This window comes from Melghiribacillus thermohalophilus, from assembly GCF_004342905.1.
Lineage (GTDB): Bacteria > Bacillota > Bacilli > Bacillales > Alkalibacillaceae > Melghiribacillus > Melghiribacillus thermohalophilus.
In genome coordinates this window covers 57672-115342 of record NZ_SMAN01000005.1, presented here as the reverse complement: position 1 = coordinate 115342, position 57671 = coordinate 57672, and the positions used below count along the sequence as shown (strand labels likewise).

General features: G+C 41.2%; 56 protein-coding genes, 2 tRNA genes, 1 other RNA gene and 1 other annotated feature (2 of these 60 cut by a window edge). Of the genes, 30 read left to right on the top strand and 29 right to left on the bottom strand.

Going from position 1 to position 57671, the window contains the following annotated elements; genetic code table 11:
* The 3 genes from dnaX to tadA form a co-directional block, all read right to left on the bottom strand.
* On the bottom strand, window positions 1–1013 hold the 5' portion of the coding sequence (gene dnaX / locus EDD68_RS06175; protein ID WP_132371379.1) for a DNA polymerase III subunit gamma/tau. The gene continues 664 nt to the left of window position 1, outside the view; the window shows 1013 of its 1677 coding nt (coding positions 1–1013); it begins with the start codon at window positions 1011–1013; its stop codon lies off the left edge, out of view.
* A gap of 321 nt (window positions 1014–1334) precedes the next feature.
* Window positions 1335–1601, bottom strand: an RNA gene (gene ffs, locus EDD68_RS06170) — signal recognition particle sRNA large type.
* Between the two features lie 107 nt (window positions 1602–1708).
* On the bottom strand, window positions 1709–2176 hold the full coding sequence (tadA, locus tag EDD68_RS06165) for a tRNA adenosine(34) deaminase TadA (RefSeq protein WP_132371378.1): 468 nt from the start codon (window positions 2174–2176) through the stop codon (window positions 1709–1711).
* Window positions 2177–2306: 130 nt separating this feature from the next.
* Here tadA and EDD68_RS06160 point away from each other — a divergent pair, with 130 nt between their 5' ends.
* On the top strand, window positions 2307–3590 hold the full coding sequence (locus EDD68_RS06160) for a LysM peptidoglycan-binding domain-containing protein (RefSeq protein ID WP_132371377.1): 1284 nt from the start codon (window positions 2307–2309) through the stop codon (window positions 3588–3590).
* A gap of 51 nt (window positions 3591–3641) precedes the next feature.
* Here EDD68_RS06160 and EDD68_RS06155 read toward each other — a convergent pair whose 3' ends face one another.
* Window positions 3642–4394: a DUF3891 family protein gene (locus tag EDD68_RS06155; protein WP_165902078.1), complete on the bottom strand. Its 753-nt coding sequence runs from the start codon at window positions 4392–4394 to the stop codon at window positions 3642–3644.
* Window positions 4395–4561: 167 nt separating this feature from the next.
* Between EDD68_RS06155 and EDD68_RS15520 the strand changes: the two genes are divergently transcribed.
* Both EDD68_RS15520 and EDD68_RS15515 read left to right on the top strand, forming a co-directional pair.
* Window positions 4562–5227, top strand: a complete 666-nt coding sequence (locus tag EDD68_RS15520; RefSeq protein WP_243646766.1) for a hypothetical protein — start codon at window positions 4562–4564, stop codon at window positions 5225–5227.
* A 32-nt stretch (window positions 5228–5259) separates the two neighbouring features.
* The gene (locus tag EDD68_RS15515; protein WP_243646765.1) at window positions 5260–5844 is read left to right on the top strand and encodes an acetyl-CoA hydrolase/transferase C-terminal domain-containing protein; all 585 of its coding nucleotides are present in this window, start codon (window positions 5260–5262) and stop codon (window positions 5842–5844) included.
* A gap of 69 nt (window positions 5845–5913) precedes the next feature.
* Here the strand turns inward: EDD68_RS15515 and acsA are convergent, their stop codons facing one another.
* Window positions 5914–7632: an acetate--CoA ligase gene (gene acsA, locus EDD68_RS06145; protein ID WP_132371375.1), complete on the bottom strand. Its 1719-nt coding sequence runs from the start codon at window positions 7630–7632 to the stop codon at window positions 5914–5916.
* 404 nt (window positions 7633–8036) lie between these two features.
* Between acsA and EDD68_RS06140 the strand changes: the two genes are divergently transcribed.
* Both EDD68_RS06140 and EDD68_RS06135 read left to right on the top strand, forming a co-directional pair.
* Window positions 8037–9326 (top strand): EAL and HDOD domain-containing protein, encoded by a 1290-nt coding sequence (locus EDD68_RS06140; protein WP_132371374.1) that lies wholly within the window; start codon window positions 8037–8039, stop codon window positions 9324–9326.
* Window positions 9319–9657 (top strand): hypothetical protein, encoded by a 339-nt coding sequence (locus EDD68_RS06135; RefSeq protein ID WP_132371373.1) that lies wholly within the window; start codon window positions 9319–9321, stop codon window positions 9655–9657. Before EDD68_RS06140 ends, EDD68_RS06135 begins: the two co-directional genes overlap by 8 nt.
* 174 nt (window positions 9658–9831) lie before the next feature.
* Here the strand turns inward: EDD68_RS06135 and EDD68_RS06130 are convergent, their stop codons facing one another.
* Window positions 9832–11844: a penicillin-binding transpeptidase domain-containing protein gene (locus tag EDD68_RS06130; RefSeq protein WP_132371372.1), complete on the bottom strand. Its 2013-nt coding sequence runs from the start codon at window positions 11842–11844 to the stop codon at window positions 9832–9834.
* 328 nt (window positions 11845–12172) lie between these two features.
* A tRNA-Arg gene (locus EDD68_RS06125) sits at window positions 12173–12246 on the bottom strand.
* A gap of 168 nt (window positions 12247–12414) precedes the next feature.
* On the opposite strand from EDD68_RS06125, the gene EDD68_RS06120 reads away from it, so the two are divergent.
* Both EDD68_RS06120 and EDD68_RS06115 read left to right on the top strand, forming a co-directional pair.
* Entirely contained in the window at window positions 12415–13053 is a 639-nt protein-coding gene (locus EDD68_RS06120; protein ID WP_132371371.1) for a deoxynucleoside kinase, read from the top strand.
* Window positions 13050–13715, top strand: coding sequence for a deoxynucleoside kinase (locus EDD68_RS06115; RefSeq protein WP_132371370.1), 666 nt, complete (start codon window positions 13050–13052; stop codon window positions 13713–13715). Before EDD68_RS06120 ends, EDD68_RS06115 begins: the two co-directional genes overlap by 4 nt.
* Window positions 13716–13802: 87 nt before the next feature.
* On the opposite strand, the gene EDD68_RS06110 is transcribed toward EDD68_RS06115, so the two are convergent.
* The 10 genes from EDD68_RS06110 to guaB form a co-directional block, all read right to left on the bottom strand.
* A complete protein-coding gene (locus tag EDD68_RS06110; RefSeq protein ID WP_132371369.1) occupies window positions 13803–14204 on the bottom strand; it encodes a bactofilin family protein in 402 nt (133 codons plus the stop codon).
* A 1-nt stretch (window position 14205) separates the two neighbouring features.
* Window positions 14206–15198, bottom strand: coding sequence for a M23 family metallopeptidase (locus EDD68_RS06105; protein WP_132371368.1), 993 nt, complete (start codon window positions 15196–15198; stop codon window positions 14206–14208).
* Window positions 15199–15508: 310 nt separating this feature from the next.
* Window positions 15509–15601 (bottom strand) — tRNA-Ser (locus tag EDD68_RS06100).
* Window positions 15602–15612: 11 nt separating this feature from the next.
* Window positions 15613–15741, bottom strand: coding sequence for a hypothetical protein (locus tag EDD68_RS15580; RefSeq protein WP_279388238.1), 129 nt, complete (start codon window positions 15739–15741; stop codon window positions 15613–15615).
* A 174-nt stretch (window positions 15742–15915) separates the two neighbouring features.
* Window positions 15916–16035: a nucleotidyltransferase family protein gene (locus EDD68_RS15735; protein WP_481318843.1), complete on the bottom strand. Its 120-nt coding sequence runs from the start codon at window positions 16033–16035 to the stop codon at window positions 15916–15918.
* Between the two features lie 26 nt (window positions 16036–16061).
* The gene (gene serS / locus EDD68_RS06095) at window positions 16062–17345 is read right to left on the bottom strand and encodes a serine--tRNA ligase (RefSeq protein WP_132371367.1); all 1284 of its coding nucleotides are present in this window, start codon (window positions 17343–17345) and stop codon (window positions 16062–16064) included.
* A gap of 80 nt (window positions 17346–17425) precedes the next feature.
* Window positions 17426–17661: a binding site (T-box leader), on the bottom strand.
* Window positions 17662–17703: 42 nt separating this feature from the next.
* Entirely contained in the window at window positions 17704–18297 is a 594-nt protein-coding gene (gene pdxT / locus EDD68_RS06090; protein ID WP_132371366.1) for a pyridoxal 5'-phosphate synthase glutaminase subunit PdxT, read from the bottom strand.
* 61 nt (window positions 18298–18358) lie between these two features.
* The gene (gene pdxS, locus EDD68_RS06085) at window positions 18359–19243 is read right to left on the bottom strand and encodes a pyridoxal 5'-phosphate synthase lyase subunit PdxS (RefSeq protein WP_132371365.1); all 885 of its coding nucleotides are present in this window, start codon (window positions 19241–19243) and stop codon (window positions 18359–18361) included.
* A 98-nt stretch (window positions 19244–19341) separates the two neighbouring features.
* A complete protein-coding gene (locus EDD68_RS06080) occupies window positions 19342–20643 on the bottom strand; it encodes a serine hydrolase (protein WP_424399155.1) in 1302 nt (433 codons plus the stop codon).
* A 143-nt stretch (window positions 20644–20786) separates the two neighbouring features.
* Entirely contained in the window at window positions 20787–22256 is a 1470-nt protein-coding gene (guaB, locus tag EDD68_RS06075) for an IMP dehydrogenase (RefSeq protein WP_132371363.1), read from the bottom strand.
* Between the two features lie 137 nt (window positions 22257–22393).
* On the opposite strand from guaB, the gene EDD68_RS06070 reads away from it, so the two are divergent.
* Window positions 22394–23374, top strand: a complete 981-nt coding sequence (locus EDD68_RS06070; protein WP_165902077.1) for a YaaC family protein — start codon at window positions 22394–22396, stop codon at window positions 23372–23374.
* Window positions 23375–23434: 60 nt separating this feature from the next.
* Here the strand turns inward: EDD68_RS06070 and EDD68_RS06065 are convergent, their stop codons facing one another.
* The 8 genes from EDD68_RS06065 to dnaA form a co-directional block, all read right to left on the bottom strand.
* Window positions 23435–24538: an HD-GYP domain-containing protein gene (locus EDD68_RS06065; protein WP_132371361.1), complete on the bottom strand. Its 1104-nt coding sequence runs from the start codon at window positions 24536–24538 to the stop codon at window positions 23435–23437.
* A 94-nt stretch (window positions 24539–24632) separates the two neighbouring features.
* On the bottom strand, window positions 24633–27122 hold the full coding sequence (gene gyrA / locus EDD68_RS06060) for a DNA gyrase subunit A (protein WP_132371360.1): 2490 nt from the start codon (window positions 27120–27122) through the stop codon (window positions 24633–24635).
* A 45-nt stretch (window positions 27123–27167) separates the two neighbouring features.
* Window positions 27168–29093 carry a DNA topoisomerase (ATP-hydrolyzing) subunit B gene (gyrB, locus tag EDD68_RS06055; RefSeq protein ID WP_424399154.1) on the bottom strand — a complete coding sequence of 642 codons (1926 nt, stop codon included), beginning with the start codon at window positions 29091–29093 and terminating at the stop codon, window positions 27168–27170.
* 33 nt (window positions 29094–29126) lie between these two features.
* Window positions 29127–29411, bottom strand: coding sequence for an extracellular matrix regulator RemB (gene remB / locus EDD68_RS06050; RefSeq protein ID WP_132371359.1), 285 nt, complete (start codon window positions 29409–29411; stop codon window positions 29127–29129).
* 6 nt (window positions 29412–29417) lie between these two features.
* Window positions 29418–30536, bottom strand: coding sequence for a DNA replication/repair protein RecF (gene recF / locus EDD68_RS06045; protein ID WP_132371358.1), 1119 nt, complete (start codon window positions 30534–30536; stop codon window positions 29418–29420).
* Between the two features lie 24 nt (window positions 30537–30560).
* Window positions 30561–30782 carry a S4 domain-containing protein YaaA gene (gene yaaA, locus EDD68_RS06040; protein WP_132371357.1) on the bottom strand — a complete coding sequence of 74 codons (222 nt, stop codon included), beginning with the start codon at window positions 30780–30782 and terminating at the stop codon, window positions 30561–30563.
* A gap of 378 nt (window positions 30783–31160) precedes the next feature.
* Window positions 31161–32306 carry a DNA polymerase III subunit beta gene (gene dnaN / locus EDD68_RS06035; RefSeq protein WP_132371356.1) on the bottom strand — a complete coding sequence of 382 codons (1146 nt, stop codon included), beginning with the start codon at window positions 32304–32306 and terminating at the stop codon, window positions 31161–31163.
* 295 nt (window positions 32307–32601) lie between these two features.
* Window positions 32602–33951, bottom strand: a complete 1350-nt coding sequence (dnaA, locus tag EDD68_RS06030) for a chromosomal replication initiator protein DnaA (protein WP_132371355.1) — start codon at window positions 33949–33951, stop codon at window positions 32602–32604.
* A gap of 609 nt (window positions 33952–34560) precedes the next feature.
* Here dnaA and rpmH point away from each other — a divergent pair.
* The 11 genes from rpmH (at window position 34561) to EDD68_RS05975 (ending at window position 44737) form a co-directional block, all read left to right on the top strand.
* Entirely contained in the window at window positions 34561–34695 is a 135-nt protein-coding gene (rpmH, locus tag EDD68_RS06025; RefSeq protein WP_132371354.1) for a 50S ribosomal protein L34, read from the top strand.
* A gap of 172 nt (window positions 34696–34867) precedes the next feature.
* Window positions 34868–35221 (top strand): ribonuclease P protein component, encoded by a 354-nt coding sequence (gene rnpA, locus EDD68_RS06020; RefSeq protein ID WP_132371353.1) that lies wholly within the window; start codon window positions 34868–34870, stop codon window positions 35219–35221.
* A 112-nt stretch (window positions 35222–35333) separates the two neighbouring features.
* Entirely contained in the window at window positions 35334–36107 is a 774-nt protein-coding gene (gene spoIIIJ, locus EDD68_RS06015) for a YidC family membrane integrase SpoIIIJ (RefSeq protein ID WP_132371352.1), read from the top strand.
* Window positions 36104–36730 (top strand): RNA-binding cell elongation regulator Jag/EloR, encoded by a 627-nt coding sequence (gene jag / locus EDD68_RS06010; RefSeq protein ID WP_132371351.1) that lies wholly within the window; start codon window positions 36104–36106, stop codon window positions 36728–36730. The genes spoIIIJ and jag overlap by 4 nt, the downstream gene beginning before the upstream one ends.
* A gap of 325 nt (window positions 36731–37055) precedes the next feature.
* On the top strand, window positions 37056–38432 hold the full coding sequence (gene mnmE / locus EDD68_RS06005; RefSeq protein WP_132371350.1) for a tRNA uridine-5-carboxymethylaminomethyl(34) synthesis GTPase MnmE: 1377 nt from the start codon (window positions 37056–37058) through the stop codon (window positions 38430–38432).
* Between the two features lie 21 nt (window positions 38433–38453).
* The gene (gene mnmG, locus EDD68_RS06000; RefSeq protein ID WP_132371349.1) at window positions 38454–40340 is read left to right on the top strand and encodes a tRNA uridine-5-carboxymethylaminomethyl(34) synthesis enzyme MnmG; all 1887 of its coding nucleotides are present in this window, start codon (window positions 38454–38456) and stop codon (window positions 40338–40340) included.
* 13 nt (window positions 40341–40353) lie between these two features.
* Window positions 40354–41070 carry a 16S rRNA (guanine(527)-N(7))-methyltransferase RsmG gene (gene rsmG, locus EDD68_RS05995; RefSeq protein ID WP_132371348.1) on the top strand — a complete coding sequence of 239 codons (717 nt, stop codon included), beginning with the start codon at window positions 40354–40356 and terminating at the stop codon, window positions 41068–41070.
* Between the two features lie 243 nt (window positions 41071–41313).
* Window positions 41314–42180 (top strand): nucleoid occlusion protein, encoded by an 867-nt coding sequence (gene noc / locus EDD68_RS05990; RefSeq protein WP_132371347.1) that lies wholly within the window; start codon window positions 41314–41316, stop codon window positions 42178–42180.
* Between the two features lie 139 nt (window positions 42181–42319).
* Entirely contained in the window at window positions 42320–43093 is a 774-nt protein-coding gene (locus EDD68_RS05985; RefSeq protein WP_132371387.1) for a ParA family protein, read from the top strand.
* On the top strand, window positions 43074–43919 hold the full coding sequence (locus tag EDD68_RS05980; protein ID WP_132371346.1) for a ParB/RepB/Spo0J family partition protein: 846 nt from the start codon (window positions 43074–43076) through the stop codon (window positions 43917–43919). Before EDD68_RS05985 ends, EDD68_RS05980 begins: the two co-directional genes overlap by 20 nt.
* Before the next feature lie 98 nt (window positions 43920–44017).
* Window positions 44018–44737 carry a DUF554 domain-containing protein gene (locus EDD68_RS05975; RefSeq protein WP_132371345.1) on the top strand — a complete coding sequence of 240 codons (720 nt, stop codon included), beginning with the start codon at window positions 44018–44020 and terminating at the stop codon, window positions 44735–44737.
* 58 nt (window positions 44738–44795) lie between these two features.
* Here the strand turns inward: EDD68_RS05975 and yyaC are convergent, their stop codons facing one another.
* Window positions 44796–45398 (bottom strand): spore protease YyaC, encoded by a 603-nt coding sequence (gene yyaC / locus EDD68_RS05970; protein ID WP_132371344.1) that lies wholly within the window; start codon window positions 45396–45398, stop codon window positions 44796–44798.
* A gap of 88 nt (window positions 45399–45486) precedes the next feature.
* On the opposite strand from yyaC, the gene EDD68_RS05965 reads away from it, so the two are divergent.
* The 9 genes from EDD68_RS05965 (at window position 45487) to EDD68_RS05925 (ending at window position 52360) form a co-directional block, all read left to right on the top strand.
* The gene (locus tag EDD68_RS05965; RefSeq protein WP_132371343.1) at window positions 45487–46506 is read left to right on the top strand and encodes a YkvI family membrane protein; all 1020 of its coding nucleotides are present in this window, start codon (window positions 45487–45489) and stop codon (window positions 46504–46506) included.
* Window positions 46507–46670: 164 nt separating this feature from the next.
* Entirely contained in the window at window positions 46671–46880 is a 210-nt protein-coding gene (locus tag EDD68_RS05960; RefSeq protein ID WP_132371342.1) for a DUF951 domain-containing protein, read from the top strand.
* Window positions 46881–47093: 213 nt separating this feature from the next.
* Entirely contained in the window at window positions 47094–48194 is a 1101-nt protein-coding gene (gene ychF / locus EDD68_RS05955; RefSeq protein ID WP_132371341.1) for a redox-regulated ATPase YchF, read from the top strand.
* A gap of 128 nt (window positions 48195–48322) precedes the next feature.
* Complete coding sequence (gene rpsF, locus EDD68_RS05950; RefSeq protein WP_132371340.1) at window positions 48323–48613, top strand: 30S ribosomal protein S6; 291 nt, start codon at window positions 48323–48325, stop codon at window positions 48611–48613.
* A 12-nt stretch (window positions 48614–48625) separates the two neighbouring features.
* Window positions 48626–49108: a single-stranded DNA-binding protein gene (gene ssb, locus EDD68_RS05945; protein WP_132371339.1), complete on the top strand. Its 483-nt coding sequence runs from the start codon at window positions 48626–48628 to the stop codon at window positions 49106–49108.
* Window positions 49109–49128: 20 nt separating this feature from the next.
* Window positions 49129–49350 (top strand): 30S ribosomal protein S18, encoded by a 222-nt coding sequence (gene rpsR / locus EDD68_RS05940; RefSeq protein WP_132371338.1) that lies wholly within the window; start codon window positions 49129–49131, stop codon window positions 49348–49350.
* Window positions 49351–49865: 515 nt separating this feature from the next.
* Window positions 49866–50177, top strand: a complete 312-nt coding sequence (locus EDD68_RS05935) for a DUF4212 domain-containing protein (protein WP_132371337.1) — start codon at window positions 49866–49868, stop codon at window positions 50175–50177.
* Entirely contained in the window at window positions 50174–51859 is a 1686-nt protein-coding gene (locus EDD68_RS05930) for a sodium:solute symporter family protein (RefSeq protein ID WP_132371336.1), read from the top strand. The genes EDD68_RS05935 and EDD68_RS05930 overlap by 4 nt, the downstream gene beginning before the upstream one ends.
* Window positions 51860–51940: 81 nt before the next feature.
* On the top strand, window positions 51941–52360 hold the full coding sequence (locus EDD68_RS05925) for a hypothetical protein (RefSeq protein WP_132371335.1): 420 nt from the start codon (window positions 51941–51943) through the stop codon (window positions 52358–52360).
* A 143-nt stretch (window positions 52361–52503) separates the two neighbouring features.
* On the opposite strand, the gene EDD68_RS05920 is transcribed toward EDD68_RS05925, so the two are convergent.
* From EDD68_RS05920 to EDD68_RS05910, 3 genes are read right to left on the bottom strand one after another with little or no spacing between them, the layout of a single operon-like run.
* Window positions 52504–52953 carry a GtrA family protein gene (locus EDD68_RS05920; protein WP_132371334.1) on the bottom strand — a complete coding sequence of 150 codons (450 nt, stop codon included), beginning with the start codon at window positions 52951–52953 and terminating at the stop codon, window positions 52504–52506.
* A 1-nt stretch (window position 52954) separates the two neighbouring features.
* A complete protein-coding gene (locus tag EDD68_RS05915) occupies window positions 52955–54100 on the bottom strand; it encodes a glycosyltransferase family 4 protein (RefSeq protein WP_132371333.1) in 1146 nt (381 codons plus the stop codon).
* 14 nt (window positions 54101–54114) lie between these two features.
* Window positions 54115–55263 carry an NAD-dependent epimerase/dehydratase family protein gene (locus EDD68_RS05910; protein WP_132371332.1) on the bottom strand — a complete coding sequence of 383 codons (1149 nt, stop codon included), beginning with the start codon at window positions 55261–55263 and terminating at the stop codon, window positions 54115–54117.
* Window positions 55264–55558: 295 nt separating this feature from the next.
* Between EDD68_RS05910 and EDD68_RS05905 the strand changes: the two genes are divergently transcribed.
* The gene (locus EDD68_RS05905; protein WP_132371331.1) at window positions 55559–56506 is read left to right on the top strand and encodes a YybS family protein; all 948 of its coding nucleotides are present in this window, start codon (window positions 55559–55561) and stop codon (window positions 56504–56506) included.
* Between the two features lie 29 nt (window positions 56507–56535).
* On the top strand, window positions 56536–57671 hold the 5' portion of the coding sequence (locus tag EDD68_RS05900) for a DHH family phosphoesterase (protein ID WP_132371330.1). The gene runs 841 nt beyond the window's last position; the window shows 1136 of its 1977 coding nt (coding positions 1–1136); its start codon is at window positions 56536–56538; its stop codon lies off the right edge, out of view.

Genomic DNA, 57671 nt, shown 5'->3' with positions numbered 1-57671 from the left:
TGCTGGCATTGATTGAAAATGGTGATAGATTTTTGTATCCAGTCTGCATCCAATGTTTGAGCCAGATTCTGGAACATCTCATCCGGAATGGCTCTTTCCAGCAATTCTTTATCTGGTGTGTTCTGATAAAGCAAAACATCCCTTAAATAATAAATGAAATCAAAAACGAGCCGCCCCGGATCTTTACCTTCCTGCATGGCCTGATCCAGCATATTTAAGGATTCCCTGGAATCCCGGTTATTCAACGACTGAATCATATCTCCCAGCCGCTTCTGGGAAACGGATCCCGTTACTGCCAGAACGTCATCAAGGGATACGGACTCATTTTCACTGTAAGAAATCGCCTGATCCAGGAGACTTAAAGCATCACGCATGCCTCCTTCTGCAGCCAGTGCCACAGTTAGAAGTGCCTCTTCATCCACTTTGACTCCTTCCGATTCAACAATAGTTTTCAACCGGCTCACAATCGCCTGCTGAGAAATGCGCTTAAAGTCAAAACGCTGACATCTGGATATAATCGTTAGCGGAATCTTATGGGGCTCAGTGGTAGCCAGTATAAAAATCACGTGTTCCGGCGGCTCTTCCAGAGTTTTTAAAAGTGCATTAAACGCACTTATGGATAACATATGCACTTCGTCAATAATATACACTTTATACTTAACCGCACTCGGTGCATAATTGACGTGTTCCCGGATATCTCTGACCTGCTCTACGCTATTGTTGGAAGCTGCATCAATTTCAATGACATCGGATATGGAGCCATCCTGAATGCCCCGGCATGCCGCGCATTCATTACATGGCTCTCTTACCGGAGAACGCTCACAATTTACAGCTTTGGCAAAAATTTTTGCAGCACTCGTTTTTCCGGTACCCCTTGGCCCTGAGAACAGGTAAGCATGGGAAAACTTCTGTTGCACAATGGCATTTTGTAATGTTCTAGTAATGTGGGACTGCCCCACAACATCCTGAAAAGTTTTTGGGCGCCATACACGATACAACGCTTGATAGCTCATGTTCCACGTTCCCCTTTGTGGTTTCTTCCTCATTATACCTGATTGTTTACAGTGATTTCAAAAACTCTTGCATATTTTTTAGAGATGATTAGGCTGTCAACATTAAGACGTTAATCCTCCCTGACTTTTGATAAAATAAAAAAGAAAAGTTCAGTCCTGCCGAAACCGTTGGAGGGCTTATGATGAATCTGTTGCCGCTGCAATAAAACCGGATCAGTTCGAGGGGCCAGGTAATACAGATCTCCGTCTGACATTTATTGAAAAAACCCCTGCTGAATCGCAGGGGCTCGAGAGTGTGTCGTATATAATTCATTTGTAACGCCGTGCACCTGCCTTCGATGGAGTCACCTCAAGCGTTACATAAGCTCACGGCTCGACCCAGGCTGCCCTGCGGCACACGAGAATGACCGCTTACTGCTGCTTCCTTCCGGACCTGACAGGGTTCACGGGTTCCCGTTGCGCAGGACCCGGGTGTCAGCACCGGTTGCTTACGGCAGACCATGAGATGACTACACCTCAGAGCAGGAATTCAGCCCCGCTATAGCGGATTGCGAGTTCAGGGCACCGCTACCTCCCCGCCTAGCACGGCAAATCTTCTAACAATGTTTATGGCACATCAAAAATGTGCACTATCTAGTATATCGGTTCTCCACAAAAAATTCAATCCTTTTATCAAAGGAACCATTTCCAGTTTATCATACATTATCCTTTTTCTTTTTCCGGAGCTGGCGGAAAAAATCACTTAACAGAGATCCACATTGTTTTTCAAGAACACCGGGAATTACTTCTGCTACGTGATTAAATCTATGATCTTCCAGGAGATTCAAAAGGGTTCCTGCACTTCCTGCCTTTGGATCGCGGGCGCCATACACCACAACCGGAATTCGTGATTGCAAAATAGCCCCTGCACACATCGGACAGGGCTCCAGGGTTACATAAAGGGTGCAATTTTCCAGCCGCCAGCTGTTCAGCCTCTCATTTGCTTCTTCAATGGCTAAAAGTTCAGCATGTGCACTGGCTTTCTGAGAAGTTTCCCGCAAATTATGGGCTCTGGCAATAATATGATGATCTTTTACAATAACGGCTCCAATGGGAACTTCCGCAATTCCCTCTGCTTTTTTAGCTTCCTCAATGGCCTGTTTCATAAAATATTCATGATTCATGTGGATCACTTCTCTTTACATGATATTCTGAAAAAATCTTAAGCAACTTTTCATCCTGTTGCAAGTATAAGGACTGGCCTCCAATCATACATTGGTATGAGAGTCACAGTTCGAAAGGAGGACTTGATGAATGATCATTTATGTTGTCAAACAGGGGGATTCCATTTTTCAGATTGCCCGTTCCTTTCAAATTGCCACCCAGTCGATTATCAGCCTCAATGAACTTGACCAGCCCGAAAACCTCGTCGTCGGGCAGGCACTTGTCATTCCTTCTAATCAGTATGTTGTTCAGCCTGGTGATACACTTTATCAGATTGGACAACAATTTAATGTTCCATACCAGGAGATTGCTGAAGCCAGTCAAATTGCTGTAAATGCCCCTTTAAATCCTGGTCAGGTATTATCGATTCCTGAAAGACCAAAAACAAGAGCTTTTTTTAATGCTTATGTAGAACCTGTCGGTGATCAAGTGAGTCCCGTTCTGGAACAGTCTGCAAGAAGAAGGACAAGATATTTATCCTATCTCGCTCCTTTCAGTTATCGTGTTAACCGTGACGGATCCCTGACAGCTCCTCCATTAAATCAGTTTGCAGAAATCGCCGACGCTAATCGTGCTGCTTTAATGATGGTCGTGACCAATCTGGAAGAAGGACAGTTCAGCCGGGAGTTAGGCCGGCTCATTGTAACAGACGAAAATATTCAAAACACCCTGTTGGATAATATCATACAAACAGCCAGAGAGTTTGGCTTTCGGGATATTCATTTTGATTTTGAATTTTTGCCCCCGGAAGTCAGGGAAAATTACAATCAGTTTTTGCGTAAAGCAAAAGAACGCCTATCAAATGAAGGACTTCTTTTATCAACTGCACTGGCACCCAAAATATCTGCTGAGCAGAAAGGAGCCTGGTATGAAGCCCATGACTATGGAGCACATGGGCAGATTGCGGATTTTGTTGTCCTGATGACCTATGAGTGGGGATACAGCGGAGGACCACCTATGCCTGTTTCACCGATTGGACCAGTTCGTCAGGTAGTGGAATACGCACTCACAGAAATGCCATCTGAAAAAATTTTCCTCGGCCAGAACCTTTACGGTTATGACTGGACCCTCCCCTATGAACCCGGCGGAGAATATGCAAGGGCACTGAGCCCACAGCAAGCCATTCAGCTGGCCAGGGAACAAAATGTTGCCATTGAATATGATGAGGAAGCCGAAGCCCCTTTTTTCTTCTATACAGATAATCAGGGAAGGCGGCACGAAGTCTGGTTTGAGGATGCCAGATCCATTCAGGCAAAATTTGATCTTGTCAGGGAACTGAACTTAAAAGGAGTCAGCTACTGGAAGCTGGGATTAAGTTTTCCTCAAAACTGGGCACTGATCAACAGTGAATTTAATGTTGTGAAAGAACCGTAAAGGTTACAAATACTTGTCAACCCGCTTCAAAGCATGAAAGCGGGTTGATTTTCAGCCTTTAATCAACACATTTCTGATCCCCTCTTCTCCCTGCTCATAGGCAATTTTCATCCCGCATTCATCGATATGTTTTTTGTATACGTTTTTAAATGGAATGGAAACCATAAAGGAATGTTCAAAAGGAAAAGGTGTGACCGTGACCGTCTGTTGATCCTCCCACCTGGCCATCATCCCTTCGCTGGCAAATTCAAATGTTTGCCGAAATCCATCTTTAAACCAGGAAAGTTCCTGGTCCTTTTCAACACCTGGTTCATTCATGCAAAGATACAGAGATAAATCATCACAAAATTGAAGCAGTTTAAAATGATCTAGTCGTTCTTCAGCGGATACGTGCTTAACCATTCTGCCAAAAATTCGCTCTCTTCGACGTATTTCCCGGGAAATAAAAGCGAAAATGACCGATTGAGACGAATCTTTAGGGAAAAATGACGTATAATGAAGACTGCATAAAGCCGCACCATAATTTGTTCTTTGCTGCACCTCATCAATTCCCTGTTCATAATGCTTAATCTTTTCATTAAGAGGGTAATCGATAAAGGAATAGGGCTGCTGCTTTTCACGATTCCATAAAGGATTTCGGTCAAGGGCAATCCAGGCACGATCGTGGTTGGCTACCGCAAACTCGACGTCTTTCCGGAGATCGGCACGTGTAAAATACTCATCCTTCCAGTGTCTGGCCATGTCACCTGAAGCAAGGCCATGGTCATATTGTTTGAACAACAAAAATGAATCTTGCCTGTCCATAACAATCATGAACAATCACCTGCTCTTATCCCTAAATGAATTATTTAAAAAGAAAAAAAGATCTATTCCCTCTTATTTATGCTTTATCATTTTTTCGTTTACAAAATCTATCTGACAGGTTACCATTTTTCTAATACTCGGTAAAAAACGGAAAGGAAGTAAAATAGATGACCGTAAATCAGCTATACACACAAAAATTGATGACAGCAAAAGAAGCTGTTCATCATATCGGACCTGAAGAAGATTTGATTACGCCGATTATGGCGGGTGAACCCCCTTTATTATTAAATGAGCTTGCCAATTCCCAGAACTTAAAAGACAACCGCCTGTTCCAGATGCTCTCTCCCTACGGGGTGTTAACCCTGCCTGAAAATCGCCTGAAAACGGTAAGCATGTTTATGGGGGCATCTGAACGAAAAGCCTTTCAAGAAGGAAAAATTGATTTGTTGCCCAATCATTTTTCCAATGTCCCCGATTTATTAAAAGAGATAACCCGTAACCATGCTGTTCTGGCCGTCGTCTCTCCGATGGACGAAAAAGGTTATTTTTCCCTCGGTACGAACAGTGATTATGTCTATGAAATGTCTAAAACAGCCAGAACCGTTCTTCTGGAAGTGAATGAGTATATGCCCAGAACATACGGGGAAAATCAAATCCATATTTCTGATGTTACCGCACTGGTTGAAAACCACCGTCCGTTGCCTGAATCTCCTGAAATGAGGATTTCCGAAAAAGATGAAAAAATTGCGGGTTTTGTGGCAGACTTAATTCAAAACGGTGATACACTGCAAATTGGATTCGGGTCCATCCCTGGAGCCATTATGAATTTTTAACCGGACATCGACGGTTAAGCATCCATACCGAGATGATTCCGGAACAGGTCGTCAACCTTTATGAGGCAGGTTCCATAACGAATGAAAACAATGTCTATAAACCCGGAAAACTAACCGCTACATTTGCTTATGGAACTCGTAAACTGTACGATTTTTTACATGAAAATCATGACGTATATATGCTACCTGTTCATAAAACCAATCAAGCAGCTGAACTGTCCCGATTTAAAAACCTCGTTACCATTAATGCAACGGTGGAAGTGGATTTTCTTGGCCAGTGCAATTCTGAAATGATAGCTGGCACATACTGGTCTTCTTCCGGTGGACAGGCTGATTTTCAGATCGGTTCACGTCTTGCTGAAAGCAGCAAAGGCATTTTATGCACCCACTCCACAGCTAAGCAGGATACGATTTCACGGATTGTACCCGCATTAAAGCCCGGAACACCTGTTACCACATCAAAAAATGATGTAGATTATATCATTACGGAATACGGTGTAGCACGACTGCGGGGGAAAACGGTCAGAGAACGGACCAGAGCGTTAATTTCCATTGCCCATCCGAAATTTAGAGAAGAACTGACTTTTCATGCGAAAAAAATGGGATACCTGCTTTAAACGTTTGGTAATATTCAATCACCGTTTGTCAAGTAAACAAGGGAGGAATTTCATCCTCCCTTATTTCCTTTACTCTTCTAATGTTGAGGTATCCCCTGTCGGCAATCCCAGCTCCCAGGATTTCAGCAGACGGCGCATAATTTTTCCGCTACGGGTTTTAGGAATCTTATCTTTCACTTCAATTTCTCTTGGTGCTGCATGGGCACTTAATCCTTTTTTCACAAACTGACGAATGTCTTCGAGCAGTTCCTCAGACTCCTGATATCCTTCATTAAGGGTAATAAATGCTTTGATAATTTCTCCCCGTTCAGGGTCGGGTTTTCCAATAACTCCTGCTTCGGCTACAGCCGGATGTTCAATTAATTTGCTTTCTACTTCAAATGGGCCAACACGCTCACCGGATGTATTGATGACATCATCGAGACGACCCTGGAACCAGAAATATCCTTCTTCATCCATATATGCACTGTCTCCGGACACATACCAGTCTCCGACGAAGTAGCTTTCATATTTTTCAGGCCGTTTCCAGATTTGCCGCATCATTGATGGCCAGCCTTTTTTGATGGCCAGATTCCCCATCTGATTTGGAGGCAGCTGATTTCCATCATTGTCAATAATGGCAGCTTCAATGCCAGGGAATGGTTTACCCATGGAACCGGGCTTCATGTCCATACACGGATAGTTACAGATCAGCATTCCTCCTGTTTCTGTCATCCACCATGTATCATGAATCCGTTTATTGAATACATCCATGCCCCAGTGAATCACTTCTGGATTTAACGGTTCCCCAACACTCAGGATATGGCGAAGGGAAGATAAATCATAGTTTTTCAGCACCTTTTCTCCAGCACTCATTAATTTGCGGAATGCCGTCGGTGCAGAGTACCATACCGTTACTTTGAATTTTTCAATAGTGCTGTACCAGTCTTCCGGTGTGAAGCGACCGCCGCGAATTACATTGGTCACCCCATTTAACCATGGACCGAAAATGCCATAACTGGTTCCTGTAACCCATCCCGGGTCAGCCGTACACCAGTATATATCATCTTCCTGAAGATCAAGCACCCATTTTGCCGTCTGGAAATGCTGGATCATGGCGTTGTGAACATGATAGACACCTTTAGGCTTACCCGTAGAACCGGATGTATAGTGAAGAAGCATACCATCCTCTAGATCGACCCACTCAATATCAAAATGGTCGGAAGCCTGTTCCATTTCCTGATGAAAATCAATGTACTGTTCGCCGCTTATTCCCGTTGTGTCTCCAACAAGGACAATTTTTTTCAAATCTGGAAGCTTATCCTGCGGCACCCTCTCAAGCAAATCAGGAGTAGTAATGAGCATGACTGCCTCACTGTCCTGCAGACGATCCTCAACAGCCTGCTCCATGAACGCCTCAAAAAGAGGTCCGGCGATTGCCCCAACTTTCAAAATGCCAAGGAAAGACATATAATATTCAGGACTCCGCGGCATGAACAAGAAAACACGGTCCCCTTTTTTGATGTCGTATTTTTTCAGGACATTTGCAAACTGATTGCTGTATGTTTTCAGGTCACTGAAAGTCAGCTTTTCTTCCCGGTTTGGATCGGAATAGTAGAGGGCAACCTTGTCCTTTTTCGCTGGATTTTCTGCATGACGGTCAACCGCTTCATAGGCAATATTCACCTTTCCGGTTTCATGCCAGCTGAAGTTCTTTTTCACTTCTTCCCAGTCAAAATTGTTGTACGTTTCATCATAATTTTTCAGGTTAAAATTCCCTTCCTTCACTGGTATTGGTTTCATATTCATTCGATCACCCCATCCCCATTTTTTTGAAATCGTTTACTAACCCAGGGCTAGTATCACTATATGCATGGAAACATATAATATTAATTTTTCTTAATTTTTTATATTTATATTCTATATAAAATTTACAGATTTTTAAAGAGTTTCGCCCATCACCCGTGAAACAGCCGACTTTTCCTGGATGATGGCAACCAATGTTAGATTTAGCAGTCCATCTTTTTAAAGTTTAGCACATATGTACAGATTTTTTTGTAAATTATTCGTCGGAAGGGATTACTTTTTTTATCGCTATTCGTCAAAATATGACGAATGATCAAGATTTGTGTTTTTTCTCATAATTTTAGTAAAATATAGATTAATATATTTTGTTCATTTCCTCATCATTTAGAAAAAGGGGGTTAGACTGGATGGAAGTTTTTGTTGGCCGGCAGCCTATCATGGATGTCCATCAAAATGTTTTTGGATACGAAATTTTATACCGTAAAGATGCAGTAAATCGGTTTCCGGACATCGATGCTGATCAGGCGACTTCAGATGTCATTCATACGTTTCTGCAAATCGGTTTTAAAGATTTATCAGACGGCAAACCGTGTTTTGTAAACTTTACGGAAAACCTGCTGAAAAATGATATCCCTGCTTATTTTCATCCCGATATGCTTGTGGTAGAAATTTTAGAAACGGTCAAACCCTCATCAGAAATCATCGAGATCTGCCGGAGGTTAAAACAGAACGGTTATACGATCGCTCTGGATGATTTTTCTATTCATTCAAGCGAGGAAAGTCTGTATAAACCTCTTCTCGAAATGGTCGACATTGTCAAAATCGATATTAAAAATACCTCCAGATCAAAACAACTTGAATTATTAAATCTGCTTAACCAGTATGATGTCACTCTCCTTGCCGAAAAAATTGAGACAATGGAAGAATTCAACCGATGTGTCAAGGATGGATTCCAGTACTTTCAAGGTTTCTTCTTCAGTAAGCCATCCATTCTCTCAACCCGTGATCTTCCTGCACAAAACCATATTTATTTTTCAATTATTGAAGAGCTGAACAACAATAGCCCGGATATTTACAAACGAATTAGCGAGAAAATTGAACAGGACCTATCCCTATCATATAAATTATTAAAACTGATCAACTCACCTGCCTTTCCTACCATTTATAAAATCAAATCGATTCATCAGGCAGTTGTACTCCTTGGTTTAAAAGAATTTCAAAAATGGATTTACGTCCTGTCTCTAAGGGAATCGATCACCGAACACGAGAATTACACGAACGAACTGTTAAAAATGTGTTACATACGCGCAAAATCATGTGAACTGCTGGCATCTGAACTGAACCTTTCAGAAGGATCCAGTTTTTTCTTAACTGGCCTTCTCTCTTTAATGGACAGTCTGCTCAAACGCCCCATGAAAACCATCGTAACCCAGCTTCCGCTGGATGATGCGATTATCCGTGCTTTAACCGGAAAGGAAAACACGTATAGGAAAGTTCTCGACATCGCCATAGCCATGGAGCGTTCCGAATTTATACAAATTGCTCATCAGATGAACCGTCTGGGATTAAGCAAAGAAAAGTTATTTAACTGTTACAGGGAAGCGATTTTATGGACTCAGAATATCCTGAAGGAAATGGATAGTTTAACGAAAAACCAGAGCAACAAACGAATACGAAAGAAGGGGGAAAATGAGTAAGATGCCGAGAAAAAAAGTATACTGCGAAAAGTGCACCGATGAGATTAAGTATCGGGATGATTTAACAACAGCCAGACTTTTCGTTGAAGTCGTTCCTTATCATAATGATTGCTATGCAAAGGATTTAAAATCGGCCAAAACATTTTTTCTGGATAACCAGCCCATTAACGGAACATCCGGAAATTTTCTAGGAATCATATCTGTGTTTTTCATCTTATTTTTTCTCCTAATAGTTGACGGACTGGAACAGATCGTCGCCTTTGCATTCGTCATCCCATTGCTGTACCGGGTTTATTCTTATGTGGTATATGAGCGGCATCTCGAAAAATAACGATGCGAACAGATGATTAAAGGGTTAGGAGTCGCAGCTGAACAACCTTTCCATTCATTTGAAGGGAATCTGCCTTTTTTTGGAGTAAAAAGATCCGAACTCATTCATGTGATGATTGAATCGAGTTCGGATCTTTCATTTCTTTATGAAGTTTTGTCCCGGCCCCATTTATTTTCATTCATATAATTTTTGAAAAATTTTTTTCACATGATCCACAACGGCAGCACTGCCTCCCTGATCCTCGACATCCTCCAGCAGCATGGCGATTAACAAATCTTTCTTTTCATAGTCATACGCCACAAAGATACCATTTTCTTTTCCCGACTCTCCCTGAGAGGTTTTTATTTCAGCCGTTCCAGTTTTTCCTGCCAGCGGGATGTCGGGAAGGTTTGCCCCTCTGGCTGTTCCTTCAGGACTTGCCACCACATTTCGCAATGCATCATGAATCATGTTTGCCTGTTCGGCTGAAATGATTTGTTCTTTCCAGACTTCAGTTGCTACATCTTTCAACAGTTTCGGCTTGACTAAATCTCCATGATTGAAGATTGGTGTATACATTGTTGCCAGATGAATCATGCTTACCTGAAGCTCTCCCTGTCCGTATCCTGTATCTGCCAGTAGTATTTCATCGTTCAGCTCCCCGCTGTTGGAAATTGTAGATGCAGCAACTGGATAAGCAAATGGCAAGTCTTCCTGGAATCCAAAGTTTTCAAGTCCCTGAACCATGGCTTCACTTCCAAGCTCCAGAGCGGTCTGGGCAAAATAAATATTGTCTGAATAAACCAGTGCATCTTCCAGATCTACGGGATGTCCAGGATCTGTCACACGGCGGATTTTATAATTTCCCCATTCATCGCCCTTGCTCCATGTTTCCCCCTGAATATCCCGTGTCGTATCAGGGGTAATGGTTCCGTTTGACAGAGCAATCGATGCAGTAATTGGCTTAAAGGCAGAACCAGGAGCATAAAGGGACGTAAACCGATTTAACAGCGGGTTCCGTTCATCTTCCATCAATTTTGCATAGTAATTGGACGTCAATCCATTCGGGTCAAAGGATGGAGCACTGACCAGAGCCAGGGTTTCCCCGGTCTCCGGATGAATGGCGGCTGCCGTCCCCTTTTCCCCCTGAATTTGTTCATAAATGGTCTCCTGGATCGTTGCATCAATGGTAAGATGGATGTCTTTTCCTTTTTTTGCATTTTTGGATGCAACGAGAACCTTATCCCCGTTTTCTTTCGTAATATAAATTTCTGCACCTGGACTTCCCCTCAGGTCCTCTTCAAACAGCTGCTCGAGGCCTCGTTTGCCGATCATATCACCTGTTGTGTACCCTTTGCCTTTGTTCTTTTCTAATTCCTCTGCCGTAATTTCCCCTATATATCCAACTAAATGGGTAGCTGCCTCACCTAAAGGATACAATCGTCCAACCTGATCCTGTGACCAGACACCTGGAAGCTCAATGAGTTCCTGAAACAAATCCTCGTCATTTGGATTAATTGTGCGTATGGGCACAAATACGTCCGGCTTAACCCATTCTTGATTTAACTGCTGATCAATATACTCCACATCCAAATGCAAAAGTTCGGCTACCTTTTCTTTAGTTTCCTGCTCATGTCCCTCCATGGACTGGGGAACGAGGCCAATTAATGTAAGCGTATCATTGATGGCCAGACCTTTGCCGTTACGGTCAAAAATTTCTCCCCTTGGTGCTTCTTTCATGTCGATACCAACTGTATCACCATCTTCAAGCTGTTTAAATATATAGGTGGTATCCCAGTTGACAAACCAGTTATGCTCCTCTTCACCTACCGATTCTTTGACGAGCGTGATTTCATGATCAAAAGAAATGGGCCCAGCAAGGGAATTCATTTCTACATGAATGGGGAATGTGGCTTCTTCCATATCTTCATAGGATTGTTCCTCTTCTGGAGCTTCAAACGTTACGTTTACGTCTTCAATCCCTAAATCAGCATACAATTTTTCATAGCGGTTAGCCATGTCTTCCTCTGAATAGGTTTCTTTTGAGGAACTGGATAGATATTCGCTGTACATATCATGAAATTGGGAATCGTTCCAGAGCTCGATATACTCCGATAGTCGATCCTCTGGTGTCGTTTCTTCTTCATTACAGGCGGTTAAAAAAGCTGAAATCAATACCACCATTAGTCCGGTTATCACTCTTTTCATGAGGATGTTCACCTCTTCTATAACATGATATATATATATAGTTTACCTTACAACATTCAGGGAGTAAAAGGACAGATATCTCCAGGACGGATAATTACCGATTATTGTTAATTCCCGATATAAGAAGACAGGTTTTATTCCAATATTACTTCCGTAATGTGGGGACTATTCATCCATTTTCCGGATCGTTATCAGATGTTCCGGCATTTCTTGAATCATCATGAGGTCAATAAAGGTTTGCAACATGTTTGCAACTATTAGCTTAAATAAAAATAACGCAGTTGAAGCACACGCCTCAATCCTGCGTCATTTCTCTATTTTCAGCTAGCGGCCCCGGAGGGACTCGAACCCCCGACGCACGGTTTAGGAAACCGACGCTCTATCCTGCTGAGCTACGGGGCCATAAAATCACCCTGACTATTATACAAAATAAAAGAGAATTTGAAAAGTTCTTCAGGATGATCAGTCACTTGCACCATTTTTTAGGGGCGGTGCCCTGTTTCACATTCTTTATGTTAAAATGATATTTGTCCATTTGAGTGGTATCCTGTTGCGTAAGGGGGGAATGAGATGAAACAGGTACCTTTTATTGCTGTTGAAGGGCCCATTGGAGCTGGAAAAACGTCGCTGGCCGAGAAAATTTCATCCCACTTTCAATTTCATCTGTTAAAAGAAATTGTTGAAGAAAACCCTTTTCTTGGCAAGTTTTATAACAATATTGAGGAATGGAGTTTTCAGACGGAAATGTTTTTCCTCTGTAATCGCTATAAACAGCTCGAAGACGTCAAACATATTTATCTGGACAGGGGAATACCTGTTGTATCCGATTATCATATATTTAAAAACATGATATTTGCTAAACTCACCCTGCAGAACCATCATTACCAAAAATATGAACAGATTTACCGGATTTTAACGAAAGATATGCCTGAGCCAAATATTTTGATTTATCTGGATGCCAGCCTTGACACGCTTTTAAAACGGATTCAACTTAGAAACCGTGATGTGGAACAGAATCTTCAAGCTGACTATTTAAAAAAACTCTCTGAGGATTACCGAATGTTCATGGAACAGTTCGAACAGGATTATCCAGATATCCCACTGATCCGCATCAATGCGGATGAACTTGACTTTGTCCATCAACCAGAGGATTGGGACCATCTATCATCTATCATTGAAAACCACCTTAAAAGGAGTATTTCAACATGAAGCACAAAAATCCATATGGTATACCGAAAGATGCAGTCATCACCATCGCCGGTATGGTAGGCATCGGAAAATCAACGATGACCCGCACCCTGGCAGAACGATTAAACTTCCGTACCTCTTTTGAAAAAGTGGACAACAATCCTTACCTTGACCAATTTTACCGTGATTTTAAGAGATGGAGCTTTCATCTGCAAATTTTCTTTCTGGCTGAACGCTTTAAGGAGCAAAAGCGAATATTCGAATATGGGGGTGGCTTTGTCCAGGACCGATCAATCTATGAAGATACCGGCATTTTTGCCCGAATGCATTATGAAAGGGGAACGATGTCCAAAACCGATTATGAAACCTATAACAATTTGTTTGAAGCAATGGTCATGACCCCTTATTTTCCTCACCCCGATTTATTAATCTACCTGGAAGGCTCTTTAGAGGATATATTGGAGCGGATCAATCGGCGGGGGCGCCCGATGGAACAGGAAACCCCTGTAGAGTACTGGAAAGAGATGCATGACCGTTATACAAAATGGATTAATGAATTTCATGCCTGCCCGGTTATGCGTTTAAATATCCGGGATTATGATCTGGTGAACGATAAATCTTCCATAGAACCGGTTTTGGAAAAAATGGGTTTTTATATTCAAAAAGCCCGGTCAAAACTATAATGGAGACACGAGAAAGGATTCCGTCTTACCTGAGGCAGAACCATCTTTCTGACAGAGACTCCAGGCAGTTGGTGCCTGGAGTTTTTGTCAGGAAGTTTTCTTTTTTTCCATTTGTTGTTCGGATTTCTTTTTTTCCTCTCCTTTTTCTCCCTTCATTTTACTTTCTCCTTTAAATGTAGCTCCTTCGTCCACAATAAAGGTCTTCATTTCAGCATTACCGATTAATGTCCCGCTGGCTTCAATATGTATTTTACCTTGTGCCTCCACATTTCCCGTAATGGATCCAGCAATGATCACGTTTCTTCCCCGGACATTGGCCTCTATGTGTCCGTCCTTTCCCACTGTCAAATCTCCCTGGCATACAACGTCTCCCTTTATTTTTCCATCCACCCTGATGCTTGCTTCTGTTTGAATAGTTCCTTCCAGCACAGTGCCGCTCCCAATGACCGTATCTACTGTATCCTTTCTCTTTTCACTTTTTGGAAACATTTTACTCCCCTTCCTTATTCAAATTTTGTCCGAGAACCCTTGATAAAAACGTCATGTATGGATAAGGATCAACAGACCTTCCATTTTTTAGAACTTCAAAATGCAAATGCGATCCGGTACTCCTTCCCGTTGAGCCCATATAACCGATTAATTCCCCTTTTTTCACCTTTTCTCCTTCTTTCACAGTTAGCTGTGACATATGTCCGTAACGAGTCTTATAGGTAGAATTGTGATGGATTACGATGGATTTGCCATATCCCCCATCCCAGCCTGAAAAAACAACCTGACCGTCCGCAGCTGCATAAATCGGTGTTCCCCATGGACCTGCCAGATCGATTCCCGAATGAATCGATTCCCTTCCTGTAAATGGGTCGGAGCGTTTTCCGAATGTTGAGGTAATCCGGCTCGTATCTGCTGGCCAGAATGTCGGAACATATTTTAGTTTTTCATTTATTTTTTCTATATTTTCAATCGCATTTTCATATCGTTGAATATAATCCGGCAACTGATGTTCCAGTTGACTGAGCTGTTCGATTAAAGCCTGATCGTTACCGGCAACAGTACTTGAGTGAACAAGAGTATCCAATTGTTTTTCTTCATGGACCGGAATATCCAGTCCACCCATGGCTCCAGATACGGTTTCGGACTCGATATGTCCTGGATCGAGGGATGACAACATTTCCATTAATTCCTGTTCCAGTTGATCAAGCTGTGCAAGCTTTTCCTCGATTTGACTGGCTTCCTGTTCATAGTAACTAATCTGTGATTGTTGTTGTTCTACCAGTCTCTGAGCCTGCTTAAGATCCTTTTGAAGGGTTTGGTTGACATCCTTGAGGTGTCTGGCTGAGCTTTCAGCTATAAACAGCCAGATGAAAAGGACGGAAAATATAGTGGCCGTGATAAAAGGAAATATTTTTGGAATTTTAAGCTGTATAATCGGGCGATTGGATTCTGACATCAGCAGGATCGTCCAGGATTTGTATCGCTTTTTCATTTCAGAACCTCCATTATAAAGACATACCTTTTTGAAATTCTACACATACGGCATAAATCCTTTATGAAAAATCATATTAAGGTGTATATCAACGGTTTTCCTGTCCAGAATGTTCAAGAAAACTCTTAAATTGACAAACTTATTATAACGCAGCGAGAGTGGACATGCACCATTCTTAAATTTTGTTAAATAACAAATAAAAAACATCCCATTTTTTTGTAAAAATGGGATGTTCAGGCTAACGACATAAAAAAAACGCTACTTGTCGTGTAACGCCCTTTTCAATCTCCAATATTTATGCGCATAAAAATGGCGGAGGAGGAGGGATTCGAACCCCCGCGGGCCGTGAAGCCCCTGGCGGTTTTCAAGACCGCTCCCTTCAGCCAGACTTGGGTACTCCTCCGTACTGACACTTCAAAAATATATCATATGAACATACTCTGTGCAAGGGGCTTCGTTTTTTTTTGAATTTTTTAATTTTTTCCCTATAAGAATATGTTCTGCTTCATCTTTCCATTTTTGAGCAAATCCGTCATCTTTCACGATGACCCCTTCATATACCATCTGAAGTAGAGAAGGCCTTGCTCGACTTCTATCCTGGTCAAAAAATACATGGTAACTTTGACTGTTATGCACAAAGCATTCTACTGGCTTATTTTGAAACAAAAACGATTCCCGGAAGGACGCCTGATAAGTATCGTCAATCATGACCAGATCTCAATCAGAGGTATCAGTTCTCTGGCCTCTCACATGGCTGCCGCACAAAAGAGCTGTTCGGCAGTCCGGAAAATGCTCCTGAATGATGCGTTTAGCCATTTGAATCAAACCTTGTTCCACCTCAGACATCCTCCCAGAATGTTGTTTTATTTTTTCGGTTCAATTTTTTCCTTATTGCCCATGTAAGGACGCAATACTTCCGGAATGACAACAGAACCGTCTTCCTGCTGGTAATTTTCCAGAATAGCAGCAACTGTACGGCCAATCGCCAGGCCTGATCCATTTAAAGTGTGCACATATTCTGGTTTTCCTTTTGGACCACGCCGAAAACGGATTTTTGCCCGGCGAGCCTGGTAATCTTCAAAGTTAGAACAAGAAGAAATTTCCCGATACGTTTGATAGCCCGGCAGCCACACTTCAATGTCGTATTTTTTAGCAGCGGTAAACCCTAAATCACCCGTACACATGCTCATTACCCGGTAAGGCAGCTTTAACAGCTGCAGCACTTTTTCAGCATGTCCGGTCAGCTGTTCTAATACTTCATAAGAGTCTTCTGGCTTCACAAACTGAACGAGCTCTACTTTGTTAAACTGATGCTGGCGAATTAATCCCCGGGTATCCCGACCGGCAGAACCGGCTTCCGAACGGAAACAAGCACTAAAGGCAACATATTTTTTTGGCAATTCTTCTTCATTTAAAATCTCATCCCGATGGAGATTCGTAATCGGCACTTCTGCAGTTGGAATTAAGAAATAGTCCCAGTCAGCGATTTTAAAGACATCTTCTTCAAATTTCGGCAGCTGGCCCGTTCCAGTTAAACTGTCACGATTCACGATATAAGGAGGCAATGCTTCCTCATAGCCATGCTCATCCGCATGCAGGTCCATCATAAAGCTCATCAATGCACGTTCCAGTCGGGCCCCGATTCCTTTATAAAATACAAACCGGCTGCCGGTTACTTTGGAAGCTCGCTCAAAGTCCAGGATATCAAGCTGATCAGCCAGATCCCAGTGAGCTTTCGCTTCAAAATCAAATTGTGGTACCTCTCCCCATTGGCGGACTTCCACATTATCGTCCTCATCTTCACCAACAGGAACGCTTTCATGGGGAATATTTGGTATGGACAAAAGAAGTTCGTGCAAGTTATCTTCAACATCCTTTAGTTCCTGGTCCAGACTCTTTATTTTCTGGCTTACTTCCCGCATTTCTTTTATTAAGTGATCGGCATCCTTTTTCTCTTTCTTTAGGAATGAAATTTCTTTAGAAACTTCATTCCTTTTGGCCTTTAATTCCTCGCTTTCCTGAATGAGTTGCCTTCTTTTATGATCCCATTCTCCAAATTTGTCAAAGTCCGATAAATCTTCTCCACGATGCTGCAATTTTGCTTTAACTTCTTCAAAGTTATCCCGTAAAAACTTCATATCAAGCATCGTTTTTTCCTCCTTTACAAAAGTGTTCGCAAAAACTCAAATGAGACGCTCTTCATGAAAAAACTCCCGTCCCTTAAACATTAAGGGACGGGAGTGTCTTTTCCCGCGATACCACCCTCATTGAAGGCATGATAAAATTGCCTTCCTGCTTGGCTGCTTTAACGGCGGTATGCCGGATATGCTTACTTCGTCCTGATAAGACCGTTCGGCATATCAGCTCAGGGATGGATTCACAGCATTCTTTCACCGGTTTCCACCAGCCACCGGTTCTCTGAAGAAAGAAGAAACTGCTACTAGTTCCCGTCACAGCTATTGAATGTGTATGTTCCTTTTATTGTATATTAATGTAACGGATTTTTTAAGAAGTTGCAAGTTCTTTTTTGGATTCTTCCACCATCTGTATAAAATGCCGGGTTAGACGATTGTCATCCGTTAATTCCGGATGGAAGGCACAGGCGAGATAATGGCGATCCTGGGCCAGTACAATTTTGTCCTGATAAACAGCCAGAACCTCGACACCTTCACCTACTTCCAGTATATAGGGAGCACGAATAAAAACCGCATTAAAGTTTTCCGCAATTCCTTTTATATCAATTTCTGCTTCAAAGCTGTCTTTCTGGCGGCCAAAGGCATTTCGTTTCACTTTTGTGTCCATTAACTGTAAATGGGCATCCTTTTGCCCATCAATTTCTCCAGCCAGCAAAATCAATCCAGCACAGGTACCGAAAATAGGTTTTCCAGACTGTCCAAATTCCCGGAGAGCATCAAAAAAATCATATTTATCAATTAATCGGCGCATCGTTGTACTTTCTCCCCCGGGAAGAATAAGACCATCCACTTCATCAAGCTGTTCTTTTTTCTTAATTACAATGGCTTCAGAACCGCATGATTCAATGGAACGCACATGTTCCCGGACAGCTCCCTGCAATCCTAACACTCCGATTTTCGTCATGATGCATTTCCCCTTTGTTCAAAAAATCCTTTTACAGGCAACCATTTCAGTAAACGTATCATTACTGGCTGCGGTCCTGCATACGCTGTTCAGGAGCCAGTGTAGACATTTCAATTCCTGGCATGGCATCACCGAGGTCTTTAGAAAGCTCAGCAATCAATTCATAGTCTTCGTAATGAGTCGTTGCTTCTACAATGGCACGTGCATATTTTTGAGGGTTAGAAGATTTAAAAATACCTGAACCGACAAATACACCGTCAGCACCTAACTGCATCATTAATGCCGCATCTGCTGGAGTTGCAATGCCTCCTGCTGCAAAGTTTACAACTGGAAGACGTCCTTCTTTTTTGATCTCAAGCAAAAGTTCATATGGTGCCCCGTTTTCTTTCGCATATACCATTAGTTCATCATCAGACATAGCCACAACTTCACGGATTTGTGCCTGTACTTTGCGCATATGACGAACGGCCTCCACAATGTTTCCAGTTCCAGGTTCACCCTTTGTACGAAGCATGGATGCTCCTTCTCCAATTCGGCGAACCGCTTCACCTAAATTGCGGCATCCGCATACAAATGGAACCGTGAATTCACGTTTATTGATATGATAAACCTCGTCAGCAGGTGTTAAGACTTCACTCTCGTCAATGTAATCCACACCCATAGATTCCAGCACGCGAGCCTCTACGATATGACCAATCCGGGCTTTGGCCATTACCGGAATCGATACGGCATTCATCACTTCTTCAACGATACGGGGATCAGCCATACGGGCAACTCCGCCTGCTGCGCGAATATCGGCAGGGACCCTTTCCAGAGCCATCACGGCTACTGCACCTGCTTCTTCAGCAATTTTAGCCTGCTCCGCATTGACAACATCCATAATGACGCCGCCTTTTTGCATTTCTGCCATTCCTCGTTTGACACGATCAGTACCTGTTTTTGACATGCTGTTTTCCTCCCATTCTGATTCGAAAATCACAATAATTTTTGTCCAATAAGTAATTTTACCTTATTTTATTCAAAAATCATACTATCAGACACGTATTAGAATAAGCTTTTAATTGCATTCGTAATACTAGAGAAAATATCCGCAAAAAATTCGCCAATGGTGCGGAACAACAGGACAAACCAGTTCGCTTTCTCAACATCATCTTTTGTAATGACTGGTACCATTGCTGCCTGTTTCTCTAAATCTTCGCTAAGGTAACCGTATTCTTCCTGCCCCGTATAGTGTATTTTCATTACTCCTACCTGAGTTCCCTTTTCAATCGGAGCTGCTAATTCTCCTTTTTCTGTCAGCATCTCTTCATCTAATTCAATCACACCCTGATATTGATCCTGTTCACCTATTTTGATCATAAGTTCTACAGGTTCTTTCGTTTCAATTTCTACTTCATCTTCTTTTCCTTTTGTAACTGGAATTACAGCCTGTTCTTCAACCTGGTAGCCTGCTGGAAATATTTCTGCTTTTTCAAATTGACTGAAACCGTAATCGAGCAGTTTTTGTGTCTCTAGAAAACGGGATTCTATACTTTCTGTCTTCATTACTACCGAAATTAACCGCTGATTGGAACGTTCAGCTGTTCCGGTAAAACAATATCCGGCTAGATCGGTGTATCCTGTCTTCAGCCCATCGACACCTTCATAACCGTACTGAGCCAGGTAACCCGGCATATCCGGAAGCATCCAGTTCCAGTTGGTCATCATTTCCCCTTCAAATTCTTTCTGTTTGACACTGGAATGTTCTAAAATTTCTGGAAAGTCTTTAACTAAATGATAGGCCAGAATAGCGGCAGAACGGGCTGACAATAAATTGTCATCATTTGGATCCGTTCCTTCCGGATAATCATCTCCAAGATCCCGGTTAGAAAGACCCGTAGAATTGACAAATTGATAATCAGGAAGGCCCATCTCCTCAGCCTTTTCATTCATCATTTTGACGAATTCACCCTCACTGCCGGCGATTAATTCCGCCAGTGCAATCGTTGTGGCATTATCCGAATAAATCGCCATGGCATCATATAGTTCACGAACCGTATATGGATGATCCTTTCTTAAACCGACTCCGGAAAAATTATCATTTGCGGATATATCATAAGCGTAATCACTGATTTCTGTTGTGGTATCCCAGCTGATTTGACCTTCTTTAATTGCTTCTAATACAAGGTATTCCGTCATCATCTTGGTCATACTGGCTGGAGGTAAAGCAACATCAGCATTTTTTTCATACAAGATTTTTCCTGTTTCAAAATCAACAAGAATAGCCGACTCTGCCTGGATATCTGCTGGTTCAGCATTGACGTTCATAGGTTCTGGAAGGAAAGAAACAAATACAACTGTCATCATAGTTATCATTATGAGAAATGTATGGGAAATCTTTTTCATTCTTTTTACCTCCACCTTTAGAGTTGTCCACGTAGCATATTTTATCACAGGAAAAGCTAAAAAAATAGACAGGGAAAAGTCCCTGTCTGCCGGTGAAAAATAGGTTAAACGGAGTAGTTTGGCGCTTCTTTTGTAATTTGAACATCGTGCGGATGACTTTCTTTTAAGCCTGCATTGGTAATTCGTACAAACTTTGATTCTTTCCTCAAAACATTTAGATCTTTTGCACCACAATACCCCATACCTGAACGAAGTCCGCCAACAAGCTGATGGATGGTATCAGCAAGAGGGCCTTTATAAGGTACCCGACCTTCAATCCCCTCTGGAACTAACTTATTTGCTTCTGATTCATTCTGAAAATATCGGTCTTTGGAGCCGGCCTGCATGGCACCGACAGATCCCATGCCCCGATATACTTTAAATCGGCGTCCCTGGTAAATTTCAGTTTCTCCTGGACTCTCAGAAACGCCGGCAAACAAACTTCCCAGCATTACCGCATGAGCACCGGCTGCGAGGGCTTTTACAATGTCTCCTGAGTATTTAATTCCTCCGTCTGCTATAATCGGCACTCCATATTTACTGGCTTCCCGGGCACAGTCATAAACGGCTGTGATCTGAGGCACTCCTACGCCGGCAACGACCCGTGTTGTACAAATTGAGCCAGGTCCAATTCCCACTTTTACAATATTGGCTCCAGCCTCAATTAGATCCCTTGTTCCCTCAGCCGTAGCTACATTTCCGGCAATAATGTTTAACTCTGGGTAGGTTGTTCTTACTTGTTTAACGAGGTCGAGCACCCCTTTAGAATGGCCGTGAGCAGTATCAATCACAACAACATCCACACCGGCTTCCACCAGTTTTTCAATCCGAAGCATCGAATCAGCTGTCACTCCGACAGCCGCTCCTGCTAACAGACGGCCCTGTTCGTCTTTAGCCGCATTCGGAAATTCGATCACTTTTTCAATATCCTTTATCGTAATTAACCCCTTTAAGACTCCCTGATCATCTATAAGAGGCAATTTTTCAATTTTATATTTTTGTAAAATCTCTTCTGCTTCTTCTACGGTCGTTCCCACAGGAGCTGTAACTAGATTCTCACTTGTCATCACTTCTTTAATTTGAATAGAGTAATCCTGAATGAAGCGCAGGTCTCTGTTTGTAATGATTCCGACTAATTTCTGTTCTTCTTCATTGTTTACAATTGGCACTCCCGAAATGCGATATTTTCCCATTAAATGTTCGGCATCATATACCTGGTGTTCTGGAGTTAAGAAGAATGGGTTAGTGATCACCCCATTTTCAGAACGCTTGACCTTGTCCACCTGATCAGCTTGCTCTTCAATGGACATATTTTTATGGATAATTCCTAACCCGCCCTGGCGTGCCATTGCAATGGCCATTTCTGATTCAGTCACCGTATCCATTCCGGCACTGATTAATGGCATATTTAATGTTAATGTCGGTGATAATTCCGTTTTCACTTCAACTTCCCGCGGCAACACTTCTGATTTTGCCGGTACTAGCAGCACATCATCAAAGGTTAAACCTTCTCTGGAAAATTTGTCCTCCCTCATGCCTGATCCTCCTTGTCCATTATGGTTTGTGAAAAAAGTGGGTAACCTATAAAAAAAGATTGCGTTTTTATTATTGTTAATAACAATACGACATGAATGCCTGTTTTTCAAGAAATATTTATGAAAAGGTGAGTAAAATGTTAAAGGAAAAAATTTCTGTGTTTATGGATCAATTAAAAGCCGTTTCCGTCATCCAATCTTTTTTGCAGGGGTGTTATCAATCCCTGGATGAAAAAGATCCGGATACGTTAAGTTTTAAAAATGCTGAACGTTTTTTACATTATCTCCATCACTCCCAGATATATTTTGAACAGGCCCAAAAATCACCCATCCATATTCAGCCGATTTTACTGTTTTACGGGACGGTTCACCAGCTGAAAGCATGCCTTTTAACCACAAGACCCCATTATCCAGAATCAACAAATTTACTGGCCCATGGAGCTTCTGCTCGTAAAAGGAAAAAACAGAACTATTCTTTTTTACAGGATGAGGTCAAAATTCAGCAAAAAGGACTGTTTCCCTACCTGGCCCGTCACATGTTTCAAATGAAGCAGTTGCCAAAAGATAAATTTTCTATGAGTCTCCTCTTAAAAAAAATTCCCGAAATGAATGAGGTATATCAAATTCATCATCAGCAGCCTGCTCAAACAAACATCGGTCATTATCTGGAACATACGTTTTTGCTGTCAAAGTCAATCCTGGATGACTTACACATAACCGAACATTACCTCGAACAAAAATTAAAAAATTCCCTTACTTATTTTGATAGACTTACACATCAGGATCATGCCCTGATTCTCCATTTCACCAGGAGACCAAATCCATTTGAAAGTGGGTTTTTATCCGTTCATCTAGAAGAAGAACATTATTACTTCCCCTGTGACCGCTCAATCTTCTTCCCCCTGCATGAAATTCTTGTACATTATCTCCTCCTCTATAACTTAAGCATGATCTGCCGATATGAGACCGAATGGTGGGGGGAACTTCTCTCTACGTTCGCAACCAGGGATTATCCTTTTATCCGAAGATATCTCGATATTGCATCGGCAAAAGTCCCGATATTACTCGGAGCTTACTTACAACATCAGTATGAAAAGGGCAAGAGAAACGTTTCATAAATCGTTTTGCAAAGTTTAAATAAAAATTCCTCTGTATGTTCAAATACAGAGGAAATCAGATCATGTAATAATATCTTGTATATAAATATTAGAATGTTGTTTCAGATCAATAATATTTCCATCTTCCAGCCTTACCATGGGTCTTGTAGGATGCTTGCGATCAATAAAAACAATCTCGCCCCTGGAATGATCAGACAGCTGAACCTGTGTCCCATTGGTAAAGTTCGTTAAACTATGGATAAATACCTGTACAATGTCCGGATCTAATTTTCCAAATTGAAAATGGCGAATCTCTTCAATTACTTTAAACGGGGACTGCTTTGTCCGGTAGTTTCTTTCTGAGGTCATGGCATGGAACATGTCTGCTACGGCTATAATTCTGGCAAATGGATGAATCCGCTCTTGATCAATTCCCATCGGGTATCCGGATCCGTCCAGACGTTCATGATGCTGTAAAACCCCTAATTTTACCGGCCTGGTGACCGTTGTTAGATTTTCAATCATACGATAGGAATAGATGGGGTGTCTTTTTACCTCATTAAATTCCTGTGAATTTAACGGGGATTGTTTATTTAGGATTTTTTCATCCATTTTTGCCATGCCGGCATCACTTAAGTAAGCTGCCAGAGCAACCTGAAAACATTCGCCCTGCTTGTATTTCTTTTTGGATGCAAGCAGGTTAGCCAGTAGTGCCATGGTCACCATATGATGATACAAATACATATCCTTATTAGAATAATGATGTACAGAAAAAATTAATTCAGGGGACTGTTCAGAAATACGGATTAAAGGAATTAAATGATCTCTGATTTTCACAATATCCACTGGTGTTCCGGCCTGCCAGCCTTCAAACAATATTTTCGTCTGTTTCACACTGTGTAAGTAATAGTCAATAAAGGACCAGCTATCCTCTTCGTTTGTGTGGCTGTCCTGATTTCCCTGATCCTGCTCCGGCTCATCTTCTATTTTAGATTCCGGCTCAAAAGGATCCCCATTGACCAGTTTTGGAGAAACAGTCACTTCTTTTACCATAAATTTTTTTAATACCGTTATATGAATGTCCTTCACTACCGTATTTCTAGGGATGATTGGCTGTAATGTTTTCCCCATTACATCTTTTGTAATCAGACAGCCTGTTACTAATTCATCCGGATGAACTCTCACGGTTTACTTGATACCTCCCAGACCGATATTCACAGTCTATTTCAAGAAATGCCTGCTTAATTTTTAAAAAAGAGGACAACTTATGATTGCCCTCTTATGTTTGTTCTTCAGTTGTTCCGCTCTCAGCTACTGATTCTTCTTCTGAATCTTCTTCTCTTTCAATCCGGGCTACGGTTGCGACTTTGTCATCTTCATGCAAACGAATGAGACGGACCCCCTGTGTATTACGGCCGGTAACCGAAATTCCATCGACAGGCATGCGGATCAGAACTCCGCTTTCCGTGATAATCATAATATCTTCTTCGCCTGTCACTGTTTTTACCGCTGCTACGGTTCCATTCCGCTCAGTTAAATGACAGGTAAGGATTCCTTTTCCACCACGCCCTGTGATACGATAATCTTCCGCAGGTGTACGCTTACCAAACCCATTCACCGTTACAACTAACACCTGCAGCCCGTCTTCGATAATATCCATTGAAACAACTTCATCTTCATCATCACGCAGAGAAATCGCCTTTACACCTGAGGCCGTTCTACCCATAGGTCGAACGTCCGTTTCTGGAAAACGGATTAAATAGCCTTTTTTCGTACCGACCATAATATCCTTGGTTCCATCCGTCAAGCGCACAGAAATCAGTTCATCTTCTTCCCGCAGGTTTATGGCACGAATACCATCCCGGCGGATATTGGCAAACTGGGACAGTGATGTTCGTTTCGAAATCCCATTTCTGGTTGAAAAGAACAGGTAGCTGTCATCTTCAAAATCCTGAACGGCAATGACTGCATTAATCCACTCGTCTTTTTCAATATTCAGCACATTGACAATCGGAATTCCTTTGGCAGTACGGCCAAACTCTGGAATTTCATAGCCTTTTGCCTTATACACTTTACCTTTATTGGTAAAAAACAATAGATGGTCATGGGTAGAAGTTGACAACAAGTGTTCCACAAAGTCATCCTCATTGGTGCCCATTCCCTGTACCCCTCGTCCGCCACGGCGCTGTGAACGGTAAGTGGATAAAGGCAGACGTTTAATATATCCTTTATGGGTTAAGGTGATAATGACGGTTTCTTCAGGAATTAAATCTTCATCCTCGAAGAAATCAGCCTGTCCTATTACAATTTCCGTACGGCGTTCGTCGTTATATTTTTCTTTAACCTCGGTTAATTCTTCACGGATAATGTCCAGCACTTTTTCTTCGTTGGCCAGAATTTCTTTTAGCTCTCCAATCAGTTTCACGAGATCTTTATATTCCTGTTCAATCTTTTCCCGTTCTAATCCTGTCAAGCGCTGCAGGCGCATATCCAGAATCGCCTGTGCCTGTTTTTCAGAAAGGTCGAATCGGTTCATTAATCCTTCCCGGGCAATATCAGTTGTTTTCGAATGACGGATTAAAGAAATCACTTCGTCTAAATGGTCAAGGGCAACTCTCAGACCTTCGACAATGTGAGCCCGCGCTTCAGCCTTCCTCAGCTCGTAAGCTGTCCGTCTTTTTATGACTTCTTTTTGATGGTCCAGATAAAATTGCAGGCATTGTTTTAAATTTAAAACTTTCGGTTCTCCGTCAACCAGTGCCAGAAGATTAATACCGAAAGATGTCTGCATGGCTGTTTGTTTATACAGGTTATTTAATACAACATTAGGATTGACATCACGGCGAAGTTCGATAACAATACGCATTCCTTCACGGTCAGATTCATCACGTAAATCGGTAATGCCGTCAATTTTTTTATCCCGAACAAGTTCAGCAATCTTTTCTATTAATTTGGCTTTGTTGACCTGATACGGGATTTCGGTAACAATTATGGAAGACTTGCCATTTTCATGTTCAATGATGTCCGTTTTGGCACGGAGGGTAATGGATCCCTTTCCTGTTTCATAAGCCTTCCGAATTCCACTTCTCCCTAGAATCTGGCCTGCTGTTGGAAAATCAGGCCCGTAAATATAATTTTCCATCAATTCATCAATGGTCATATCCGGGTTTTTACTTATAGCCAGAACCGCATCAATGACTTCTCCCAGCTGATGGGGAGGGATATTCGTAGCCATGCCTACTGCAATCCCGGATGCACCATTCACTAGCAAATTTGGAAAACGGGATGGTAAAACAAGCGGTTCTTTTTCGGATCCATCGTAGTTATCTGTAAAATCAATGGTGTCTTTATTGATATCACGAAGGATTTCCATAGAAATTTTGGACATGCGGGCTTCCGTATAACGCATCGCAGCTGCAGCGTCACCATCAACTGAACCAAAGTTTCCATGACCATCCACAAGGGTATAACGATAGTTAAAATCCTGGGCCATGCGAACCATAGTATCGTAAACCGCTGAGTCTCCATGGGGATGGTATTTACCGATTACTTCTCCCACAATTCGGGCTGACTTCTTATAAGCTTTGTCAGCATGCATCCCTAAATCATGCATGGCATATAATATTCTGCGATGAACAGGTTTTAACCCATCCCTTACATCCGGAAGGGCACGGGAGACGATGACACTCATCGCATAATCGAGAAAAGATGTTTTCATCTCCTGGCTAATATTGACTTCTTGAACATGTGGTCGTTCTTGATCTGCCATTGGCTTCCCTCCTATAACTGAGGCCGAGAAAGTACAGTTTTATTTTTAAATATCGAGATTTTTTACATATCGGGCGTTTTGCTGGATGAAATCCCGGCGAGGCTCTACTTTATCACCCATCAATATTTCAAAAATTTCATCGGCTTCAATGGCATCTTCTAAACCAACTTGAAGCAATGTCCTCGTATCCGGATCCATCGTTGTTTCCCACAACTGAGTTGGATTCATCTCACCCAGACCTTTGTAACGCTGAATCCCCGGTTTAGGAGATTTCGGAATATCCCCTAGCTTCCGTTCCAGTTCTTTGTCGCTGTAGACATAATAAACGGATTTGCCCTGCTGAATTTTATATAATGGCGGCTGTGCTATATAGATATAGCCATGTTCGATTAACGGGCGCATATAGCGATAGAAAAATGTTAATAATAGTGTCCGAATATGAGCGCCATCCACGTCTGCATCGGTCATAATCACAATTTTATGGTATCGCGCCTTTGAAATATCGAAATCTTCGCCAATTCCGGTTCCCAGTGCTGTAATGATGGTGCGAATTTCATTATTGGATAATATTTTATCCAGACGTGCCTTTTCCACATTAATGATTTTCCCCCTGAGGGGAAGAATAGCCTGAAAATGGCGATCCCTTCCCTGCTTGGCAGAACCGCCTGCTGAGTCTCCCTCAACGATGTATAACTCACTGATGGAGGCATCTTTTGCCGAACAGTCAGCCAGTTTTCCGGGTAAATTGGAAACTTCTAAAGCACTCTTTCTTCTCGTCAATTCCCTTGCTTTTTTTGCCGCAATCCGGGCACGGGAGGCCATTAACCCCTTCTCCACAATTTTTTTGGCAATATCGGGATTTTCAAATAAAAACTTTGAAAAATATTCACTGAATACAGCATCTGTTACGGTGCGAACTTCACTGTTACCCAGTTTCGTTTTCGTCTGGCCTTCAAACTGTGGATCTGGGTGTTTGATGGATATAATCGCTGTTAACCCTTCTCTGACATCTTCACCAGATAAATTTGGATCGTTATCTTTAAACATCTGGTTTTTTCTCGCATAATCATTAATCACACGGGTTAATGCGGTTTTGAAACCAGATTCATGGGTTCCGCCTTCATAGGTGTGAATATTGTTTGCAAAAGAGTATATATTACTTACAAAGCCGTCATTATATTGCAGAGCCACTTCTACTGTAATCTGGTCCATTTCACTTTCAACATAAAACGGTTCATGAAGGGCTTCCCGGGTACGATTTAAATGTTCCACATAAGATCGGATTCCGCCCTCATAATAGAAAACCTGTGGCTCCTTCTCCTGACGTTTATCCTCGATTGAAATGGTTAACCCTTTATTTAAAAATGCCAATTCACGCAGACGATTAGCCAGCGTTTCATAATTATATTCCGTTGTTTCAGTAAAAATTTCAGGATCAGGCTTGAAATGGATTTTCGTTCCTGTATGGTCCGTTTCTCCAATGACTTTCAAGTCTTTCTGGGGGACTCCCCGATGATATTTTTGATAATAAATGTTTCCATCACGGTGTACAAAAACTTCTAATTCTGTTGATAGGGCATTTACCACGGATGCACCGACCCCATGCAATCCGCCAGAAACTTTATATCCTCCTCCGCCGAATTTACCCCCGGCGTGCAGCACGGTCATGATGACTTCTACTGCGGGACGCCCTGCTTTTTCATGCATCCCAACAGGGATCCCCCTGCCGTTATCAACAACGGTAATGCTGTTGTCTTTTTCAATCATTACGTTGATTTCATCACAGTACCCTGCCAGTGCTTCATCAATACTGTTGTCCACGATTTCCCATACAAGATGATGCAACCCTTTTTCGCCCGTGGAACCGATATACATTCCCGGACGCTTGCGGACCGCTTCAAGACCTTCAAGTACCTGTATTTGATTTTCATCATACGCCTGTTGTTCCGTCAGTTTTTCTTCCATAGCCATGGTTTCACCTTCATTTCTTTTAAAGGGTAATATCTATTCTTCAAACGTATCTGAATAATCTTCAAGTTTATTTAAAGTTAAAGACAATTGAGAACGTTTTTTGAGTGTGGATACGGACAGCGGGCTGAAATAAATGTAATCTTTTGTGATGACAATGGATTTTGCATTTTCATACGATGAATCATAGACTTTATGTTTCTTTCGTTGATTCATAATTAACTCTTCCACAATGGATGAAGAAGTTAAAAGGATACGGTCTATGATTGCAACCACGTCATTTGAATGAACAACGTGTTCTTCCCCGATATGGATAAACAATTGGCTTCACCTTTCTCTCGTTACACACCCTTTTTGCACGTGAAAAAGGTCTGCTCGATTTAAAATTTCGTGATCAATTCCATCTACACTTGTTGTTGATACAAATGTTTGCACTTTATCCTGAATCGTCGATAATAAGTGGGACTGACGATAATCATCTAATTCACTTAAAACATCATCTAAAAGCAAAATGGGATATTCCCCCACTTCGTTAAAAATCAGTTCGATCTCAGCCAGTTTTAACGATAAGGCAGTGGTACGCTGTTGTCCCTGGGAACCGTATGTTTGTACATCTTTTCCGTTGACAAAAAAATTCAGATCATCCCGATGAGGCCCAATCAATGTTGTTCCGCGTTCAACTTCCTTTGTTTCGATGTCTTTAAAATGGTCTTGATAAACATTTACTATTTTTGACAATTCGGAGTCTTCTGATACGTTTGTGCTGGAATCATAAGTAATATTTAAATCTTCTAAACCTCTGCTGATTCCTTCATGGATTGGTCTGGCCCACTTTCTAAGCAATTGTAAAAATTCATACCTCCTGATGACGATCTCGGAACCATGCTGTATCATCTGATCCGTGAGCACTTTCAGCATTGTTCTGTCAGATCCGGGCGATTTTTGCAATTCTTTTAATAATGCATTTCGCTGCTTTAACAATCTGTGATAATGAACAGAATGATAAACATAAGACGGCTGAATCTGGCCGATTTCCATGTCGATGAATCGGCGGCGTTCCTGGGGACTCCCCTTTACAAGGTTCAAATCCTCCGGTGCAAACATCACTACATTGAGAGAACCAATATAATCGCTTAAACGTTTTTGCTCCAGGTGATTCAGTTTCGCTTTCTTTCCTTTTTTTGAAATGATGATTTCCAGAGGAAAAGAACGATTGCGTTTCCATGTACTCCCTTTTATTTTAGCATATTCTTCATCCCACTTGATTAATTCTCTATCCCTTGGCGTCCGATGGGATCTGGTAAGGGCTAAAACATAAATGGATTCCATTAAGTTTGTTTTCCCCTGAGCATTTTCCCCGATGACAACATTGACTTTATGATCAAAAAAAAGGTCTAATGTCTGATAATTTCTATAATTTGTCAGTGTCAGTTTTTCCAAAAACATGAAAATCTCCTTCTGTTCAGAGACTTACTTCATTTGAACAACGTTAAATGTACCTGCCCCTTCGACCACTACCCGATCCCCATCACGCAATTTTCTGCCCCGCCTTGTTTCTCTTTCATCATTGACATACACATCGTATTCATTTAAAAACCACCTGGCCATGCCACCGGTTTCAATGATATTGGCTAACTTTAGAAATTGGCCAAGCGGGATCGTCTCAGTCGAAATTTCAATGGTCTCTTCCATTTGTTTTCACCCTGTTCCTCGATACTTTGCCTTCTTATTATTTTACTAAAAATAAAGAAATAAGAAAAGGTTGAGCGGTCTCCCAAGGCCGGTAGACGGTTTGAGCACTTGAAAAAGGGATTGTCTGGGCAGCAGAAAGACTGAAACATCTTGATGAGGAACCAGGTGCCTGTGCTGGACAGGAAAAAAATCTTGAACCGCCAGTTTATTATTACTATGTCAATTGATGAAGGATAATGGATTCACGAACACCCGGTAAATGGTTTAACGAACGATGTGGACCTGTTGGAACAGATTCTGAATGAAGACCTAACAACAAAAAAAAGCAAGGGGGTTCCCTTGCTTGAACACATAAAAAAATGAGTACATAAGAAAAAATTAATAAGTCCGTACCGGGAGAATGAGCTGTAAAATTTCCTCTCTTTCGTCAGCGGGACGAATCAGAAACGGTCGCATGGCACCGGTAAATTGAATGCTAACTTTTTCCGATTCGATAGCTTTTAAAGCATCCATCATATATCGGGCACTGAATGAAATTTTTAATTCTTCTCCTTCAATGGAATCTGCCGTTACTTCTTCCATTACTTTTCCCACTTCCGGAGAATTGCTGGTAATTTCTAACTGATTGCTTTCCTTTGTGACCAATTTCACTACGTTATTCCGATGTTCTTTTGCCAGCAGGCTTGCCCGGTCTATGGAATTTAATAATTCTTTTGTTCCAATCACGACGTTCGTTTTACTCTGTTCCGGAATTAAGCGGGATGTTTCGGGATAATTTCCGTCCAAAAGCCTGGACAGGAAATATAAATGTTTCGTTCTAAACAAAATTTGATTTTCTGTCACGCTGATCATGATTTTATCCTCGGAATCTTCAAGAATTTTATTTAATTCATTTAAGCTTTTTCCCGGAATAACGATGTTTGAATAAGGGAAACCTTTCATTTCCCCATTTACCGGTATCTTCCGGGATGCAAGGCGATGGCTGTCTGTGGCAACAAACTCAATTTTCCCGTCCTCCAGTTTAATATTGACACCCGTTAAAATCGGGCGGTTTTCCGAAGTTGAAACGGCAAAAGCAGTCTGGCGGATTAAATCCTTTAATAAATCGATCGGCAGTTCAAAACTATTTTCTGTATGTAGTTTTGGGAGAAGAGGGTATTCCTGAGCATCCTGTCCATTTAAATGAAATTCTGCATTTCCGGAACGGACCGTTACGTTAAAATTTTCATCCGATTCAATTTCTACCATTTGTTCAGGTAACTTTCGAACGATATCTGGAACATATTTTGCGTGAAGAACAATGCTTCCTGGTTCAATTCCCTCTACATAAACAATTCCATCCTCTTCTTTCGGGATAAAGGATTCAATAGAAATATCTGAATCACTTCCGGTGAGTTTAATTCCTTCGGCTGTTGCTTCCATTTTCATTCCGCTCAAAATAGGAATCGTCGTCCTGGAAGAAATAGCTTTCATGACATCCTGAACACCGTTCATTAATTGATCGCGCTGGATGGTAAATTTCATAAATAATCCTCCTAATGACTTCTTATTTTTCCATTATAGTTAAGAAATACGTGCTGGCATAGAGCTTTACGGCACGAAAAATAGATTTGAGAAAAAAGGATGAAGGCAAACATTTATCAGCTACGTTGTTCACATGTGGATTATTTTATATTTTATAAAAAAAAATAGTAACAGTATTAATAGAGTCTATGAATATGTGTATAACTAGCATGGATAAGGGAAAGAAAGCCTATCCACATGTGGATAGACTGTTGGTAACCTTGCATCACTTATACACATATTCAACTGTCCAACATTAATTTGATTTCAATCTTTCTTTTATTTCTTGTACCTCTTTTTGAAGCTGTTGATCATTATCAAGCATGTTCGAAATTTTTTCATGAGCGTGTATAACAGTTGTATGATCTCGTCCGCCAAATTCTTCACCGATTTTGGGCAGAGAGAAATCGGTTAATTCCCTTGCCAGGTACATAGCAATTTGGCGCGGAAAAGCAATGGATTTTGTTCGTTTTTTAGATTTAAAATCCTCTAATTTTACATTGAATTTTTCTCCTACGGCTTCCTGAATCCCCGCAATGGTAATGACCTTTGGTTTGGAACCAGGTATGATATCTTTCAGTGCTTCAGCGGCCAGAGAAGCATCAATATCCTGATTAATCAGAGAAGAGTAGGCTACAACCCGAATTAAAGCACCTTCCAGTTCACGAATGTTTGTATCAATCTGATTGGCAATATACAACATCACTTCATTTGGGATATCGAGGCCTTCTGCTTTTGCTTTTTTCCGCAATATAGCAATCCTTGTTTCAAGATCTGGAGGAGTAATATCTGTAATTAGTCCCCATTCAAACCTTGAACGAAGCCGATCTTCCAATGTTGGAATTTCTTTAGGGGGCCGGTCGCTGGAAATGACAATCTGTTTATTTTCTTCATGCAGTGTATTAAAGGTATGGAAAAATTCTTCCTGTGTCTGTTCTTTTCCGGCCAGGAACTGAATATCATCAATAAGCAAAACGTCAACATTGCGATATTTATTGCGGAAATTAATGGCTTTGTTGTCCCGTATGGAATTGATAAATTCATTGGTAAATTTTTCAGATGATAAATAGACCACTTTAGCTGATGGATTATGTTCAAGTACATAATGGCCGATGGCATGCATTAAATGGGTTTTTCCCAGTCCTACACCGCCATAGATAAATAAAGGATTGTAAGCCTTGGCAGGAGCTTCTGCAACAGCCAGTGAAGCTGCATGGGCAAAACGGTTGCCCGAACCGATGACAAAGGTATCGAAAGTATATTTGGAATTCAGCATGCTCTTTGGTGAATCATCCTGGCCGTTTTTTAGATCGGTTCCTTTTTTTACCGGTTTTTTTGGCTGTTTTTCTTCCTTTCTTGTCTCTGGAATAACAAATTTTGGTTCCATTTCCGTTCCCGTAAGTTCAAATAATGTATCAGAAATCAGTTTAGAATAACTGTTTTCCAGCCAGTCTCTGGCAAATTCATTTGGTGCAGCAATGGTTATGATTTGATCGTTGAGATCGATGGCTTCTGTGGATTTAAGCCAGGTGTCAAAACTTGGTTTACTGATTTTCCCTTCAATTTTCTTCAGCGTTTCATTCCAGAGCTGATCAATATTCTCCAAGTGGTTCACCCCTTCCAGGACTGTGGGAATGATGTTTTTTATTCCCAGTATGTATAACTATTATATTGAATAAAAAGAGAGGATCTTTTTAAACATGAAATATGAGGAGCAAAAGCATTGTGGATAAATCTAGTTTATGATGACAGGGTATCCGTTTTTTTATTTACAATATCCACAACGCTGTTGATAACTTTAAGAACAGGGCTGTGATTTAATATCCACAGTTTATCCACAACTTGTGGAAAACTAATTATCGAGCAGCAGGTTTTCCACGTTATAAAACACAAATATAATACCAAATAAATAGAGTAGTTTCAACGATTTTAGGACAGTTATCCACAAATACAACAGATTGTGTATAACTATTATCCACAGCACTATATTTTGTGGTTTTCCTGTCGATAAATGTTGTGGATGATCAAAAAAGTGAAAAAAATGTTGCACAGGATCTGTGGATAAGTTTGTAACGGGTTTGCGAATCTGTGTGTGGATAAAATTTATTTAGCTAAGTTTGCAGCGGATGAAGTTGACAGTACCGGTTTTTTTCTCTTATAATTAATTGGACTGTCTTTTGATCTATGGAATATTTACCTCAGGAGGTGTCAATAGATGAAACGCACATTTCAGCCGAATAATCGGAAAAGAAAAAAAGTACACGGTTTTCGTGCGCGTATGAGCACAAAGAATGGACGTAAAGTTTTAGCTCGTCGCCGCCGTAAAGGAAGAAAAGTGATTTCTGCATAGACCACTGAAAAGAAGTCAGTGGTCTTTTTTCTAGCAGTGCTGTTTTGATGACGGACCGAAATAAATGGGATATTCGTAATCAAATTTATGCAATTTTGAGCAATGGTCCTGCTTGGTTTGTGATGATGCTGACGTTCCATTGATTTTAATCTTACTGGAGTGAAATGTTTGAATGAGGAAGGCATACCGGATTAAAAAAAATGAAGAATTTCAGGAAGTTTTTCAAAAAGGAAAATCCTTTGCCAATCGTCAGCTTGTACTATTCTACCTTCCGAAACATGATCAGGTTCATTTTCGTGTCGGTTTATCGGTAGGAAAAAAACTCGGAAATGCTGTGGTCCGCAACCGAATCAAACGTTATCTGCGACAGGCATTTATGGAAATGGAAGAGGAACTTAAGCAGGAATATGATTTTGTCGTCATTGCAAGAAGGGCGGCTGTGGATCAGGATTATCATCAGTTGAAAAAGAGTTTAGCTCATGTTTTGAAAAGAACCAATATGTTCAAAAGGAAGAAATATGATTAAGAAATTTTATATAGATAATTTATTGGCAACAATGATAAAATACAGGTAATGAAACTGTATTACATATAGAATGAATAGAGAGTCATCGTATGGGTGTAAGGAGGAAATCGCATTGAAGAAAAAGGTCCTACTCATCATAGCTATGACAGGGCTTCTGATGTTGCTTTCGGGATGTATGGATATTAACGAACCCATCAATTCTGAAAGTGAAGGAATCTGGAATCAGTATTTTGTTTTACCACTGTCATTGCTTATCATAAATGTAGCTGATTTTTTTAATGAGAGCTATGGTCTTGCGATTATTATTGTAACGATTTTCATTCGTTTATTGTTGCTTCCCTTGAATATTAAACAATTAAAATCTACCAAAGCGATGCAGGATATCCAGCCGGAATTGCAAGCTCTTCGGGAAAAATACAGCTCAAAGGATGCAAAAACCCAGCAAAAGCTTCAGCAGGAAACGATGCAGCTATTCCAGAAACACGGTGTTAATCCAATGGCAGGATGTTTGCCAATTCTTGTTCAGATGCCAATTTTAATAGCCTTTTATCATGCAATTTATCGTACAGAGTCCATTAAGGTTCATTCCTTTTTATGGTTTGAACTGGGCTCTCCGGATCCATTTTATATACTGCCTTTAATCGCGGCGGGAACGACTTACCTGCAGCAAAAAATGATGATGGCAGGGAATGATGCAGCTGCTCAAAATCCACAAATGACGATGATGCTTTATCTCATGCCAGTAATGATCGGCGGATTCGCGATGTTTTTCCCGGCTGCTTTAGCCTTATACTGGGTGGTAGGAAACTTCTTTATGATTGGACAAACCTATTTCATTCGCCGCCCTGTTATGAATGAACAAAAAGCAGGAGGCGCGGAAAAGTGAGACAGGTTACAGCTACTGGTCAAACGGTGGAGGAGGCGGTCCAGTCTGCATTAGAAAAATTACACACCACGAGGGACCAGGTTCATGTCGACATTATAGATGAGGGAAAAAAAGGAATCTTAGGTATTTTTGGTTCAAAGCCGGCAATCGTAAAAGTGAAAATTACCGGGGATAAAGTAAAAGAAGGAGAAGATTTCCTTCGGGAAGTAACCGAAAAAATGGGAGTAAAAGCAGATATTACTGCCAGAAAGAACGGAAATGAGATCATTTATGAACTCTCCGGAGAACAAATTGCCATTTTAATCGGGAAAAGGGGGCAGACCCTGAACGCACTTCAGTATCTCTTGCACCTTGTGATCAATCGAAACGCTGATCAATACAATACTGTCGTACTCGATGCAGAAGGATACCGGGAACGGAGAAAAGAAACATTAGAAAATCTTGCTGAAAAATTGGCTGACAAGGCGATTCGAACAAGAAGAGAGGTCAAACTGGAACCGATGCCGTCATATGAACGAAAAATTATCCATACAGCATTGCAGCACCATCAAAGGGTCAGCACATATTCCGACGGAATTGAACCCAACCGTCACGTCGTTATAAAACCAGAAAATAACCGTTAATATCTTAACCCCCTTCGTTGATCTCATGATTGGCGAGGGGGTTTTTTGCCATCTCTACAATGATTCAGAGCAGGTAAAATGAAGGGGAGTCTGCTATCAGGCGTTGAAAAGAGCTTTGTGTCACTGGTGTTTAAAAGCGATTAATGAGTATATGTATGGATTTTGACAGGAAACAGCAGAATATATAAGGAGAACCAGTGACACCGTGTTTTTAAAATACTTTTCAATCAAACAGACAATGTGATATTCTAATGAATTAGTGAATCATGGAAATATATTTTTTCTATCAAGATTGAATCCATTGTCAAACAGGAGGTGAAAGGCAATGGATACAGATACAATTGCAGCCATTTCAACACCGATTGGAGAAGGAGCGATTTCCATTGTACGCATGAGCGGACCTGACTCCATTGAAATTGCCAGTAAAGTTTTTAAAGGAAAAAACTTAAAAGAAGCAGCTAGCCATACCATACATTATGGAAAACTTATTCATCCGGAAACAAAAGAGACCGTTGAGGAAGTCATGGTTACGGTGATGAAGTCTCCTAAGACTTTTACGCGTGAAGATATTGTAGAAATCAACTGTCATGGGGGATTCGTTTCAGTGAATCGGGTTCTGGAACTCATTCTCGAAAACGGTGCACGTCTGGCAGAACCCGGGGAATTTACAAAACGGGCCTTTTTAAATGGAAGAATCGATTTATCCCAGGCAGAAGCAGTGATTGATTTAATCAGGGCAAAAACCGACCGGGCCATGAATATGGCCCTAAAACAAATGGACGGGCGGCTTTCCAGGCTCATTCAGTCATTGAGGCAGAAACTTTTGGAAACCCTGGCCCATGTAGAAGTAAACATTGATTATCCAGAATATGATGATGTGGAAGAAATGACTCTGGAAGTCATGAAGACAAAAACAAATCAGGTTCATGAGGAAATCGAACAACTTCTTCAGACGGCCAGACAGGGTAAAATATTAAGAGAAGGAATAGGCACTGCCATTATTGGAAGGCCGAATGTGGGGAAATCATCTTTATTAAATGCACTGGCCCATGAAAATAAAGCCATTGTTACCGATATTCCTGGGACAACCAGGGATGTCATTGAGGAGTATGTGAATGTTCGGGGCGTGCCTTTACGGTTAATTGATACGGCAGGAATCAGGGAGACGGAAGACATCGTTGAAAAAATTGGGGTTGAGCGTTCAAGGAAAGTATTAAAAGAAGCAGATTTAGTGCTGCTCGTTCTCAATTATGGAGATGAGTGGACAGAGGAAGATGAAAATTTGTTTAAGGCTGTGGAAGGGATGGATGTAATTGTTATTGTCAATAAAACCGATTTGCCCCGAAAAATAAATATGGACCAAGTAAAAGAGCGTTCAAAACAGTATTCCCTGGTCACCACATCACTGATCCAGGAAAAAGGAATTGATGAATTAGAACAGGCCATTGCCGATCTGTTCTTTGAAGGGGATCTGGATGCAGGGGATTTAACCTATGTGTCCAATGTTCGTCATATTCAGCTGTTAAAAGAAGCAAAGCAGTCACTGGGAGATGCAATATCAGGTATCGAAGCCGGTATGCCTATTGATGTGGTGCAGATTGATGTGACAAGGGCATGGGAAATACTGGGAGAAATTGTTGGAGATACTGTCTCTGACAGTTTGATTGATCAGTTGTTTTCCCAATTTTGCTTAGGAAAATAAACAGTAAGGAGAGACTGATATATGTATGATGCGGGTCAATATGATGTCATTGTCATTGGTGCAGGTCATGCTGGCTGTGAAGCGGGGCTGGCTGCTGCCAGAATGGGCGCCAAAACTCTAATGCTTACCCTGAATCTGGATCTCGTTGCGTTTATGCCCTGCAATCCCTCTATCGGTGGACCTGCAAAAGGAGTTGTTGTAAGGGAAATTGATGCCCTTGGGGGCGAGATGGGCAAAAATATCGATAAAACACATATTCAAATGCGTATGCTGAATACGAGCAAAGGTCCTGCAGTACGTGCACTAAGAGCTCAAGCAGATAAGGTGTTGTATCAGCAGGAAATGAAAAAAACTCTGGAAAATCAGGAAAACCTCACCCTGAGACAGGGCATGGTCGATCGATTAATTGTGGAAGATGGAGTATGTAAAGGAGTCATCACTGAAACGAAGGCAGCCTATTACGCTCAATCAGTCGTAATCACGACCGGTACATTTATGAGAGGAAAAGTATTAATCGGTGATATTGAATATGAAAGCGGGCCAAACAACCAGCGTCCATCTGTAAAATTGTCAGAGCATCTTGAGGAACTGGGTTTTGAATTGATTCGTTTTAAAACAGGAACACCTCCAAGGGTAAACAGTCACACCATTGATTATTCGAAAACAGAAATACAGCCGGGGGATGATGAACCAAGGGCTTTTTCTTATGAAACTACGGAATTCATAACCGACCAAATTCCTTGCTGGTTAACCTATACTGGGGAGTTCACCCATAAAATTATTGATGAAAACCTGCACCGGTCATCGATGTACTCAGGAATGGTAAAAGGTACAGGACCAAGGTATTGCCCTTCCATTGAAGATAAAGTTGTCCGGTTTCATGATAAACCTCGCCATCAAATATTTTTAGAGCCGGAAGGAAGGAATACGGATGAAGTTTATGTTCAGGGTCTGTCTACGTCCATGCCTGAAGATATACAAAAACGATTGCTGGAAACCATCCCCGGACTGGAAAAGGCAGAACTGATGAGGGCCGGTTATGCCATTGAATACGATGCCATTGTGCCGACTCAACTCTGGCCGACACTGGAAACCAAAAAAATTAAAGGTCTATATACAGCCGGTCAAATTAACGGGACTTCTGGCTATGAGGAAGCAGCGGGACAGGGAATTATGGCCGGGATCAATGCGGCAGCGAAAGCCCTCGATAAAGAACCGGTTATTTTGGACCGTTCCCAGGCATACATTGGGGTATTAATTGATGATCTGGTTACGAAAGGGACAAATGAACCCTACCGTCTGTTAACATCCCGGGCGGAATATCGATTGCTGTTAAGGCATGACAATGCCGATTTACGTTTAACCGATATCGGTTATCAAATTGGCTTGATTTCTGAAGAACGTTACCGGATTTTCCAGGAGAAGAAACAGCTTATTGAAGAAGAGAAAAAGCGCCTCGATAAAGTTATCATTAAACCTACTGAAAAAGTTCAGACCATGTTAAAGGATGCTGGAGGTGCATCTTTAAAAGAAGCGGTCCGTGCAAATGACTTTTTAAAAAGGCCGGAAATCACATATGAAATGCTTAAAACGCTGACACCTCCAGAACAGCAACTGCCGGCTGATGTTGAGGAACAGGTTGAAATTCAGGTTAAATATGAGGGATACATTAAAAAGTCGCTGCAACAGGTAGAGCGGATGAAAAAAATGGAGGACAAAAAGATTCCGTCTGATCTAGATTATGATGCCATTCAGGGTCTGGCAACTGAAGCAAAAGAAAAATTAAAAAAGGTTCGTCCGCTGTCTGTAGGCCAGGCGTCAAGAATTTCCGGTGTGAACCCATCGGACATTTCCATTTTGCTCGTCTATCTAGAACAGGGGAAGATCGCCCGAGTGTCCAGTTCATGAAGGAGCAATGCCAATGAACAAAGAAACATTTAAAAAAATTCTAGAGGAAAAAGGAATACCATTAAATGATCATCAGCTGAATCAATTTCATATCTATTATCGGACCCTTGTTGAATGGAATGAAAAAATGAACTTGACAGCTATTACAAGTGAAGAAGATGTTTATCTGAAGCATTTTTATGACTCAATCACAGCCGCATTCCATTATGATTTTTCGCATACCATTCATGTCTGTGATGTGGGAGCAGGGGCTGGTTTTCCATCCATCCCGATTAAAATTTGTTTTCCTGCTATAAATGTAACGATTGTAGATTCATTAAAAAAGCGAATAACGTTTTTAGAACATCTTTCATCAGAACTTGGTTTAACGGATATCAATGTTTACCACGACCGAGCTGAAGTATTTGGCAAGAACCCTTCGTTCCGTGAGCAGTTTGATGTGGTGATCGCCCGTGCAGTTGCTAGAATGGCAGTGCTGAGTGAGTTATGTCTGCCCCTTGCAAAAGTCGGGGGCAAGATGATTGCGATGAAGGGTTCTAATTTTCACAATGAAATGAAACAGGCCGATCAGGCCATTGAAAAATTGGGCGGGGAGATTCATTCTATTAATACCTTTTATTTACCCGAAGAAAATAGTGAAAGAAATATTGCCATTATCCAAAAGGTGAAAGCCACACCTAAAAAATTTCCGCGTAAACCGGGAGTTCCAGGCAAAAATCCTCTGATATAGAGCGGTCGTTTAAACCATTCGATTGTCAATAATAGATCGGATTAGAAGATTTTTTCTGTTTTTTCTCTAAAAATATGATAAAATAAAAACTACAGGGAAAAGGTCAGTTTATGCGCGGCAGCCTTATGCTGCAGCGCTTTTTTCAATGGATTGGGCATCATGTTTCACGTGAAACATCAGTGGAATCAACATAAATCTATTAAACTGGTAACCATGGTATTGTGAAAAGGTGGTGGCTCATACATGATGCATCCTTTAAGCCGTATATTTGGCCTTGGCGACCAAAAAAATGAATCAGAAGATGAAAATTTATCCTTTGGATCCGCAGAAGTTATTCAGATTCCTGTAAAAGATATTCAGCCGAACAGATATCAGCCACGTTCCATTTTTGATCAGGATAAGATAGAAGAACTCGCACAGACGATCCGAACACACGGAATGATACAGCCTATTGTTGTCCGGAAAATAGATGATTCAAAGGGGAAGTACGAATTAATTGCCGGGGAGAGAAGATGGAGAGCGGTTCAACATCTAAAGTGGGATCAGATTCCTGCCATTATCAAAAACATGAATGATGCTGAAACAGCTTCTGTTGCCCTGATTGAAAATTTACAGAGAGAAGAACTATCCGTTATTGAGGAAGCCATGGCCTATTCACAATTGCTGGAAATCCACGGTTTAACACAGGAGGCTCTTGCTCAGCGGCTCGGAAAAAGTCAATCAACCATTGCAAACAAATTAAGACTGCTAAAACTTCCGGAACCTGTTCAGACAGCGTTAAAAAATAAAAAGATTACGGAACGTCATGCAAGAGCAATGATTAAACTCCAGGATCATGAAAAACAGGTAAAGCTATTAAATGAAATCCTGGAAAAAGGACTAAATGTCAAACAAACAGAAGAACGAATTTTAAAAATGCAGTCAACAGATAAAAAGAAAAAGCCCAGACCACGTTTAAAAGGGATCAGCAAAGATGTTCGTATAGCCATGAATACTATTCGGCAGTCGTTGAATATGGTAGCAGATTCAGGGGTTAATATAACAGCAGATGAAGAAGATCATGAAGAGTATTATCAGATTACGATAAAGATTCCGAAGAAAAAATCATAAAGAACATACCATGATTTTGACCCATCTTAGATCTAATCAAGGATGGGAATTTTTTTCGAATCGATTTTTTAAATAGTACAGCGAAAAAAAGTGATAAAATAGTTTGTATATGAATGACACAAATGAGGCAGGTGACATCATGGGTAAAGTCATTGCCATCGCCAATCAGAAGGGTGGCGTGGGAAAAACAACAACTGCAGTCAATTTAAGTGCATGTCTTGCTGATCTGGGAAACCGGGTATTACTCGTTGACATAGATCCACAGGGCAATGCAACCAGCGGAGCAGGGATTGAAAAAGCTGATATGGATGAGTGTGTATACAACGTATTAGTCGAGGATTTAGAGGCTGAAAAAGTTTGTGTACCAACGGTCGTTGAAAATCTCGAAGCTATTCCTGCTACCATTCAGCTTGCAGGTGCAGAAATTGAACTGGTGCCCACCATATCACGGGAAGTAAGACTAAAAAAAGCACTGGAACCGATACGAGAAACATACGATTATATTATTATTGACTGTCCTCCCTCTCTGGGACTCTTGACGATCAATGCATTAACAGCAGCTGATTCAGTTTTAATTCCCGTACAATGTGAATATTATGCTCTGGAAGGCCTTAGTCAGTTATTAAATACAGTCCGTCTAGTTCAAAAACATTTGAATAAGCAGCTGGCCATTGAAGGTGTGCTGCTGACTATGTTCGATGCCAGGACAAACCTCGGGATTCAGGTAATCGAGGAAATCAAAAAATATTTTCAAGATAAAGTTTTTCGGTCCATCATTCCACGAAATGTCCGCTTAGGGGAAGCTCCGAGTCATGGGCAGCCTATTATTATGTATGATCCTAAATCCCGCGGGGCGGAAGTATATTCTGAATTAGCGAAGGAAGTGATTGCGAATGTCCAGAGGGTTAGGTAAAGGGATCAATGCCATTTTTCAGGATCTGGAGACAGATGAGGAATCCATACAGGATATTCCTATCAACAAGTGTCGTCCAAATCCATATCAGCCAAGAAAAAACTTTAGTGCAGATGCAATCGAAGAGTTAAAAGAGTCCATTGTCCAGCATGGCGTTTTGCAGCCCATCATTTTGCGTAAAAGTATCAAGGGTTATGAAATCGTTGTAGGGGAAAGACGTTTCAGGGCTGCAAAGGAAGCTGGTTTAGAAAAAATCCCTGCCATTGTCCGGGATCTTTCAGATGAAAAAATGATGGAACTGGCTTTGCTGGAAAACCTACAGCGTGAGGATCTCACTCCAATTGAAGAAGCCGAGGCATATGATCGGTTAATGAATGAACTGGGCTTAACCCAGGAAGAGTTGGCTAAACGTCTGGGGAAAAGTCGTCCTCATATCGCAAACCTTGTAAGATTGCTGTCATTGCCTGATCAAGTATGTGCGTTGATTAACAATCGGGATATATCGATGGGGCATGGAAGGGCATTGCTTGGTCTTAAAGATAAAACCAAAATGATGTATGTAGTCGATAAAATTAAAAAAGAAAAATTGAATGTTCGTCAAGTAGAACAGCTAATCACTGCCATGAACGAAAAAACGATTAAAAAGAAGAAGAGAAAAGAAAAGAAAGATGTATTCCTGACAGCAAAAGAAAATGAATTAAGGGAACGGTTTGGCACCAATGTTAAAATCCAGCAGGGAAAGCGAAAAGGAAAAATCGAAATTGAGTTCTTTTCAGCTGATGACCTGGAAAGAATACTGTCACTGTTAAATGGAAAAGAACATTAATTCGGTTTATGCGAACCAGGCATAAACCATTTTTTCTAGCTGAAACAAAATGTTTCACGTGAAACAATCAAAACAACAAAATGGAGCTGTCATGAACAATGGTATTGTATGGAACGCTAGTGAATGGACTCGGTATTTTAGTAGGAACGGTGTTTGGATTGTTTTTTACAAAAGTTCCAGAACGGTATAAAGAAACGATCATGAGCGGAATCGGTTTAACGGTAGTCATCATCGGTATTATGATGGGGAGCAGTTCTGACAGGATTGTGGTTATTCTCCTCAGTTTGCTTACAGGTGCCATTATTGGTGAAGCAATCAAATTAGAAGACCGGTTAAATGCACTTGGCCAGTGGATCGAAAATAAGTTCCAGGGGAGCAGCCAGAGCCAGTCAACGATTGCTCAGGGATTTGTAACGGCCTCTCTTATATTTGTAATCGGTGCGATGGCTGTTATAGGGTCACTCGACAGCGGCTTAAGAGGAGATCACGAAGTATTGGTTACGAAAGCGGTGATTGACGGCTTTGTGGCCATGGTTCTAACAACCACTCTGGGAATCGGCGTCGTTTTTTCAGTCATTCCTGTTTTACTTTATCAAGGTTCGATAGCGATGTTTGCTACTCAAATTGAACGGCTGCTTCCGGGTGATTATCTTCAGCTGTTTATTGAGGATATGACCTCCACCGGAGGATTATTAATACTGGCCATCGGGCTTAATCTATTGAACGTTACCCACATTCGGGTAGCCAATTTACTTCCTAGCCTGATTACAGTCGGATTTATTTTATTAGCCTATAACTGGTTTTCGGGGTGGTTTTAATCGATCAGAACAGCGTCCGTTCTGCTGAACAGTGATAAAATGGTATCTTGAATTGAGTTTAACGGGCGCTTTTTTTATGCTTTTTTGTGTAGCGACGGTTGGTTAGCCTGTCATCTACCTGTTTTAAAGAACAGGCTATTTTTTTGGCCATATTCATGACGATCGATAATCTCGTGCTTTGTAAAACAAAGTATTCCATGTAGCCGCTAATATTTACAACTCCACTGATAAATACATTTCCAACTTCGGGCAAGTCCTTTTTGACTGCTGCTCCTGGGCGAAGAGACCCCTGACCAGCAATGATTGTTCCAATGGACGAATATTTTCCTAAACAGGCATCTACCGCGATAATAAATGGATTGAAATGATTTTGCTGAATGGTTGTTAAGTGCTCATGAATATTTTTAGCGTGAACGGGATGATCAAGGGTACCGTACACAGATAGACTTGAAGGTTTTTGTTCACAAAGGAATGTTCCGACCAGGGGACCAAGGGCATCACCTGTGGAACGGTCAGTTCCGATACATAGAATAATAACGTTTTGCTTGAAACGGGGAATCCATTGCAATAGTGATGTGGCAAGATTGTCGGGTGTATGTTCCTGCAGATAATAAAACCGTTCTTCCTCTTTGTTTCGGGATAAGATCCGATTAAAATTCATAGCCAGTCCTCCACTTTCATAATGGTATTAGTATACGGCAGAAATGTTTTATCTATACATTTTCTAAATAAAAAATGGAGGAAGAGCTATGTGGAAAGCAGGATTTAAATGGATGTTTCTCATTATCGGCTCGATGATCGGAGCAGGGTATGCATCCGGAAGAGAACTATGGCAATTTTTTGGTCATGGTAGCAGCATGGCGATCTTGTTATTTACGATATTATTTTCGGTCAGCTGTTATATTATTCTTTCAATCAGTTTTCAGCATCAGACATCCCATTATGTACCTGTCCTTCGCATCATAGTAGGAAAACATTTAACTGGACTTTATGATATGCTGATCTTATTTTATTTATTTACCACTACTGTGATTATGATTGCTGGAAGTGGAGCTACCCTTGAAGCTTATCACTTTAACTACTGGTTTGGGATTGCGGCAATAGCGATTCCCATTATCCTGACTTTTGTCTGGGACATTGATGGGATTCTGTCCATTAACAGCCTTATATTACCCCTGCTAATCCTTGGTCTTTCATACGTTCTAATCTTATTTATTATGCAACAGGATTTATCCTTAACTTCTCATTTCCATGAACAGCAAAACTGGATGGCTGCCTTTCCTTTTACAGCATTAAATATTATTCCTCTGATTGCTGTGCTGGGAGCGATTGGGAACCATATCGAAAAAAAGGGGGAAATCTGGGTTGCCAGTGTCGGTAGCGGACTTGTACTCGGAATCATCACCTATATATATAACAACAGTTTAATTCAAATTTCAGAAGATATATTACTCTATGAAATCCCTTTATTTGCAATATTAAAACATTACCCTTACAAAATGTTTTTATTTATGACGATTCTACTCTGGATCGCCATATTTACCACAGCTTTATCCTGTCTGTTCGGTCTGATTTCGAGAATCAGGGAAAGAGTCAGCCTTCCTTTATGGATGTTAGCTTTCATGATGACCATTTTTATGGTGCCGTTTACTAGTTTCGGTTTTGCAAATCTGATCAAGTATTTGTATCCCATTTATGGTATTTTAAATCTTTATGCATTATCGGCTGTGTTTGTCTATCCAATTATGAATCGATACAAAATAGAATGATTTTTGATAAAATAATATAAGAACATCAAATGGATGATTTTTATAGTAATTGATGATAATTGTATAAAAATAGAGGGCAGAAACCTTTGGTCAGATGCTATCTGGAAAAATGAGTAGAAGAGGCAACATTGGACAACCCAATAGAAAAAAGGAGGTATATCATAATGAGCGGACAAAAGGAGTATGATTTATATGACATTGTTGAAATGAAAAAACAGCATCCATGTGGCGAAAACCGCTGGCAAATTATTCGAATGGGGATGGACATCCGAATCAAGTGCCAGGGCTGCCAGCACAGTGTTTTACTGCCAAGGAAAAAATTCGAAAAAAGATTAAAAAAAATTCTGGTGAAACATACAGATTCAGAAGAGTAAACATGTTTCACGTGAAACATAATAATTTTATTTTGGCGTATATTCACCTTTTAAAAAATAACGAATGTCATTACGATTTGTCTAAAACAAGGGTAATGAGTCCCTTGTTTTTTGATTTTTATATCCTTGTCATTTGTTCAGGTACTCATCTATAATTGATATGACTCACAATCCTGATTGGGACGGAATCGGAATGAAGGAGTGGAAAAAAACATGTCATTGACCGCAGGAATTGTAGGACTTCCTAACGTAGGAAAATCAACCTTATTTAACGCGATTACTCAGGCAGGTGCGGAATCAGCAAACTATCCGTTTTGTACAATAGATCCGAATGTAGGTATCGTCGAAGTTCCAGATCATCGTCTTGAAAAACTGACAGAATTGGTCAAACCGCAAAAAACAATTCCCACTACCTTTGAGTTTACAGATATTGCAGGGATTGTAAAAGGGGCAAGCAAAGGGGAAGGTCTGGGGAACCAGTTTTTATCCCACATTCGTCAGGTGGATGCGATCTGCCATGTGGTTCGCTGTTTTGAAGACAGCAATATCACCCATGTGGACGGAAAAGTAGATCCCATTTCTGATATTGAAACCATTAACCTGGAACTGATCCTGGCAGACCTGGAGACTGTAGCAAAACGTTATGACAGAGTTGGTAAAATTGCTAAACAGAAAGATAAAGAAGCAATGGCTGAGTTTTCAGTACTGGCTAAATTAAAAGAGGCTTTTGAAGAAGAAAAACCTGCCCGCGCTATTGATTTTACAAAAGAGGAAATGAAATATGTCCGACAGCTGCACTTATTGACCGTCAAGCCTGTATTATACGTTGCCAATGTCGGAGAAGAGGACATTCAACATCCCGATCAAAATCATTTTGTACAGGCAGTCAAAGAATATGCGAATAAAGAGAACGCTGAAGTGATTGTCGTTTGTGCGAAAATTGAATCAGAAATTGCTGAGTTAGATGGTGAAGAAAAGGAAATGTTTTTGGAAGAGCTGGGCATAAAAGAATCCGGGCTCGATCAATTAATCAAAGCATCTTATCATTTGCTTGGACTGGCTACTTATTTCACAGCTGGAGAAAAGGAAGTGCGGGCATGGACCTTCAGAAAAGGAATGAAGGCTCCTGAAGCAGCTGGTATTATTCATAGCGATTTTGAGAGGGGCTTTATCCGTGCTGAAACGGTTTCTTTTGATGATTTGGTAAAGGCCGGATCCATGGCTGCAGCAAAAGAACAGGGAAAAGTCAGACTGGAAGGGAAAGACTATCTTGTCCAGGATGGAGATGTCATTCATTTCCGGTTCAATGTGTAAAAAAGGATCACAGGGTTATTGTACTGTCTTGAAATTTTTGCTATAATACAAAATTGTGAGTAATTACACTGTATATTACTCCTTGCTCCATCACGGAGCCGTTTAAGTCCAAAAGGAGGTGAAGACGGATGAATAAATATGAAATTATGTACATCATCCGCCCAGATGTTGATGAGGAGACTCAGAAGGCGGTTGTAGAACGTTTCAACAACGTTCTGACTGACAACGGGGCGGAAATTGAAAAAGTGACTGAAATGGGCAAGCGTCGCCTGGCTTATGAAATTGAAAACTATAAAGAAGGTATTTATATGGTGATCAATTTCCAGGGTGACTCAAAAGCCATTAATGAATTTGATCGTCAGGCTAAATTCTCTGACGATATTATTCGTCACATGGCGATTCGTGAAGATAATCAATAAGGAGTGGTTCTGATGTTGAATCGTGTCGTTCTTGTCGGCAGATTAACCCGTGATCCTGAATTGCGATATACTCCTAATGGAGTAGCTGTGGCTAACTTTACCGTTGCTGTCAATCGGCCATTTTCTAACCAGCAGGGAAACCGTGAAGCGGACTTTATCAACTGTGTTGTATGGCGCAGAGCTGCAGAAAATTTAGCAAACTTTATGAAAAAAGGGAACCTTGTGGGTGTAGATGGCCGAATTCAGACCCGCAGTTTTGAAGGTCAGGATGGCCGAAGAGTATATATAACGGAAGTAGTTGCTGAATCTGTTAAGTTTTTAGAACCAAAGGGATCTTCCGGACAGGGCGGCACGGGTTCAACCGGGTTCCAACCAGATCAAAACAGAAACCAGAACCCTCCCAAAGATGATTTTGGACAAATGGACAATGATGATGATCCGTTTGCAGATAACGGTGAACCGATTGATATTTCGGACGATGATTTACCATTTTAATAAAAAAGGAGGGGTAGACTGTGGCTCGTCGTCGTAAACGGAAAAAGGTATGTTATTTTACGGCAAATAACATTACCCATATCGACTATAAAGACGTAGATCTTCTTAAGAAGTTTATCTCTGAACGGGGAAAAATACTTCCACGTCGTGTAACTGGAACTTCTTCCAAGTACCAGCGTAAATTAACCAAAGCTATTAAGCGTGCGCGTCAAATGGCTCTGCTGCCATATGTCAACGACTAAAAAACATCCAAAAGCACAATCGGAAATTTTCGATTGTGCTTTTTTTATGTCAGCGGAGAAACTACCCCGGTGAAGAAAAAACGACAGGAGAAATGATAGCTCTACATTGTCTGTCAATAAAGACTCGCCATACCAGGATTTTTTAAAAAGTTTGTTGCTGATCCTTCCGTTATAGCAATCCAGGTTCAGGACGGGAGCATGCTTTGAAGTTTTCTGTACAATGTTGAATTCTTCAGGCCAATTCCGCATCACGGCAGCGTTTCCTGTCCCACTGGGCCGAAGTGGACCCCTTATGCTTTTCTTATTCATCCATGAATCCTCTGAATCAATTCCTTCAGTTATGTATACAATCCTTTTTCCTACAGGCATCTGAATAGCCCAAAATATTGTCTGAATATTTACCCACTTTGATAAATATGAATGAATTAAAGATTGTTCCAGGAGGTGGTCATTCGTCATACTTTATACCTTTGAATATTTTTAGCTTAAAAGCATGAGGAGGTGCTCCTTTTCAAATGAATGTTCGTCAGGAGTTAAGTGAAAAGCAAAAAGAATACTGGAAGAAAAATTTGCGCCTGATCATTGGCTTATTGGTCATCTGGTTTTTGGTTTCGCTGTTTGCCGGCATCATCATGGCTAAACCATTCAGCAATATCCCGTTTTTTAATCTTCCTTTGTCGTTCTGGTTTGCCCAGCAGGGGTCTATCATCTTTTTTGTCATTTTAATTTTTTATTATGCCAGGAAAATGGACCAGCTTGACGAGCAATATGATGTGAAAGAAGTCATTTTAGCAAACAAATCCGGCACAGAGGAGGATGATTCATGACCACTGAAGGCATTACCCTAACCCTGGTACTCATTACCTTTGCCATTTATATTTATATTGGCTGGTGGTCCAGGGTTAAAGATACGAGCAGTTTCTTTGTTGCAGGCAAAGAAATTCCTGCAGTCGCTAATGGTGCAGCTATTGCAGCAGACTGGATGTCAGCAGCTTCGTTTATTTCCATGGCAGGACTCATTTCCTTTCTGGGATATGACGGGACGATTTATTTAATGGGTTGGACTGGGGGATATGTATTGCTGGCTCTATTATTGGCCCCCTATTTAAGAAAGTTTGGAAGATATACAGTGCCTGATTTTATTGGGGATCGCTATTATTCAAACGGGGCGAGGGCAGTGGCTGCCATTGCTACCGTATTTATATCTCTTACGTATGTAGCGGGACAGATGCGGGGCGTTGGCATTGTATTTAGCAGGTATCTCCAGGTCGATATTGCAGTCGGCGTGTTCATCGGTATGGCGATTGTTGCCTTCTTTGCCGTACTCGGTGGAATGAAAGGGATTACATGGACACAGGTTATCCAATATTTTGTGCTCATCATTGCCTTTATCATACCAGCTGCAGCCATTTCCTTGAAATTAACCGGCAATCCAGTTCCCCAGCTTGGATTTGTCTTTTCAGACATCGCAAAAAATTTAAGCGAATTACAGGTTCAGCTCGGTCTGAGCGAATATTTGAAGCCCTTTGAAAATTTATCAGCTATGAATGTATTTGCGATTACCCTTGCATTGATGATCGGGACTGCCGGATTGCCGCATGTCATCATCCGCTTTTATACCGTGAAGGATGTCCGTTCAGCACGTTGGTCAGCGGGATGGGCCCTTATTTTCATTGCACTGCTATATACAACCGCTCCCGTAATCGGCGTTTTTGCCAAGTATAACCTCATTAACAGTTTTAATAACGAAGCCATTGAGCAGGTTCGGGAAATCAGCTGGGTGTCTAAATGGGAGGAAACGGGTCTGTTACAGCTGGATGATAAAAATGGGGACGGCACATTATCATTTTCCAGTGACCCTGATACAAATGAAGTAATTATTGACAGGGATATCATCGTTCTATCCACGCCGGAAGTTGCGGAGCTATCCCTCTTCATTATAGCACTGGTTGCTGCAGGTGGTCTGGCTGCCGCTTTATCCACAGCATCAGGATTGCTGCTTGCTATGTCCAGTGCGGTATCTCACGATTTGTATTACCGAATCTTCCGACCGGAAGCATCTGAAAAACAAAGACTGGTTGTTGGAAGATGGATGATCTTTCTTGCTGTTATTGTAGCGGGATATTTCGGGATTAAACCGCCAGGGTTTGTTGGAGAAGTGGTGGCCTTTGCCTTTGGACTGGCAGCCGCCAGTTTGTTCCCGGCGATTTTCCTCGGAATTTTTGATAAACGGATGAACCGGGAAGGTGCCATCTGGGGAATCTTATCCGGATTAACCTTTACACTTGTGATGATCATGCTCATGCGATCAGTGCAAATTTTTGGAACAGAAGCCCAGATTTTAGACAGTTTCCTTGGCATTAATGCTCAGGGTATCGGAGTGGTCGGAGCGATCATTAACTTCATTGTATCGTTTGTCGTATCACGAAGAACACAGGCTCCACCTGAGGAAATATCCCGAATGGTTGAAGATATCCGAGTGCCAAAGGTGATGGATCAGACAGATTAATGGCAGAGTGCTCATTGAAAAAAAGGGGCTGTCATCTCAGCCCCTTGCTTCCTCTTATAAAGTGGAAAGGAGGTTTTCCATTTGTTTGTAACTGTTCTGTTCGCTGTGACAACTCTTGTGTTATTTATCGTTCATCCATATTTGGATCTTGTGGTGTTAAAAAAAGTATTTGGTATTGCATTATTTCTGGAATTATTCTATCTTATCGGATCCTATTTATCAGGCTGGCCATTTCCCACTCCAGAAGTGATTATCCAGCTCATTATTGTAGTGGCATTGGGAGTAGCACTTGGTGTGATATTTTCAAAAATTTGGCCGCTCCCGGATCGAAAAGGCATGGAACGAATGGCAAGAACCATTTTAATCGTCATACCGGCTCTTGGCCTGGGGGTAGGTCTCCAATTGATTTTACAGGGTCAATCGGCAACTCAGGCGATCTATCTGATCTTTGCTTTATCGGCATGGCTTGGCTCCGGACATTTTGTGAAAAGAAGAATTTAGGTGAAAGAATGTACGATCAAAATGGACAAGCTTTAAAAGTGCTTATAACTTTGAAAATTACACCCGGGCCAAACATGTCGCCGTTAAATGGAGTCATTTCATCAAAGTGAGCAAAAACGTAAAAATAAACCCCCACAAGTTTTTCAACCTCTTTTATCGTTTAGTTTGAAAAAAACAATATACTTCATAAAAAAGAAACTCGCAGCAGAGGATAAAAACATGGCCAGGCCTTTGGCGATATTGTTAGTGATCCAGTGGGATATGGGCCATAATTCCAGAACCGAAACCCCGACAATAAATACCGTATTGCTGATCAGAAGGCTGACAATAGCCTGACCAACAAAATATATTTTTTCCCTTGTATTAAACTCCGCATGTTCCCGAAAGGTCAGCCTGGAGTTCCAGATATAACTGTTCGTTACAGCCAGGGAATAGGCAATGGTGTTGTACAGCAATAGCATTCGTTTATCTGTTGTCGGCCAGACTATCAGGAAAAGATTTAATGTACCGATGTCCACCAGGGCATTCATGACACCGATCACACTAAAATGAGCTACCTGAAGCATCCCCTTTAACCGGCTTTTTCTGGGCATGTTATTCACCTGTCAGGGGGATTCTGTTATATCCCCTCCGTTTTTGTAACACCTGGTAATAAAATTGCAGCAATTGTTCAGAAGGCCTGTACCACCCATATTGCTGTCCAGTTTGATATGCTTCTCTTGCGATTTGTTTTCTAAACATATCATTTTTCATGGCTAATACGGATTTTTTAAAGCTTTCAGGAACTTCAGGATCATAGAGGAGCCCGTTTTCTCCATCTCGAATCTGTTCACAGGTCGGGCCGCTTTTTGCGGCAACAACGGGAAGCCCCGATGCCATCGCCTCTAAAATAACCAGCCCGAGTGTTTCTGTGGTAGAAGGAAACACAAAACAATCAGCAGAAGCATAGGCTTTTGCTAGTTCGTTTCCGTGAAGAAAACCCGTAAAAACCGTGCGGGTACCATGAAAATGCCTTTCCAGTTGCTGCCGATGAGGGCCGTCCCCTACAATGGCGAGACAAAATTCATCTGTTGCCGTCAAAATATCTTTTATTTTTTCGATCTCTTTTTCAACAGCCAGTCTTCCCACATAAAGCAATAATTTTTTATGGGGTTGTCCATCAGTTAACCGTTCACGCATAGTTAGATCAAATCGTTCCGGACTGAATAAATCAACATCTACTCCCCGCTCCCATACACGAACATGGTGAAATTTTTTTTCTTCTAATTCCTTTTTGATGGTCAGGGATGTACAAAGATTAAGATCTGCTTTGTTATGTAACGTCCGGAAATACCACCATAAAACGGGCTTTAAAAATGGAAGATGGTAGTAATCGGCATACTGAGGGATTCGGGTATGGTACGAGGCAACTAATGGCAAATGTAGTTTGCGACTGTAATAAATACCGGCTACTCCTAAAACAGCCGGGTTTACCACATGAACCAGGTCTGGCTGGAAATCCTCTAAAATTTTTCCTGTCAGCCGCCTGGGAAAAGCCAGTTTTTTATCTTTGTACAAAAAGAAGGAGCGGGCAGGAATACCGGCTACTCTGGCTCCCTCGAATTCATGTATGCCAAGATCCGGGGCAATGATACAAACGTCATGCCCCTGTTTTTTCAACCATTTTATGGATGCAGTGAGTCGTGTCACAATTCCATCTGTATTGGGTAAAAATGTTTCAGTGACGATGGCTATTTTCATAGGTATCTCTCCTGTTAATTCCAGGTTATGTCTGGCATAACATTCTTTCTAATCACCCGGTCTTTATATTTCATCACTGCATGCAAAATTTCACGAATTACATTATCTGTCAGTAGGGTTGGTTCTAATCCGAGATCCTTCAGCTTTGTATTTTTAGCATGATAATAATGTTCCTCTAATTCAACCCGGGGATTTTCAATATGAGCAATATTAACCTGCAGTCCTTCTTCTTCGGCAACCTTTTTTACCTTTTCAGCCAAATCGAAAACTGAGAATTCTTCAGTAAACTGGTTAAATACACGGAATTCTCCGCGGTCTGCAGGGTTTTCAGCTGCGATCTCGATACATCTTACGGTATCACGGATATTTAAGAATCCTCTGGTCTGTCCGCCTTTACCGTATACCGTTAAATCATGCCCGATCGCTGCCTGGATGATAAAACGGTTTAATGCTGTACCAAAGACAGCATCATAATCCAGGCGGTTGATGAGTACAGGGTCCATCTGGGTTTCATCGGTGTGAAGACCATATACAACTCCCTGATTCAGATCCGTTGCCCGTAAGCCCCATGCTTTGCAGGCAAACATAATATTATGGCTGTCATGGACTTTGGACAAGTGATACATGGACCCAGGCTGTTTTGGAAAAGGAAGGACATCTTCACGCCCTTTATGTTTAATATGGATGTAACCTTCTTCAATATCAATGTTAGGAGTTCCGTATTCGCCCATGGTTCCCAGCTTAATTAAGTGGCAATCGGGAACAATTTCTTTCATGCCATAAAGCACATTCAACGTACCCACAACATTATTGACCTGAGTAAATACAGCATGTTCCCGGTCAATCATCGAATATGGAGCTGAGCGCTGTTCAGCAAAATGGACAAAAGCATCCGGCTCAGTCTGTTTTAATACTTCTCGCAAGAAGTCATAGTGGTTCAAGTCACCTATGTAAATATTGATTTTTTTGCCGGTTAACTGGTACCATTTATTCACCCGTTCTTCCAGCGAAGCGATTGGGGTCAGAGAGTTTGAATGAATTTCCTGGTCCCATTTTCTGCGGATTTTGCTGTCAATGATGGATACTTCGTGTCCCAGATTAGACAAGTGAAGGGCAGTCGGCCATCCGCAGAAACCATCGCCGCCGGCAACAATCATTTTCATGTCATATCCTCTCCTTTCCATTATTCCAATAATTGAGTTTGATTATTACTTTTAGGTAAGAAAAGATGTATGAAGATTTAAGGACGATCTCATTTTTTTTCATTTTGGCTGCAAATCTTTTATACATACTTCATGTATATGAAAAAATACATCCTGTTTGCTCATAAAAATTCGTATATGTGTTATGATGTTATAAATTAAACGAAATAAAATTTTTACACGATTTACGGGTGACTGGTAAAATAATAAAGAATGTAATCTAGTTATCGGAGATTTTGATGATGAGGTGCAGCATATGAAACAATCTAAAACGCTAACTGAAGGAGCTCTTTTTGCAGGCATATATCTCGTACTTCTACTGATCACCTTTTTTATTCCCTTGATTGGGTTTTTATCATTTTTTTTGCTTTCGGTTCCATATATAATTTATGGAGCAAGACATGGTTTAAGACCTTCTGTTGTTCTGTTTTTGGCAACTGTCCTTTTTTCTGTATTATTTGCAACCATCGTTTCTGTACCTGTGACTGTATTTGCAGGTCTTGGCGGAATAGCGACTGGCGTTTTCATTTATCATAAACGATCTCCGTATGAGGCCTGGGCAGGGGGAGCTGTCAGTTTTACCCTGGGAATTGTGATCGTATATGTGGCACTGGAGTGGCTATTTCAAATCAATTGGTATGATGAACTTCAACACATGCTGGAGACTTCTGTCGATCAAACCAAAATCATGGTCGAGCAATTTGGGGGCGAAGTTTCAGAGGAACAAATGAATCTTCTGGAATTACAGATCCAGCAAATGCTTTACTTATTTCCGACAGGCATTGCTCTTTTCGGAATTGTCTTTGCTTTTATTTCCCAGTGGATTGGATATAAAGTATTAAAACGTCTGGGTGGTGATTCAACAGATCACTTTCCCCCTTTTAAACGGTTTACGTTGCCATCTGCTCTGCTATGGTATTATTTAATTGCCATGGTCGGTATGTGGATGTTCAATGAACAGGGCAGCATGTTTCACCAGGCAGTTGCTAATGTATATACATTGACCGGTTTATTAATTGCTTTGCAGGGTATATCCTTTATTTTCTACTGGATTGACTATAAGAAATGGCCTAAAGCCATACCGGTGGTCGTCATATCTGGTATCATTTTATTTCCTTTTCTCTTTCTTTATCCCGTTCGAATTTTAGGTATAATTGATATAGGCTTTCATTTAAGGGACCGTCTCGAATCGGGCGGTAAATAATTTTGTTCTTTCATTGGGAGATGACGTTCATGTCAAACTTCTTGAAAAAAACTACTGTAAATGGTCATTTATGGTTCATTTACAGCATCTCTATCGTCTTGCTTCTATTGTTGTTTTATTTCCAGTGGGTGTTAGGTCTGGTCATGACCTTGCTTTTAGGTCTGGCCATCTATAACAGCATCCGCACAGAAAAATATCTGCAAAATGAAACAGAGGAATATATTTCTACACTTTCCTATCGGGTAAAAAAAGTTGGAGAAGAAGCCCTGCTGGAGATGCCCATTGGAATTGTCCTGTTCAGCGAGGATTATCAGATTGAATGGGCAAATCCGTATGTGAACCAATTTACTGAGGAAGATACCTTTGTTGGCAAATCCCTTCAGGAACTTTCAGATAACTTAATTCCTGCAATTAAAGAAGATAAAAAGGAAATTTCCCTGAACCTGGAAGACTACGCTTTTCAGGTATTCATTAAAAAGGAAGAGCGATTGCTCTATTTTTTTGACCGCACAGAACAGAATCAAATTCAGCATTTATATCAAAACGACCAAACGGTTCTGGCCATCATTTTCCTGGATAACTATGAAGAATTAACGCAGGCAATGGATGACACATCAAAAAGTCACCTGAACTCCGAAGTGACATCGATTTTAAACCGCTGGTCGAATGAGCACGGTATTTATTTAAAGAGAACTTCTGCCGAGCGGTTTCTGGCGGTGATGAACCAGGAAATTTTAAATAAACTGGAAAAAACAAAATTTGAAATTTTAGATGAAGTGAGGGAATTGATTTCAGATAAAAATGTCCCCCTTACATTAAGTATTGGAATCGGTAAAGGGAAAGCCTCCCTTCCGGAACTCGGTGAACTTGCCCAGTCCAGTCTGGATCTGGCTCTTGGTCGAGGCGGGGACCAGGTAGCGATAAAAGATGAGAGCGGAAAAGTAAGCTTTTTTGGTGGCAAAACGAATCCAATGGAAAAACGTACTCGTGTACGGGCGAGGGTGATTTCCCACGCTCTGAAGGAACTGGTGGCTGAAAGTGATAAAGTGCTGGTTATGGGGCACAAAAATCCAGATATGGATTCCATCGGCTCGGCTATTGGCATTCTTAAAATCGCCCAGGCCAATGGCAAAGATGGCTTCATTGTTTTTGATCCAGATGGAAT

Coding starts and splice junctions, on each gene's coding strand:
- recF (WP_132371358.1), bottom strand. CDS start 30,536: ATGTTTTTGGAAAAACTGACACTGACAAATTATAGAAATTATCAGACA.
- EDD68_RS06080 (WP_424399155.1), bottom strand. CDS start 20,643: ATGATGACAGTTGTATTTGTTTCTTTCCTTCCAGAACCTATGAACGTC.
- pdxT (WP_132371366.1), bottom strand. CDS start 18,297: ATGACGAAAATCGGAGTGTTAGGATTGCAGGGAGCTGTCCGGGAACAT.
- EDD68_RS06130 (WP_132371372.1), bottom strand. CDS start 11,844: ATGAAAAGAGTGATAACCGGACTAATGGTGGTATTGATTTCAGCTTTT.
- EDD68_RS06070 (WP_165902077.1), top strand. CDS start 22,394: ATGTTAAAGGAAAAAATTTCTGTGTTTATGGATCAATTAAAAGCCGTT.
- mnmG (WP_132371349.1), top strand. CDS start 38,454: ATGTATGATGCGGGTCAATATGATGTCATTGTCATTGGTGCAGGTCAT.
- tadA (WP_132371378.1), bottom strand. CDS start 2,176: ATGAATCATGAATATTTTATGAAACAGGCCATTGAGGAAGCTAAAAAA.
- EDD68_RS05960 (WP_132371342.1), top strand. CDS start 46,671: ATGAGCGGACAAAAGGAGTATGATTTATATGACATTGTTGAAATGAAA.
- EDD68_RS06140 (WP_132371374.1), top strand. CDS start 8,037: ATGGAAGTTTTTGTTGGCCGGCAGCCTATCATGGATGTCCATCAAAAT.
- pdxS (WP_132371365.1), bottom strand. CDS start 19,243: ATGTCAAAAACAGGTACTGATCGTGTCAAACGAGGAATGGCAGAAATG.
- EDD68_RS05905 (WP_132371331.1), top strand. CDS start 55,559: ATGAAACAATCTAAAACGCTAACTGAAGGAGCTCTTTTTGCAGGCATA.
- ssb (WP_132371339.1), top strand. CDS start 48,626: ATGTTGAATCGTGTCGTTCTTGTCGGCAGATTAACCCGTGATCCTGAA.
- EDD68_RS05910 (WP_132371332.1), bottom strand. CDS start 55,263: ATGAAAATGATTGTTGCCGGCGGCGATGGTTTCTGCGGATGGCCGACT.
- rsmG (WP_132371348.1), top strand. CDS start 40,354: ATGAACAAAGAAACATTTAAAAAAATTCTAGAGGAAAAAGGAATACCA.
- rpmH (WP_132371354.1), top strand. CDS start 34,561: ATGAAACGCACATTTCAGCCGAATAATCGGAAAAGAAAAAAAGTACAC.
- gyrB (WP_424399154.1), bottom strand. CDS start 29,093: ATGGCTATGGAAGAAAAACTGACGGAACAACAGGCGTATGATGAAAAT.
- EDD68_RS06155 (WP_165902078.1), bottom strand. CDS start 4,394: ATGGACAGGCAAGATTCATTTTTGTTGTTCAAACAATATGACCATGGC.
- guaB (WP_132371363.1), bottom strand. CDS start 22,256: ATGAGGGAGGACAAATTTTCCAGAGAAGGTTTAACCTTTGATGATGTG.
- EDD68_RS15520 (WP_243646766.1), top strand. CDS start 4,562: ATGACCGTAAATCAGCTATACACACAAAAATTGATGACAGCAAAAGAA.
- dnaN (WP_132371356.1), bottom strand. CDS start 32,306: ATGAAATTTACCATCCAGCGCGATCAATTAATGAACGGTGTTCAGGAT.
- EDD68_RS05935 (WP_132371337.1), top strand. CDS start 49,866: ATGAATGTTCGTCAGGAGTTAAGTGAAAAGCAAAAAGAATACTGGAAG.
- EDD68_RS05920 (WP_132371334.1), bottom strand. CDS start 52,953: ATGCCCAGAAAAAGCCGGTTAAAGGGGATGCTTCAGGTAGCTCATTTT.
- acsA (WP_132371375.1), bottom strand. CDS start 7,632: ATGAATATGAAACCAATACCAGTGAAGGAAGGGAATTTTAACCTGAAA.
- rnpA (WP_132371353.1), top strand. CDS start 34,868: ATGAGGAAGGCATACCGGATTAAAAAAAATGAAGAATTTCAGGAAGTT.
- EDD68_RS05915 (WP_132371333.1), bottom strand. CDS start 54,100: ATGAAAATAGCCATCGTCACTGAAACATTTTTACCCAATACAGATGGA.
- EDD68_RS05965 (WP_132371343.1), top strand. CDS start 45,487: ATGTGGAAAGCAGGATTTAAATGGATGTTTCTCATTATCGGCTCGATG.
- gyrA (WP_132371360.1), bottom strand. CDS start 27,122: ATGGCAGATCAAGAACGACCACATGTTCAAGAAGTCAATATTAGCCAG.
- EDD68_RS06160 (WP_132371377.1), top strand. CDS start 2,307: ATGATCATTTATGTTGTCAAACAGGGGGATTCCATTTTTCAGATTGCC.
- rpsF (WP_132371340.1), top strand. CDS start 48,323: ATGAATAAATATGAAATTATGTACATCATCCGCCCAGATGTTGATGAG.
- EDD68_RS06115 (WP_132371370.1), top strand. CDS start 13,050: ATGAAGCACAAAAATCCATATGGTATACCGAAAGATGCAGTCATCACC.
- yyaC (WP_132371344.1), bottom strand. CDS start 45,398: ATGAATTTTAATCGGATCTTATCCCGAAACAAAGAGGAAGAACGGTTT.
- mnmE (WP_132371350.1), top strand. CDS start 37,056: ATGGATACAGATACAATTGCAGCCATTTCAACACCGATTGGAGAAGGA.
- EDD68_RS05980 (WP_132371346.1), top strand. CDS start 43,074: ATGTCCAGAGGGTTAGGTAAAGGGATCAATGCCATTTTTCAGGATCTG.
- ychF (WP_132371341.1), top strand. CDS start 47,094: ATGTCATTGACCGCAGGAATTGTAGGACTTCCTAACGTAGGAAAATCA.
- EDD68_RS05985 (WP_132371387.1), top strand. CDS start 42,320: ATGGGTAAAGTCATTGCCATCGCCAATCAGAAGGGTGGCGTGGGAAAA.
- EDD68_RS06105 (WP_132371368.1), bottom strand. CDS start 15,198: ATGAAAAAGCGATACAAATCCTGGACGATCCTGCTGATGTCAGAATCC.
- EDD68_RS06120 (WP_132371371.1), top strand. CDS start 12,415: ATGAAACAGGTACCTTTTATTGCTGTTGAAGGGCCCATTGGAGCTGGA.
- EDD68_RS05930 (WP_132371336.1), top strand. CDS start 50,174: ATGACCACTGAAGGCATTACCCTAACCCTGGTACTCATTACCTTTGCC.
- noc (WP_132371347.1), top strand. CDS start 41,314: ATGATGCATCCTTTAAGCCGTATATTTGGCCTTGGCGACCAAAAAAAT.
- EDD68_RS06135 (WP_132371373.1), top strand. CDS start 9,319: ATGAGTAAGATGCCGAGAAAAAAAGTATACTGCGAAAAGTGCACCGAT.
- EDD68_RS05975 (WP_132371345.1), top strand. CDS start 44,018: ATGGTATTGTATGGAACGCTAGTGAATGGACTCGGTATTTTAGTAGGA.
- serS (WP_132371367.1), bottom strand. CDS start 17,345: ATGCTTGATATGAAGTTTTTACGGGATAACTTTGAAGAAGTTAAAGCA.
- yaaA (WP_132371357.1), bottom strand. CDS start 30,782: ATGGAAGAGACCATTGAAATTTCGACTGAGACGATCCCGCTTGGCCAA.
- EDD68_RS15515 (WP_243646765.1), top strand. CDS start 5,260: ATGATTCCGGAACAGGTCGTCAACCTTTATGAGGCAGGTTCCATAACG.
- EDD68_RS06110 (WP_132371369.1), bottom strand. CDS start 14,204: ATGTTTCCAAAAAGTGAAAAGAGAAAGGATACAGTAGATACGGTCATT.